This is a genomic window from Pseudoalteromonas sp. Ps84H-4, assembly GCF_024124645.1.
In the GTDB taxonomy this organism is placed as follows: Bacteria; Pseudomonadota; Gammaproteobacteria; order Enterobacterales; family Alteromonadaceae; genus Pseudoalteromonas; species Pseudoalteromonas lipolytica_C.
Map to the genome: position 1 here is coordinate 57,672 of NZ_JAMXSK010000020.1, position 47,958 is coordinate 105,629.

Below are 47,958 nucleotides of genomic sequence, written 5' to 3' on the forward strand. Positions count from 1 at the left end.
GGCTGTAATGACAGCATTAGTGGCTAAACATGGTCCTGAAGCCGTCGCGGCGTTTGGTGTAGGAAGCCGAATTGAATCTATTGCAAGCCTTGTAGTACTTGCTTTGTCGATGACCTTGCCGCCATTTGTTAGTCAAAACTTTGGGGCGGGTAAGTTTGAACGTGTCAAAGAAGCCTACACAAAAACTTTAAAGTTTGTGATGATTTGGCAGTTCGCTATTTATATTTTACTGCTGTTAACCTCTGGTTTTATCGCTGATGTATTTGGTAAAGAGCAAGCAGTAATGGATGTGATTAAGCTATTCATTTATATTTTGCCGCTAAGTTATGGTCTGCAAGGAATAATTATCTTATCTAACTCTTCATTTAATGCCCTGCATAAGCCAATGAATGCACTGATTTTAAGTGTGGTTCGTCTGTTTGTTTTTTATGTACCTTTTGCTTATGTTGGCAGTGAAATTGCCGGTTTAAAAGGACTCTTTATTGGTGCAGCCATCGGTAATTTATTTACGGCAGTGGTAGCCTATAAATGGTTCATCAAAGAAGTTGATGGGTTAAGTGAGTCATATATGAAGGAGTGTCATTCATGAGCGACCATTTCCAACTAGTTTCTAAATTTAAGCCAAGTGGTGATCAACCAACGGCGATAGCACAGTTAAAAGATGGCCTTGAGGCTGGGCTTGCTCATCAAACATTATTAGGGGCTACAGGGACGGGTAAAACCTTCACCATGGCCAATATTATTAATGATTTGAATCGCCCAACCATTATCATGGCACACAATAAAACACTCGCCGCACAGCTTTATGGCGAAATGAAAGAGTTTTTCCCGCATAACGCGGTTGAGTATTTTGTATCTTATTACGACTATTACCAGCCAGAAGCTTATGTTGTTGCCAGTGATACTTTTATAGAAAAAGATGCGTCTATCAATGAGCACATTGAACAAATGCGCTTAAGTGCTACCAAAGCGCTATTAGAAAGACGCGATACAATTATCGTGGCCTCGGTATCTGCTATTTATGGTTTGGGCGACCCTGACTCATATATGAAGATGATGCTATTGCTGAAGGTTGGTGAAACCGTTGATCAGCGCGATATGCTGCGTCGTCTTGCTGAGCTGCAATATACACGAAACGATATTGAATTTAGCCGTGGTACATACCGTGTACGTGGTGAAGTAGTTGATATATTTCCGGCTGAATCTGACACTTATGCCGTTCGTGTGGAAATGTTTGACGATGAAATTGAGCGCTTAAGTATTTTTGATCCGCTAACTGGGGCTGTTGAGAAGCACATAGTACGCGCGACTATTTACCCGAAAACGCACTATGTAACACCCCGTGAAAAAATTCTCGATGCCATAGATAAAATTAAAGATGAGTTGAAAGACCGCCGAGCTCAATTACTCAGTGCCAACAAACTTGTCGAAGAGCAACGTATTGCGCAGCGCACCCAGTACGATATTGAAATGATGACCGAGCTTGGTTATTGCTCAGGCATCGAAAACTACTCGCGTTACTTATCTGGTAGAACACCGGGCGATCCGCCGCCGACTTTACTTGACTACTTACCCGATGATGCATTGATGATCATTGATGAATCACACGTTACAGTGTCGCAAATTGGCGCTATGTACAAAGGTGACAGAAGCCGTAAAGAAAATCTTGTTGAGTATGGCTTTCGCTTGCCATCAGCATTAGATAACCGCCCATTACGCTTTGAAGAGTTTGAAGCTATCGCGCCGCAAACTATTTATGTGTCGGCAACGCCAGGTAATTTTGAGCTTGAGCGTTCATCAGGAGAAGTTGCAGAGCAGGTTATTCGTCCAACCGGGCTTATTGACCCAGAAATTGAAGTTCGCCCCGTTGGTAGTCAGGTTGATGACTTACTCTCTGAAATCTATAAACGGGTTGAAGTGAACGAGCGGGTACTTGTAACCACTTTAACTAAGCGTATGGCAGAAGATTTAACCGATTATCTCAACGACCATGATGTAAAAGTGCGCTATTTGCACTCAGATATCGACACCGTTGAACGGGTCGAAATTATCCGCGATTTGCGCGCTGGTGTATTTGACGTGTTAGTGGGCATTAACTTATTACGAGAAGGTCTCGACATGCCAGAGGTTTCACTGGTTGCGATACTTGATGCCGATAAAGAAGGTTTCTTACGTTCGACTCGTTCACTTATTCAAACCATAGGTCGTGCTGCTCGTCACTTAAATGGTAAAGCGATTTTGTATGGCGACCGCATTACTAATTCTATGCGACAAGCCATTGACGAAACAGATCGCCGCCGCGAAAAACAACAAGCTTATAACCTTGAGCACGGTATTGAGCCGCAAGCACTGGTGAAAAGTATTACCGATATTATGGATGTGGGCGAAGAAGCAAGTCCTAAAGATAATCTTAAATTGGTGCGTAAAGAGTCTAAAAAAGTGCTCAGCGCAAAAGATATTGCCAGCCAAATTAAAGCCCTTGAAGCGAAAATGCATGCCTACGCCAGCGACCTTGAATTTGAAAAAGCGGCTTCTGTGCGAGATGAGATTCACGAATTACAACAACAGTTAATTAACTAAAGATGATGACAAACGATTTTTCTGCCATTTTAAATGCATTAGCAGAGGCGCCACTTGCCGCTAATGAATTATGCCGTGTATTTCATGGCCGTGGCCACTCAGTGGCTGAGCTGAGCCACATTAATTTGGATTTTTATCCGCCCGCACTCTTTTTAGTTTCATATGAAGAAATTAAAGAACAAGCACTTGCGCAATTAACAGATACCCTATGGCAATGGGCGCAAGAGAACGCGCCTGAGCTTGTTACTGCATTGGTATACCAGCAACGTAGCGGTATTAATACCCGTAATGCGCTAATGTTTGGCGAATTACCACAAGAACACCTTGTCAGTGAAAACGGCATTAAGTTTAAAGTTGATTTACTGAGTCGCCAAAATACGGGAATTTTCCCTGATATGCGCCGTGGCAGAGAGTTTGTTCAAGCCAATAGTAAAAACGCAAAAGTGCTCAATCTGTTTTCATATACTTGTGGTTTTTCTGTTGCAGCAATGCAAGGTGGTGCTGATCAAGTTATAAATATGGATATGAATAAAGGTGTGCTTCGAACGGGTAAACAAAATCATCAGTTAAATGGTTTTGAGCAAGGTGTTAGTTATTTCCCTCACGATATTTTAAAGTCATTCGGTAAGCTAAAGAAATCTGCGCCGTATGAATTGATCATCGTTGATCCACCTAGCTTTCAAAAAGGCAGCTTTATATTGACCAAGGATTATCAAAAAATTCTGCGTCGTTTACCCGAGCTACTAAATGAACACACCCAATTATTACTGTGTGCCAATAGCCCTGAGCTTTCAGAGCAGGCGTTTAAAGATCTCATTAGCGATCATACACAAGGAGCAATTAGTTTTGTTGAGCGATTAGCTCCTACCGATGGTTTTATTGAAGTAGACAGTGATCGAAGCTTAAAAGCGTTAGTTTATAAAACAGCAAACTAATGGCACTGAGTAAACGACTATCAGCCATCGTTGATGTAGTTGATTCAGGTTATGACGAAATCTGGGATTGTTGCTGTGATCACGGTTTGTTAGGCATTGAGCTGCTACAGCAAGATAAAGCACCGCTTATACATTTTGTTGATATTGTGCCTGAGTTAATGCAGGCACTAGGTGATAAACTCGAACGTTTTGCTAAAAGAGAGCAATGCGGACGCTGGCAGGTGCATTGCCAAGATGTTGCAGCGATTACACCAGACCCACAAAAACGCCACCTAGTTATTATTGCAGGAGTAGGGGGAGAGCTGTTAGTACAGTTTTTAGCTAAGATTGTTAGTCAAAACCCAAATACTAACATCGACTTTATTGTTTGCCCTGTACATCACAGTTATCACGTTCGCAGTTATTTACAAACACTACAATTAGGGCTTGTGTCTGAGCAGTTGGTTTGTGAAAATAAACGCTTTTACGAAATCATCGTAATGAGTGCGTTATCATCACAGCTCATCACCCGCATTGGACAGCAAATGTGGCAACTAACAAGTAAAGAGCACCAAGCTTATTTAAAGCAATTATGTGCTCATTACCAACGCATGTTGAATCAAGACGCCGATTATTATCAGCCAGTGCTTGATCAATACAGTGCATTATTATCTTAATTAGAGCTAACTTAATTAAAGTTTATTAATCTCTTGTTTTACGTTGTAGCTTGAATCGGTGACAATGGCTTCGAGCGTTTGCACACGCTCTCTTAGCTCTTGCAGCTCTTTTGTCACTTCTGCTACATGCTCGTTCGCTTCTTTTGAATTTTTTAAGGTGCGTGATTTGAATTCGAGATGCTTTTTATACATATCATAAATCACACCAGATCCCACAGATATCAGCACAATTAACACCACCATGGTAGTACCTGACATACACTTCTCCTTCCATTTTTAGTCCCTAATAGAGTATAGGTTGTATTTAAAAATGCAATTTGCATTCTGTTACAAGGTGTTTCGTTTTAAAAACGGCTTGATACGGATAAAGCCAGTGACCAGCATGGTGCCTGCTATAACACACAGTGCGCCAACTAAGGTATTCGGCCCAATTTGTTCATCTAAAATTAGATTACCCCATATTATGCCAAATAGTGGAATCAAAAAGGTAACAGTCAGTGCTGAGGTTGGGCCAATATCATCAATCAAACGGAAAAACAGGATATATGCTACAGCAGTACACAGCACACCGAGTGCTACTACACCAAGCATAACTTCGTTACTTGGCATTTCTCTGGCAGGAATAATAAAAATAAGCGGGAGTACCATGATACTTGCCGCCCACATACTGCCATGCGCGTTATCAAAAGCAGACAACTTTGGTGCATGTTTGGTGTAATGGGATGCGATGGCATAACTGAGTGAAGCACACAGTGCAGCAACAATTGCCGTGATGGCTTGGCTGTCGATAGTGAGACTATTTTGCCCCACTAAAATGGCCACGCCCGTTAAACCTAACAGCAAGCCAAGCAGCATACTTTTAGTGGGTTTAGTTTTGCTCCAAATAATACCGACGATGGCACCCCAAATTGGGGTTGTTGAGTTTAATATTGATAAGGTTGAAGCGTTAATTGTTTGTGCTGCATAAGCAAACAATAAAAAGGGAATGGCGGAATTAAGCGCACCAATAATGAAAAAATGCTTTTTGTGAGTCGCGAAAGCCAGTTTCTTGCGTAAGTACAGCGCAAAAATAAACAGTGTTATTGCTGCAAAGCCGACTCTTAGCTCAATTAATACCGCAGGGCCTAAGCTATTAGCTGCCATGCGCATAAATAAGAAGGATGCGCCCCAAATAGCAGCAAGGATGAATAGGCGTAATAAACTTGGCAATGACATGGTTTTACATTCTTAATTTTTAAAACCTGAGCATAACAAATTTATGCCCCAATACTCGCCATTTTCGGACTATTAATCAGTTGATTGTGGAAGTTTTTTTTCGAAGTCAGATTTAACGATTTCTAATGCTGCTAAAACGTCTTCGGCAGGCACATCGTTTTGCTCTAAGAGCATAATGAGATCAACAGCGATTTTTATGTAGTCAGGAGCATTTTCTAAGTCACTGCTCATTCTGTAATTCCTTTTTTTTCGCAACTTGGCTGATGGCTACATCGATAGCCGTTTGTACGCGTTGCTCCATTTTTATTCGCTCTGTTTGTGGTAAATAAAATTCCATATCAACGTCATAGCGAATATAGCGAGCAGGTAATTGATTAAGTACGGTACAGCATAAATCCGCCATAATATCATCATTATACAACGAATCTAACTTGCGCTTAGCGATATCTTCAATAACAAGTTTTTCATAGTAATTGTGGATGTCATCATGCAATTTCATATACCAACAACCTAGTAGAAAAGTCATATTTAAGTGTATACCAAGCCTTAGAATAAATCGACAGCGGCTCTAAAAAGCTGACCATGAACATCAACCAAACGGCTTACATTTCGTTGATAGCCACCGCCCATGGCTGCAAAGAGTGGGATTTTTGCTTCCTTTGCTTGGCTTAATACTAAATGGTCACGTTGATACACGCCCTCTAAACTGACTTGAAAGTGTCCTAACTCATCATCCGTTGCGATATCTGCGCCGGCGTTGTACAAAATGATATCAGGCTGGTGGAGTCTAATTGTTAAGGCTAATGCTTGATTTACTGTCTCAAGGTATTCAGCATCTGAGGTGCCATGCTCTAAAGCAAAGTCGTAATTTGATTGCTGCTTGATACGCGGAAAGTTTTGCTGGCAATGAATAGAGCAGCTAATGATTTGAGGGTGTGCTTGTGTCACTTCGGCTGTGCCATCACCTTGGTGAACGTCACAGTCAAAGATTAATACGGTATCGGCTTGTTCGCTCTCAATTAAGTGTGCTGCGGCTATTGCTAAGTCATTAAAAATACAAAAACCACTACCATAGCTCGTAAAAGCATGGTGATAACCGCCACTTAAGTTAAATGCAGCACCTTGTTGTAGTGCAAATTCAGCACCTTGAATACTTGCACCGACAGAATAGAGTGTTCGTTCGACTAAGGCTTCAGACCAAGGAAAGCCCATTTTTTTTATCGCTTTGCTGTCAAGGCTACCTGTTAAAAAAGCGTCGACATAATCAGGGTCATGGCATAGAGCAAGCTGCGTGCGAGTGGTTTTTTGTGGGGTAATGAAGTGCTGTTCATCAATAAAGTCGCTAACAAGCTGCCTTAACATGCGATATTTTTCAATCGGAAAGCGGTGACACTCGGGTAAAGCTAACGCTGAATAACTTGGGTGGTAGTAAAACATTATCTCAGCTGCTGTTTTTCTACTTGTTGAATTTTATCTTCAGTGGCTGAAATTGCTTTTCGACAGCGACCCAAACGAGCGTGTAAAGCTAAGATCTCTTTATTTATTTCAGTGGCCTTTGCTGGGCTAGCTGCATCAAGTTTAAGCTTTCTTTCTTCAATCATTAAAACTAAGCGGCGCTCAAACTCATGGTTTTGCTTGAGCTCATCGTAAAGTTCATGTGAAGACTGCATGATCTTTTTAACTGCTTGTTTATATATTTGTGGCTTGCTCTTGGGTTTAAAACTGTATTTGTTCTCTTTTGCCCAGACAGGTGTTGATTTAATAACATTAAAAACAGCCTGAACTTGCTGTGCAATTCGCTCTAAAGCATATTGGTAAGCATGGCGATGTTCTGCTGGGGGCAGGTTAGCTAACTCTTCTTCTATTTCAGCTACATAATCTGCAAGTTTCATACTTTTAGTCGCAAATACTGCCTTATCAAACAAACTTGGTTGTGCCTGCATGTAGCGATTTTTAGCAAATAGGTTGCCGTTATCAAATTGGCTTGCTTGATGTTTAAGCCTAGATATTTGCTCGCATAGTTTGTCAAAAGCAGGAGAATGCATTTACAAATAAGCCTCATAGATTAACTTTAATGCTAACACTATAACCACAGTATTAAATACTGGGCGGATCATTTTACTACCAAATTTAATTGCTGAATGCGCACCTAACCAGGCACCTAACATCAAGAAAAAGCCCATTGTTATACCAAGCAAAAAGTTCACATGGCCCAGCGCAACAAAGGTGATCAAAGAAATAAAGTTCGAAACAAAGTTCATTGAGCGAGCAAGCCCACAATTTAGCAATAAGCTCATCTTATATAATAGGCTATTTGAGGCAGTCCAAAAGGTGCCAGTACCAGGGCCTGCTAAACCATCAAAAAAACCAAGGCCAAGCCCTTGTAGCCATTGTTTAATTTTGGTTTTGCCATCAAGCTCAGGCAATTCGTTATGCTCAGTCGTACTTAAACTGCCAAAGAGACTGTAACAAGCCACTAAAATAATCACCACCGGTAGTAATTTATTTAAAAACTCAATACTCAAGTAATCTACAACTAATGTACCTACAAGTGCCCCTATGGCAGTTGCTAAAATAGACGCAGCCCAAAACCGGGGGTTAAATAACTTTTTCCGAAAATATGTCACACTCGCAGTTAATGAGCCAAAACTGGCTGCAAGTTTATTGGTCCCTAGAGTGAGATGCGGTGGTAAACCAGCTGTCAATAAGGCTGGTACAGTTAGCATGCCGCCACCGCCAGCAATGGCATCAATAAAGCCTGCAGCCAGCGCTACTGCGCAAAGGAGTGCCCATGTTGTTGGATCTAAAGCTAATTCAAACATTAATAATCAATTTGTCTTTTAAAGGGTGGCAAGGTATCGAGCATGGCTTTGCCATATCGTTTGGTCACTAAACGGCGATCAAGAATAATAATTCGTCCTTGATCATTCTCTTTTCGAAGTAGTCTACCACAGCTCTGTACTAATTTCTTTGCTGCATCAGGTACAGTAATAGACAAAAATGGATTTCCCCCCTTACTTTGCACAAATTCAGCCTGCGCTTCTTCTATTGGTGAGGTAGGAACTGCGAACGGAATCTTTGTAATGACGAGGTTTTCTAAGTATTTACCCGGTAAATCTAGACCTTCTGATAGGCTTTGTGTGCCAAATAAGTAGCTTGCGCGACCTAAGTCAACATTCGCTTTATGCTTTTTCAATAATGCTTCTCGAGACATTTCACCCTGAACTAATACGTCAATTCCTTTGCTGCGCAGTGCTTTTACTACGTGATCCATCTGCCAATAAGAAGCAAACAACACTAAATTAGCTTTTTTATCATCAAGAAACTTAGGTAATTGTTCAGCCAAGTGATCACTAAAGGCTTTATCTGTTGGCTCGATGTGGCTTGCAGGAATATGCAGTGTTGCTTGTTTAGGGTAATCAAACGGCGAGGGAACTTTGATGTATTTGACGCCTTCTTCTTTGGCAAGGCCGCATTCATAAGCAAAATGATCAAATGAGCCAAGTGCAGTTAAAGTAGCTGAACAAAGCACAGCACCAGCACATTGATTCCATAATTTATCTTTTAAGTAATAGCCAACTTCAATAGGGCAATCACTGAGTAAGTGGTCGTGATGGTTCTTATAATCTAAGCGTTTGATCCATCGAGCATGGGGAATACCTTCGCCTTTTGTTGCATAACTAAACCACAATTTGTTTAATAACTCTAGACGGTTAATGTAATGACCACTTTCAGCCAAGATAGGATCAGCTACATAAGGTTTTATATCGCCATCGCTTACGTCTTGTACCAAGGTATCGTGCATTTTGTTTAGTGCTCTTAGAGCATCAAGAGTAGCATCGCTGATATCTTTTGCTTTAGCATGTAAAGATGCAGGGATCTCACCGTGCTCAAAACGATAGGTATCATCACTGTTGTAGTTAAAATCCGCATTATCAAGAATATCACGTACGACTTTTAAGTTTTTTGCAGCATCATTGATACTGTCACTGAGCTTAAAATTTTGCCCAATTGCTTTTTGTCCTACTAATACATTTGCCATTTTGCCAGCAAATTTAACAAGCTTGTCGAGCCAATCTATGGTGCCTTTGATTGTTGCTGCTGCAGATGAGAAGTCTCGGGTGATGTGAGCTAAATGGTGCGCTTCGTCAATTACGTAAATAGTATCGTCAGGCTCAGGAAGAATCTTACCACCACCGAGGTCTAGATCAGCCAGCAGTAAAGAATGGTTGATCACCAACACATCCATTTGCATAAGACGCTGACGCGCCATATGAAAAGGGCACAGCTGATGAGCACGCATTTGTCGTTGGCATGAGTGCTTATCGCAGGCTATTAAATTCCAAACTTTATCGGGGATAGTATCTGCCCAACTATCGCGATCACCTTGCCATTGCTTTTTTGAGTAAGCATCATAAAGTAGCTTTAAGCATTTGGTTTCCATATCTGAGAGCGGCGATGATAGGGTCGGCATAAACTCCATTTGCGTTTGGCTGTCGCCATTTACTGCCGCACTGAGTTTTTGCGCACATATATAGCGCTGTCGGCCTTTCACTAAATCAAACTTAATATCAAGGCCAGAGTGTTCTTTAAAAAACGGCAGCTCTTTATTGATTAACTGCTCTTGTAGGGCAACGGTGGCCGTCGAAATCACTAATTTCTTTTTTTTGGCCATCGCCAAAGGCAATGCACCTAAACAATAAGCAAGCGACTTGCCGGTTCCTGTACCAGCTTCAATAACACAGATGCGTTGGCTTTTATGGTACTCGCCAGCCAGCGTTTTTGCTATTTCGGCAACTAAATAGTTTTGACTACTTCTAGGGCGGTAATCGGTGAGGTTATCAGCAACATGCTTATGAATTTGCCGAATTGTTTTTTTTAAAGAGTCAGAAAGCATGCCCAGATAACCTAAAGTATGTATATAATTACAGTAATGAATTTTAGAGATTTAACTGGGCAACTACAAGCGACTTGTTACTTTAATTAGCTAATCCACTTAGCTTTGTTTAACTAAAATGCCTAAATTTCCGAAAAAAGGTCTAATAACATGCAGTTAGTTTCTGGCTTTATTCTTTCCACCCAATGCTATGATAGCGCTAAAGGCATTTCTATTGTGGTGTGGATATTATCTCAGCAGGGGCCTGTAAAGCTAATTAGCTCTTTACAACACGCTGTGTTTTTTATTAATAAATCACAATTAGACGCTGCAACAAGCGTGTTCAACGAGTATGGGATCATCTGCGAAATTAAGCATGTGAAGCTTAAAAGCTTCATGCAGCAACAAGTGGTTTCTTGTTATTTCTCTTCATTGAAACATTATTACAACGCAGCTAAACGACTCAAAGCACAGCATATAAAAGTCTATGAAGATGATATCCGCCCAGTCGATAGGTTTTTAATGGAGCGCTTTATCAGAGGATCTGTTTGGGCCAAAGGTCGTTTAATTAAAAGCCACCCATATCCAGTATTAACTGATGCTAAATTCAAAAAAAATAGCGAGTTTACGCCTCGATTCTCAAGCTTGTCACTCGATATTGAATGTAATGGTGAGGGAGTACTATTTTCAGTTGGCTTAGTGGGCGAAAACATCGATATGGTGTTAATGATAGGACAGCCACAAGATACCAGTGAACTGCCATTTAGCATTCAATGGTGTGTTGATGAAATTGATTTACTAGACCACCTTTGCTCGCTTATTCAAACTATAGATCCTGATGTGATTATAGGTTGGAATGTCATTGAGTTTGATTTTACTGTATTACATGCACGTGCTGAAGCGCTTGGGGTTGAGTTACCTTTAGGGCGCAATAAAGAAAAAATGCAGTTGAGAGTTGGTAGCTTTACCCGCTTAACTATACCTGGTCGGGTTGTGATTGATGGTATCGATACCTTAAAAAATGCAACCTATCATTACGATAACTTCAGTCTTGCCAATGTAGCAAGCATTGAGCTTGGCGAAGATAAACTGATTAGCACCGACGACCGTCTTGCTGAGATCATTCGTCAGTTTAATGAAGATAAACTTTCACTTGCGAGTTACAACAGACAAGATTGCATTTTAGTACTGCGTATTTTTGAAAAGCTTAGGTTACTCGATTTTGCAGTTGTACGAAGTCAGTTAACAGGTTTAGAGCTTGAAAGAATGGGGGGATCTGTTGCCGCTTTCACTAACCTCTACCTACCTTTATTACATAGAAGTGGCTATGTAGCTCCCAATTTGGGGGATCATGGCCTAACATTCGACAGCCCCGGTGGCTATGTTATGCCATCACAACCAGGGCTTTATAGAAATATACTCGTGCTCGATTACAAAAGCCTGTATCCATCGATAATGAGAACATTTTGTATAGATCCACTTGGCTTGATTGAGGGTTTAAAAAGCCCAGAAAATGCAATAGAGGGTTTTAATCAAGCGCTATTTTCACGAACCGAACATCATTTACCTGAACTGATTCGAGAGCTCGCTGCTAAAAGACAGGTCGCCAAAGATAATGACCAACCTATGCTCTCGCAGGCGATTAAGATCATTATGAATAGTTTATATGGAGTGTTAGGTTCAAAAGGGTGCCGCTTTTATGATCCACGCTTGTCTAGTTCAATCACTCTGCGTGGTCATGAAATAATGCAAACTACCAAGCAGTGGATTGAAGAATGGGGCTATGAAGTAATTTATGGCGATACTGACTCGACATTTGTGAAATTAGTTGATGAGCTGAGTCCTCAAGACTGTAATGAAATCGGTACGGAACTGGCAAGAAAAATAAACATACGTTGGCAGCACGAGTTACAACAACATTATAAAATAGACAGTTTTTTAGAAATTGAGTTCGAAATCCACTATAGCCCTTTTTTTATGCCCACGATTAGAGGAAAAACAACGGGTTCTAAAAAGCGATATGTCGGAAATGTGGTTAAAGATGGAATTAGCGAACTTGTTTTTAAAGGAATGGAAACAGTTAGAAGTGATTGGACTGAATTGGCTCATCAATTTCAAAGAGAGCTTTTCAATATTTTATTTAGTGAACAGAATAGTCAGGATTTAATAATCCAAGTATTTGATAATTATGTTAAAAAGCTTTATGCAGGTGAATTTGACTCAATGTTAGTCTACCGTAAACGATTAGGGCAGCATTTGACAGACTATCAAAAAAATATCCCTCCTCATGTTAAAGCAGCTAAGCAATATATAGTTAAAAATCCTACTGTTAGCTTCAAGCGTGGGCAAATAATTGAATATGTGTACACCGATTGTGGCGCTGAGTACTACACAGGTAAACATCATTACGATTATGGTGTTTATGTTAATAAGCAATTGTTGCCAATAGCTGAAATGATAGTTGCAGATTTGGGTACTATTATTTCATTTGGAAATAATAAGCAAATTCGAATGTTTTAAGGTCTGAATATTGCTTTTTGTCCCTATTTCTAAGGGTTTTGGCTATGGATGTCTTTGTACGAATTTTGCGCGATAGATTAAAGTTTGGTTTCATTTGTGGTTTTTTATTAATTTTTTATAAACAAATGTCTGGATATTTTGTTTAATTTGTTTATTATTTGTTGGTCGCAGTCCTGATGTGATAACAAATAATAAACAAGCTTATGCTAAATATAGCCACAATATAGTGGTCCAGGGAGAATCAAATGTTAAATAAAAAAGTTTCTAAAGCAGTTCGCTTAGCGATTGCTTTTGGTGCTGCATCAACAGCTGCATTTTCTGCATCGACTGTTGCAGCTGAAGACGACAGTGCAGAGAAAGTTGAACGCATTCAAGTAACAGGTTCACGCATCAAGCGTACTGACCTTGAAGGTGCATCACCTGTAATCAGCATCACATCTGCTGATATCAAAATGGAAGGTGATTTCACTGTAGCTGACGCTCTTCGTTCAAGTTCATTGAACTCATTCGGCTCATTCTCAGAGCGTTCAGGTAGCTCTGCTCAGTCTCAAGCAACTATTAACTTACGTGGTGCGGGTTCACGCCGTACACTTGTGCTATTAAACGGTCGTCGTTTCCCAGGCTCACCAACATTAGGTGGTGCGTCAGCTAACTTAAATGCTATTCCTATGGCGGCAGTTGAGCGTATCGATATCATGACTGAAGGTGCATCATCTATTTATGGTTCTGATGCAATGGCTGGTGTTGTTAACGTTATCCTAAAAGACAACTATGAAGGCTTAAGCTTCAACGTTGGTGCTGGTCATCGTGATCAAGACGAAGGAACAACGTCTTCAGAGTTCTCAGTAGTAGGTGGTATCTCAAACGATAAAGGTAACATCACGTTTGCATACGATTACCAAAAACGTGAAGGTATCAGTGATGGTGCACGTGATTACACTAAAGCTAAAATCGGTGATTTAGATGGCGATGGTGATATCGAAGCGTACACTGCAGATACTGTTGGTTGGTCTTACTACGGTGCAACAGTTCTTTCTCCTGACTTCTCACAAGCAAAAGCATCACTATTATGTGATGACTTAATTGCAGAGTACGGTGAAAATACGTTCCGTCGTGTAGATGCAAATGAAGACTGGGGTCCAGGCTCTGAGTATTGTATGTATGCGTTTGCAAACGTATCTTACAACACAGCATCAATCGACCGTAACACATTATACATCAGCTCTAACTATGAAATCGCTGAAAATGTAGAGTGGTTTGGTCAAACAATGTTTGTTCAAAACTCATCATTTGGTCGTTATGCTCCTCCAGCTGCTCCTTGGACTGGTATGTCTGCAGACAATGAGCACAACCCATACGGTGAAGATGGTGCATACGGTTTATTCCGTTGGGTTGGTATCGGTACTCGTGACGGTAACGTAGACGACTACAACATCGATTTAACAACTGGTTTACGTGGTTTCCTTGATTGGAACAACGCTTCATGGGAAGTTTACTACCACCGTAACAAAGCAGATAACAAATCTGTTGGTCAATACTACCTTTCTTATTCTGGTTTAGCATATAACCAAGCTAATGATATTGATTTAGGTTCAGATGAAGGTGTTGCAAACATGAAAGCAACAACACTTCAAGAATCTTCATCGACTTTTGACCAATACTTTGCAGGTATTGGCTTCGATTTATTCGAATTACCTGGTGGTCAAGTATCACACTACGTAGGTATGGAATATTTTGAGCAAACTTATGCAGATATCTACGATGGTCAATCAGCTGCTGGTTTAATCGGTGGTTCAGCAGGTAACTCATCACAGGGTAAACGTGATGTAACAGCATTCTTCTTCGAGTCAGTACTTCCAATTACTGAAACTGTAGAAGTTAACTTAAAAGCTCGTTACGATGACTACTCTGACTTCGGTGACAATATTGCTCCTGCGGTATCTGCTCGTTGGCAAGTAGCTGATAACATCGTTATCCGTGGTTCATATTCTGAGTCTTTCCGTGCACCAGGTCTTGACCTTCTAAATGCTGCACGTACATTCTCAGCTGAATCAGCTATCGACTATGCAAATGGTTCAACTACATCGCGTCAATATGACACTTATTACACGCAAAACTCAGAGTTAGATGCTGAAACTTCAGATTACACTAACCTTGGTATCGCGTGGGATGTAAACGAAAACCTTACTTTCAAAGTTGATTACTTCCAGTTAGCGATTGATAATGTAATTCAATCTAAGTCTCTTCAGTCTTTACTATCTGACGAAGCTGCAGGCCTAATCTCTGCTGTATCAGTAGACACAGATACTTCAAATGAGACTTTCTATCTGAAGCGTGCTGCATCAGGTACTCTAGTTGAAGCAGGTACATCTTACTTCAATGGTGCTGGTTTCGAAATTGAAGGTATCGACTTTACAATTGCTGCAAACCTTGAAACTGGTTTTGGTGACTTCCGTTTCCAAAACGTGAATAGCTTTGTGCTTTCGTATGACCAAGAAGTAGGTGGTGTTGTACAAGATACATCTGGCTGGTCAGGTCAACCTGAGCTTAAGTCTGTTGCAACGGTTGCATGGTCTTATGAAGATCACTCACTAGCGTGGAATGCAACATACACAGACAGCACTACTGAAACTGAAAAAGATGAAGATGGTGATGGCTACTATGAGCAAACAGGTAAGCTTGATAGCTGGTTAATTCACAACTTAACTTACACTTATAATGCAGGTGCATACGGTGCACTTACTTTCACTGTTAATAACTTAACAGATGAAGATCCAGTGTTATCATCAAACGGTACTTGGGATAACCAAGACCTTTATAATAACTTTGGTCGTGATTATCGTGTAAGCTACTCAATCAGCTTCTAATAAAGTTTTTTGAAAGTAAAAAGGCTGAATTTATTCAGCCTTTTTTTATGGAGTATACATGAGCGACCATTGGACAAATTATTGGCAACAAGGACACCTAACCTCATTTGGAAACGGGTTTAAAAAAAATTACCAAGGATCATTACAAAAGTTCTGGTGTAGTTTCGCGACTAAGCTAGATCCAGACTCATTGGTTCTGGATGTTGGCACGGGCAATGGTGCCTTAATTCAGCTGATACAAAGAGACAAAAAGTTAAATTGTGTTGGAATCGATCAGGCAAAAATTCATCCCGAGGTTTCAAAGAGTGTAGGCGGAACCTTTCTGTCAAATACAGCCGTTGAGAATTTACCATTTAAAGATGATGAGTTTTCGTCTGTTATTGCACAGTTTTCTCTAGAGTACAGTCAACTTGATAAAAGTATCTCTGAGGTTTTTCGTGTATTAAGTGCTAAGGGAGTATTTGCATTTGTCTGTCATCACCCTGAATCAATAATTGTAAAGCCAAATGCAAAGATTTTAGCGGCAGCAAATTTTGTTAGACAAGAGTTAACATCATCTCTAATGGCTTTGATTAACGATCTTGATAGAAAGCAGCTGGAAAGTGCAAAGCATTATTTCAATGAAATTGAAATAAAAATGAAACGTGAATTTATAAATAGTTTTGATGCTTTAGTGGGGACTAATTTACCTGCGTTCATAAACTTCTTGCGTCAAAATCAGAATAACAAAATAGACTTCAAAAAAGCGTTGTCTCTTTTTATGAATGAATTAGAGCTTCTAATTCTTAGGTTAACTGAGTTAGTAAATGCTGCTAACCAGTCAGCACTTTTGATCGAACAAGTAGAAACAATGAAAGTCAATTGTGAAGTTGGGAAAATCTTTGATAACAATCAAGATGAATTACTAGCAATTTACATTATGGGTGAATCGATTCTTTAAAACCCTCATTTAGATTTAGAAAAAGAAGTAGCATTTAATAAATAGATGTTACTTTTTTGAAATCCACCTCCTTTTTTGCCTGTCATAGATAATTTATTTTATTTCAATTGTTAATTTTGATTGTTGCGTTTATTAACTATCAAAAAGCTGTTGATGTGGATTTTCCACGCTTTTTCTGTACCTTTAAGCAATTATCTTGTACCTAATATTAACGTATTTGGTTTATTGTTGATTATTTGTTTATTGTTTAAATTTCCTTATAAAACAAAGGTTAAAAAAAAGTTGACCAAAAGTTGTACCTGATATTAGTATTTGATAGCTCTAAGGGGGGCTTTGACCCTTTAGTGTTAAATAAATAAATTAATAAAGTCATAACATGGATATGACCAGGGAGAATCAAATGTTAAATAATCAAGTTTCAAAAGCAGTTCGCTTAGCGATTGCTTTTGGTGCAGTGTCAACTGCTGCATTTTCTGCATCGACTGTTGCAGCTGAAGACAACAGTGCAGAGAAAGTTGAACGCATTCAAGTAACAGGTTCACGCATCAAGCGTACTGACCTTGAAGGTGCATCACCTGTAATCAGCATTACATCTGCTGATATCAAAATGGAAGGTGATTTCACTGTAGCTGACGCTCTTCGTTCAAGTTCATTGAACTCATTCGGCTCATTCTCAGAGCGTTCAGGTAGCTCTGCTCAGTCTCAAGCAACTATTAACTTACGTGGTGCGGGTTCACGCCGTACACTTGTGCTATTAAACGGTCGTCGTTTCCCAGGCTCACCAACATTAGGTGGTGCGTCAGCTAACTTAAATGCTATTCCTATGGCGGCAGTTGAGCGTATCGATATCATGACTGAAGGTGCATCATCTATTTATGGTTCTGATGCAATGGCTGGTGTTGTTAACGTTGTATTAAAAGACAATTATGAAGGCCTAAGCTTTAACGTTGGTGCTGGTCATCGTGATCAGGACGAGGGGACAACGTCTTCAGAGTTTTCTGTAGTAGGTGGTATCTCAAACGATAAAGGTAACATCACGTTTGCATACGATTACCAAAAACGTGAAGGTATCAGTGATGGTGCACGTGATTACACTAAAGCTAAAATCGGTGATTTAGATGGTGATGGTGATATCGAAGCATACACTGCAGATACTGTTGGTTGGTCGTACTTCGGTGCAACAGTTCTTTCTCCTGACTTCTCACAAGCAAAAGCATCACTATTATGTGATGACTTAATTGCAGAGTACGGTGAAAATACGTTCCGTCGTGTAGATGCAAATGAAGACTGGGGCCCAGGCTCTGAGTATTGTATGTATGCGTTTGGTAACGTATCTTACAACACAGCATCAATCGACCGTAACACATTATACATCAGCTCTAACTATGAAATTTCCGATAACGTAGAGTGGTTTGGTCAAACAATGTTTGTTCAAAACTCATCATTTGGTCGTTATGCTCCTCCTGCTGCAGAGTGGGAAAATATGTCTGCTGATAACCCACACAACCCTTATGGTGTAGACGGTGCATACGGTTTATTCCGTTGGGTTGGTATCGGTACTCGTGACGGTAACGTAGACGACTACAATATCGACTTAACTACTGGTCTTCGCGGTGACTTCGACTGGAACAATGCTTCATGGGAAGTTTACTACCACCGTAACAAAGCAGATAACAAATCTGTTGGTCAATACTACCTTTCTTATTCTGGTTTAGCATATAACCAAGCTAATGATATTGATTTAGGTTCAGATGAAGGTGTTGCAAACATGAAAGCAACAACACTTCAAGAATCTTCATCGACTTTTGACCAATACTTTGCAGGTATTGGCTTCGATTTATTCGAATTACCTGGTGGTCAAGTATCACACTACGTAGGTATGGAATATTTTGAGCAAACTTATGCAGATATCTACGATGGTCAATCAGCTGCTGGTTTAATCGGTGGTTCAGCAGGTAACTCATCACAGGGTAAACGTGATGTAACAGCACTCTTCTTCGAGTCAGTTCTTCCAATTACTGAAACTGTAGAAGTTAACTTAAAAGCTCGTTACGATGACTACTCTGACTTCGGTGACAATATTGCTCCTGCGGTATCTGCTCGTTGGCAAGTAGCTGATAACATCGTTATCCGTGGTTCATATTCTGAGTCTTTCCGTGCACCAGGTCTTGACCGTCTTAATGCTGCGCGTTCATTTTCAGCAGAAGACGCTATTGACTATAGAAATGGCTCTACAACAGAGCGTCAGTACAATACATACTATACACAAAACTCAGAGTTAGATGCTGAAGAATCAGATTACACTAACCTTGGTATCGCGTGGGACGTAAACGACAACCTTACTTTCAAACTTGATTACTTCCAGTTACAAATCGATAATGTAATCCAACAAAAGACATTACAAGCTCTTTTATCTGACGAAGCTGCAGGCCTAATCTCTGCTGTATCAGTAGATACAGATACTTCGAATGAGACTTTCTATCTGAAGCGTGCTGCATCTGGAACGCTTATTGAAGCAGGTACATCTTACTTTAATGGTGCTGGTTTCGAAATTGAAGGTATCGACTTTACAATTGCTGCAAATCTTGAAACTGGTTTTGGTGATTTCCGTTTCCAAAACGTGAATAGCTTTGTACTTTCATATGAAGAAGAAGTAGGTGGTCGAGTTCAAGATACATCTGGTTGGTCAGGTCAACCTGAGCTTAAGTCTGTTGCAACGGTTGCATGGTCTTATGAAGATCACTCTTTAGCATGGAACGCAACATTTACTGATAGCACAAGTGAGTTTGAAAAAGCTCCTTTAGATGCTGATGGTAATCCAATTGCTGGTGCTAAATATGATGTGTCTGGTCGACTTGATAGCTGGTTAGTACATAACTTAACTTATACTTATAATGCTGGTGCATATGGTGCTGTTACTTTCACTGTTAATAACTTAACAGATGAAGATCCAGTGCTATCATCAAATGGCACATGGGATGATCAAGACTTATATAACAACTTTGGTCGCGATTATCGTGTAAGCTACTCAATCAGCTTCTAATAAAGTTTTTTGAACGTAAAAAGGCTGAATTTTTTCAGCCTTTTTTATGGAATATGCATGTCGATCATTGGACAAAATATTGATACAAGGCTACCTGATGTCTTTAGCAATTATTTTAATAGTTTATTAAGAAGGAGAGTTAAACGTCTCGCCAAAACCATGATAATGAGCATAAAGTTCTTAATCTTAATCAAAGGTTTGTTTGTCATCACTTTGAATCAATTATTATTATTCCGAACTAGAAAACTCTCAGTATTGTTAGTAAGTAAAATCAAAGAGTGGTTGATATTGAAATGGGTTTTATAAAATAAGAAAGCACAGATATTAATGAGTGCTAATTGCATTGAAACAAGTTAGTTATTTGTACCATTTGAAATAATCTCTTATACTGGAATTTCCTGATTAACAATTAGTTAAGGCTTTTGTTTGGGTAAGATAACTGTCTTTATCTATATATTACTTTCATTACTTGTATCATTTAGTGCGAATTCTGAACAGACTGGTGCAACTTTAAAAGCAGGTATCGTTAGCTATAACTTTTTCCCGTATCATACGCGTGATGCTGATGGTCAGTTTTCAGGCGTGATTGTTGGCTACAGTAATGAAATTGCCAGCTTGCTTGGGGCTGAATTAGATTATGAAGTATATGCAAGTTTAAACGAGCTTTTAGATGCTTTGGAGGCAGGAAAAGTCGACTTTGCTGTTGGCTTAAATGAGACAAAACAACGCAAGAAGCATTTCTTATTTTCTACTCCGTTTATGGAATCGCCGCGCGGAATAGTGACAAAGCAAAAGATAGCCAACGATGCTTTAAAAAATTTGGCTAGCCTGCGCTGGGTTTGTATAACTGGCAGCTCACATTGTGAATATTTAGCCGAAAATGGCGCTCTGTTTATTAATCGCTTTATTCAACCTGAAGATGCATATAAGAAAATTGCTGATGGCACATTTGATGCGTTTTTGGGAGATTATTCTGCTTTATCTCATCAATTTAAAAATCGTACTCATGATAACTTAAAAGTAGTTAGCCCTATTTGGTTATCAAGTGAAACTCTGCATGTAATGTTCAATAAAAACAATACATTGCTACGTAACCAAGTGAATTCTGTTTTGACCTCAATATCTCCAACAACTAAACAGTTGTGGGAAAGTGCTGCGAGCGAAGAGTACTTAGCTGCAAAGGCATATGGGCAGTTTAAGCGCGATTTTAACCGTATTAATGCCGAAGATATTAATAATTATTTACTGACATTTTCATTTATTGATGGCATTTATCCACTAAATTCAACAAACAAGAATGGTGAGGCCAGAGGGTATTTAAACGATACACTGCAACTTCTTTCACAGCGAAGTGACTTTCAATTTAAGTACATACCAGCCGCTAACTCTAGCGAGTTAGAAAAATTATTTTTAGCTAATAAAGTTGATATTATTCCTACACTTACACCATCTAAAATAGATGAAGGTGTACTAATTGCTTTACCTGCTCACTATAGTTTAGAAATGGTGTTAATTTCTAAGCGTTCAAGAGAAATTAAACGGATAGGGTATTTTGAAACGTTTGCAAATCCATTAGAGAGGCTTGTGGTTAGTGAACAGCTTGATACCGTCTCATTCGATTCAATTCAAACTCTTTTTTATGCGTTAAGAAATGATAACATCGACGGCGTAATCTTGCCTCAAAGCATTGCCGCTTATCAATTAAATCAGTTTTATATTGGTGAATTTTACATCAATCCAAAATATCGTTATTCGCAGCCTATTTACTTTTTAGTAAATAAACACTTTTCTGAATTTGCCACTTTACTCGATAGTTTATTTAAAACATTAACAAGTAATGATTTTACTCATGTAGTCAATCGCCATGGTATTTTTAATATTGAGCAAGGCTACGATAAAAAAACGGTAAACACGACAGCAATTCTTGTTTTAATTCTGTTGGCAGTATCTGTTATTTACTTTATTAGCTGGCGAATAACAATTAATAGAGAAATAGCAAAACGCGAACACGCTGAACAGGTTGCACTTAGTAAACTTAACTTCACTCAAAAGCTGATAGATGACCTTCCTACTATGGTGGTGATACAGGATAAAGATCAACGTCGCATAATGTGGAATAAGGCTTATAAAGATAATTTTGCTCATTTATGGGATAAAGATAATCAATACCTACGTACTGATCTTGATGTGGTTAAGAAACTGCTTTCGCAAAACAGACAAAGTTTAAAGTCAGGAAAAGTGATAAATCAGCAAATAAACTACACCAATAATGAAGGACAAAACCTTGAACTTCTTTATACAAAAAAACCTTATTATGGTGTTGATGGTTTACTTGCAGGCATTATGACAGTAATTACGGATGTTACTGAGCATCACCAATTACAGCGTGAGAATAAATCAGTACAAAAACTACTACAAACAATTACCGATACTATCCCAGGCGGCGTTTTTCAGTACGAGTATTATGATAATGGTGAGGGTAGCTACACTTATATTAGCCGAGGCGCACAAGAGTTATTAGGTATTTCAAATACAACCGTTAATCGCCGAGGCATGACAGGTTGCATTTCGCCTCATATTGTTGATGAAGACAGAGTTAAAATTGCTAAAAGTTTTAAGCTTGCTAACAAACTTAATAGCATGATCGATATTGAGTTTAGAGTGAACCATTTAGGTCAGCAGATTTGGTGTCGATATATAGCAAATGCTGAGCCCAAAAAGCAGTCTTCGCAAGAGGGAGTTCGTTGGAATGGCATTCTATTTGACATTAATTTGCTAAAACGCCAGCAAGCAGACCTTACAAAGGCAAATCAATTAGCACAGCAAGCTGATTTAGCGAAAAGTCGTTTTATTGCAACCATGAGTCATGAACTGCGAACGCCTATTTCAGGCGTTAGTGGCTTTATTGAATTACTAAAAGCTTCAACGATGACTGATGAGCAATACCAATTAGTAGAGCACATTGATGGCTCTTTATTAAAGTTACGCACTTTAGTTGATGATATTCTTTATTTTGCAAATACTAATGCGGGTAATATCGATGTTGAAATACGAAATGTAGATTTAGAGTCGCATTTATGCCGAGTTATACGCGCTCATGAATATCTTGCTAAGCAAAAAGGCATAGAGTTTATTTTATCGTGGCGTACAGCGGCCTATAATTTAGCTTCTGTCGATATAAACCACGTGATGCAAGTTGTTTCTAACGTGCTAAATAATGCAGTTAAGTTTACCGAGCAAGGCACGATTAGTTGTGATGTTTTGTTTGAAAAAAACACCCTTAAACTTGAAGTATCAGATACCGGCAAAGGTATGACTGCTCAGCAACTAAAGCAAACATTTACCCCTTTTGAGCAAGCAGATAATTCTATTCAACGTCGTTTTGGTGGTGCTGGTCTGGGTTTAAGTCTTGCCAAGCAATTACTAGATGCAATGGAAGGTGAGATTAATATTTCTAGTACTTATGGGAAAGGCACCAATGTTTATATCACTGTGCCATTAACCCAAGTTAGCAAATCTAAGCTAAGTCTATCTTCTGTTACTTGGTATGTCTGTAGTCAAAATCAGCCTCTGTTAAATTGTTTAGACAGCATTGGTGTTCAATATAAGCAGCTAGATTGGCCATTAGATAAACATGCTTTTGAGCAGGCGAAAAGTATATTTATTGATGAGTGCTATATGGTGGAGCTTTGGGGTAACGACTGGCGAACAGAGATAAACCAAGCAAGCAATAAATACATTATTGTGTTAAGTCCGAATGGTACTCAAGCACCTGCAAAATGTAGCTGTCACGTATTAGCTGTAGACCCACTGTATCCAGATATACTAAGAGAGTTAATTGATAATATTCACACTAAAAGTAGTGAGCCAACCCGACTAGAAAATACTCCTGTTTATGGTCAAATACTGATAGCTGAGGATAATAAAACCAATCAACTATTACTTGAAAAGCAATGTCAAAAGCTTGGGATTAAGGCTGTAATAGTCGAGGATGGTTTCGCAGGGTTAAAAGCGCTTGAGAATAATCATTTTGACTTATTATTAACAGACTGCCACATGCCGGATTTAGATGGTTTTGGCTTAGCGAAAAGTATACGAGAAAAAGAGCAATTTAAGCATTTACCTATTATCGGTTTTACAGCTGACTCATCGAAAGAATGTCTAAAAAAAGCATTAGATTCAGGTATGAATAGCGTTCTTTTTAAGCCGTATAAACTAAATGAATTATATAATAGATTGGCTGAGTTTATTGACCTCAACACGAGTGATGTTGAAACCATTGATAATACATTTATAAATATACAAGGTGTTAAAGATAAGCAGCATTGGTTAACTGTTTTTGGAAATGAAAATGATGCAAAAATGTTAGCTGAGGTGTTTATAAACAGCTTACAAGAAGATGTGGATAATTTATCTACGCACTTAAAAAATCATGATATTGAAAAGATTTCTCGTTCAATCCATAAGCTTAAAGGTGGGATTGTTATGCTTCAATACCCACCGTTGTCAGAACTTATCGTGCAGACAGAAAATAGATTTAATCAACAACATGACACTTTGGTTGTCGAAGGTTTGATTTCAGAGCTACTTGACGTAATAGATAAAGTTAAGTTATGGCTTTAATATAATGAAAAGTGCTATAAAAAATAAGCATGCCATAGATTAATTTATGATTTAATTATATACTCATGAACGTTTAACATCTAACTTAAATTTTATATCCAAGAGAGCTCTAAATGAAAGAAATCCGATCTTTTGTTAAATCTGCGTCGTTAACTGAGCTTGAAAAAGCCAAGCAGCTAATTGACACAGCAATCGAGAAATATACTCAACAGCAAGAAGCTAAAAAAGAAGTACTCGATTTGTTAAAAGAAAAAGGACTTACATTAGAAGATTTACAAGATGTAGCAAGTACAGATAAGCGTACTAAAGTTAAACCAAAATATCGCATCGAGTATAATGGTGAAATCGTTGAATGGACGGGTCGTGGTAAACGTCCTAAAGCGTTCCAAGGTGTCGATCTAACTAAGCACTTGGCTTAATTTTTTGCTTTAAAGAATATGAAGGGAAGCGTATGCTTCCCTTTTTTATGTCGAATATTCCGATAAAATGAAGTACGTACTCAGACCCTACCAACAAGAGGCCGTAGAACGCACGGTTGCTCACTTTCGACAAACAGATGATGCTGCACTGATCGTATTACCAACAGGGGCAGGAAAAAGCCTTGTTATTGCAGAGCTTGCGCGCATTGCCAAACAAAAAATTATGGTGCTTGCACATGTCAAAGAATTGGTGGAGCAAAACGCAGAGAAGTATATGAGTTTTGGCTTTAAGGCGAGTATTTTTTCAGCAGGTTTAAAGCAAAAGTCTTTAACAGAGCAAGTCACCTTTGCAAGTGTGCAGTCCCTGGCGCGCAATACCGATAAGCTGAGTGATGCCTACTCTTTGTTGATCATTGATGAGTGTCACCGTGTCAGCGGTGATGAACAAAGCCAATACGGGCAGGTGATAGCGAGTCTAAAAAAGCAAAACCCCAACCTTAAAGTGCTTGGATTAACTGCGACACCTTTTCGTATGGGGATGGGCTGGGTTTATCATCATCATTATCACGGTTTTGTTAGAGGTGATAAAGATGCGCCATTTAAAAAGTGTATTTTTGAGTTACCACTGCGCTATATGATTAAAAACGGCTATTTAACGCCACCGCATGAAGTCGATGCTGCTATTAGTCATTATGACTTTTCATCACTACCGAGTGATTCATTCGGTCGATACAGTATCGAAAATATGAATGCATTATTGAAAGATAACACACGGGCAACAAAAGCTATTATCAAGCAAGTTATAGAATACAGTGAACAGCGTCATGGCGTGATGATCTTTGCCGCAACCGTGATGCATGCCAAAGAAATTACCGGTTACTTACCAGAGCAAAATACTGCACTTATAACCGGCGATACCGATAATAACGAACGTGACCGAATTATTAATCAATTTAAAGCAAAACAAATAAAGTATTTGGTTAATGTATCTGTGCTCACGACAGGCTTTGATGCTCCTCATGTTGATTTCATCGCGATTTTACGGCCAACCGAATCGGTCAGTTTATACCAGCAGATTGTAGGTCGGGGCCTGCGCTTAAGTGAAGGAAAAAAAGACTGCTTAGTGATTGACTATGCAGGTAATGGTTTTGATTTGTTTTATCCTGAAGTGGGCAGTAAAAAAGCGCAAAGTGATAATGAGCCTGTTCAGGTGCTGTGTCCGGGTTGTGGATTTGCGAATATTTTTTGGGGTAAAACAGACAGCGAGGGCAAAGTGATTGAGCATTTTGGCAGACGTTGTCAAGGCTTGCTGGACGATGGTGAAGAACAAGTACAGTGCGATTATCGCTTTCGGTTTAAAGAATGTGAGCAGTGTGGTGAACAAAATGACATTGCTGCAAGGCAGTGCCATTCTTGTGGTGCCATGATGGCAGACCCTGATGATAAACTACGAGAAGCACTAAATTTAAAAGATGCCTTGGTATTAAGGTGTAGTGGTTTGTCAGCTCAGGTGCTCGCAAAAGGTTTACTTAAAATTAGTTATTATGATGAAGACGGTGCAAGTTGTGATGAGGTATTTAACTTAGCAAATGACACCGGACGATTTATTTTTAATAAGCAGTTTGGTAAGAGAGCAGCACCAGGTTTTACACCAATTGAATGGCAAAGCGCTGAGCAGGTTGTAAATTTACAGCAGCAACTACTGGCCCCCGATTTTGTGATTGCGCGTAAAAATAAAAAATATGGTTGGAAAGTGGCAGAAAAGCTATTTGATTATCAGGGGAGTTTTCGTAAAGCGAATCAACTAAATTGATTCGCTTACAAAATTGGCTGGCAGGCTTATTGTTCTTCAGCCATTAAACCCCAGCCATCACCATAACCATTATGGCCATTAGCGATGCTTTCTAAGTATTGCTCAGTTTGGCTAAGTAAAGTGTGATCTGGCACCATCTTCACGCGGGTAATTACTTCCCACACCCCTGTATCTGGGCATTTGGTTAACTCTGTTGAAGGAGCAAGCTCATCACTTGTAATCGCTTCAGCAAATTTTTCTGCTTCAGGTTTTTGTTCAAAAAGGATATAGAAATCGATGGTTTGCATACTGGTTAAATCGACACCAGCTTCAGCTATTTCAGCTAATAATTGACCGTTTTCGTCATCAGGGAAGTGCATTTAGTCGCTCATTCATTATAAATCTAGGTATTATCCGCTATTGTAGCGAAAATAATTGTTTAACGCGTACTAATTTTAGCATTTCAATTATGTCGGTGGCTATTGCACTGTGCTAGTATCTTTTTGTACTCATTTTAGATTATGACTCCTCCAAAAAAGTAAGGATATTTTTTGTATACTCGGCATTTCTTTTTTGTCTTTTTGTTTATCTGCTTTTCATACAGCCAGCATGCATCGAGTGCTGCTACGGTTATTAAAGATTATAAAATTCAGGGGATCAGTGATGAGCTCGAAAAGAACGTTGAGCTTTACATAAAACAACTTATCGATGAAAAAACTTCCAAGGCATTAAAGCGTCATGCTAAAAGCCAAGTAGAAATGAGTTTAAAAGCCCTTGGCTATTACAAACCGACCATCAAAATTAGTTTCGATAACGCGCAGCAGCTATTAATTGTCGATGTTGAACGAGGCCCTGTTACCCGAATTGCAGATATCAACGTAACTATCACTGGTGCCGGGAAAGATGACGCTGAATTTATGTCTGCTGTCAATAGTATCAAAATCAAGCAGGGTGACTTTTTAAATCACGGTAAATATGAGGCTGCTAGAAAAGGTCTTGAAAGCCAGCTATTAGAGTTAGGCTATTTTGATGCGAAGTGGCACGAGCATAAATTGGCCGTATCGCTAAAAAATAATAGCGCAAAAGTCATTTTTAATGTCGATACCGGTCCTCGCTATCAGTTTGGTGATATCACCATTGGGAGTGAGACTCCCGCTGAAAAATACATTCGTTCGCTGGCGGAGTTTAAACAAGGTCAGCCATATAAAGCGACCGAGGTTTCTGATTACAACTTAGCGCTATCGAGTACCCCTTATTTTGCGAGTGTCCGTGTGTATGCAGATATTGCAAAACGTAAAGATAATCAAGTGCCTGTTAATGTTGATGTATTACATAAGCCAGCCAATAGCTATGAAGTGGGTGGCGGTTATAGCACAGATCTTGGTCCGAAAGTTCGTTTTAAGTGGACCAAACCTTGGATCACCGAAGATGGCCACTACTTAGAAAGTAACCTAAATGTATCTGAGCGCCAGCAAGATATATCATTGGGCTATACGGTACCGGTCGACGATCCTAATGATGACCTTTGGCGCTTCTCTGTGGGTTACAAGCTCGAAGACGAATTAACTAATGATCTGTACAGCAAAATATTAACCGGACAGTTGCAAAGGCAATGGCTAACCGAAGACGACTGGGTGCGTACGGCCTTTTTAAGACGTGATTATGAAACTTATCGTATTGGCGATGAGGAGCAAAGTGCAAAAATGCTGATGCCCGGCATCAGTTATGCGAAAAAAGATACCGAAGGGGGTACAACACCTTATGAAGGTTACCAATGGATGGTTTCGGCCGAATTTGGTTTAAAAGATATGATGTCTTCAACCAACATTTTGCGCTTACAACTGCAAAATGCCTGGCTAACTACTTTTGCAGATCGCCATATGTTGTTTTTAAGAGCCAACCTAGGTGCCATGCTGGTCGATAATATAAATGATGTGCCGTTATCACTGCGTTTCTATGCCGGTGGTGATCAGAGTGTACGTGGTTTTGCTTATGAATCTATTTCCCCAGAAGATGAGGAAGGGCGCTTAATTGGTGGTAAATATTTGATGAGTGGCACTGTTGAATATAACTATCAATTTGCTGAGCATTGGCGCGCAGCCTTATTTGTCGATAGTGGTACTGCGACTAATGATTTTAGTGATCGCGTCGAAGTTGGTGCCGGTTTTGGTTTTCGCTATTTAACACCGGTTGGCCCTGTACGTATCGACCATGCTTGGGGTTTAACAAAAGAAAGCAAAAGTACCCGATTAAGTATTACCATAGGGCCTGAAATCTAATGAAGATGTTAAAAAAGATAACCAAGGTTCTATCAATCACGTTGGCAAGTCTGCTAGTTATTGTGTTTTGTTTGCTATTCACCGCGCCCGGTAATCACTTTATTGCATACACAGCGAATAAGTTAGTTGATGGCTTAACAATAAAGCTGCCATCTGGGCGTTTTTTATATAACGATGCGTTTGATGTTCACTTTGAAAATCAAGGCATCAAGCTTGATGCAAAGCAGCTAAAAATTGATTTGTTCTGGTGGCGTTGTGATGGCATTTGTCTTGATAATTTAAGCGCCCAGTCGATAGATTTAAATATTAAAAGCCAAGCTGCATCAACTGAGCAGGGCTCTGAAACAGAGCCTGAAGTTGCACAAGCCGCACAAATTAGCTTACCAATGAAAGTTGCTGTTAAGCGAGTTGCAATTAATCGCTTTAATCTTGCGCATCCGAGTGCCGATGTAACAGTCAACAAATTAAACTTAAGTGGTCGCGGTGAAGCATCGGATATTACAGTGGATACACTGACCATTGCTGATGTTGCTGTGATGCTGCACGAAGCAAAAGAGCAGCCTAAATCAACGCCATTAACAGAGCTTCCAGCATTACCAGCACTTGATATTACGCTACCGATTAATGTTGAGTTAAAGCAACTTCAAATCAGTAAAGTTGCTGTTACTCCTTATGGCGCAGAAGAGGCTCAGCTTGTCGAAAATATTCAATTGGTAGCTTCAGCCAAGGGAAGCGATATTAATCTTCAAAAGCTTGCTGCAAGTTATCAGCAATGGCAATTGCACACCAATTTAACGGCAGCGCTTGCGGGTAAAAATACAGTTGAGGGGGCTGTGTCTCTAAATAGCAATGAGCATCAAGCTAAGTTATTAGTTTCAGGGCCGCTTGAGGATTTAAAGTTAGACCTAGTTACACAGGGAGCATACCCAGCAGAGTTAAAAGGGGCTGTGAACCTAAAACAAACAAATTACCCATTTGATTTAACTGGTCAAATAGCAAAGTGGCAAATAGCAACAGATACACAACAGCTGCAATTATCGGACTTTGATTTAAAAGCGAAAGGCCATGCCGATGATTATGCTGTTGATTTGAGCCTAGTAACGCAGTTAGATGCATTACCGGCAATGACTGTGAAATCGCAATTACAAGGTAGTTTAACAAACGCAAAACTTGAGCAGTTAAGCCTTAATACTAACGACAGTAAAGCAGAAATTAACGCATCAGTTGATTGGTCAAATGGCGTAAAAAGCCAATTTAAAGGGGTTTTAAGCCACTTAAAAGCCCAATATTTAACGGATGCACTAAGTAGTGATTTATCTGGTGAATTTAATGGTTCATTTAACTTACAAGCAGGTAAGTGGCAGCTTGCCTTAGATAATACGCAATTAAATGGCTCTGTGAATGACGTGCCAGTGACCTTGCTGTCGGATTTTGAACTTGATAGCAGCTTGCATGCGAGTTTTAATAAACTAGAAGTGAAAAGCGGTAAAAATGAAATTGCGTTATCCGGACAAGTGGATGATGTATGGCAAGTTGACGGCAAATTGCGTTTAGATGCAAGTGGTCAAGATATCTTGCCTATGCAAGGCAAGGGCTTTGCTGATTTGAGTTTGCGTGGTGAGCGTCTTGCGCCAACAGTTGATTTAAATTTAGTTCTTAATACATTGAGCTATCAAGATATTCAGGTTGATGGTTTAACATTAAAAGGGCAATTTGATTACGCTGCAGACTGGCAAACGGATGTGTCATTGGTGCTTGATTCTGCATCGATTAGCGAACACAAAATTAATCAAATTGAGTTAGACGCTAGCGGCGATAAAACAGATCACCATTTAACTTTTTTACTCGATGCAGACCAAGGCAAGGCGTCGTTTGATATTGACGGTAAATTTAATAAAGAAACCTGGCAAGGTGCGCTGAGCCAAATTCTTGTTACCGATAATCAGGTGCGCTTTGGCACTAATAAACCAGTTAATATTCAAGTTAATACCAAGACATTTGACTTTAATGTCGCTGCACATTGCTGGCAAAGTGATAACTCAAAATTATGCTTTGAGACTTTGCAGCAAACTAAGCAGTTAGGCCAGTTAAATGCACAGCTTGCAGCGTTATCGATTGCTGAATTTAAACACTTCTTACCAGATAACTTGAAAGTAATTGGCGATGCAAGCGGGGAGTTTGTTGCCAACTGGAATAATGGCGCACTAAAAACCATTCGTGCCAATATCAAAACTCAGCAGCTTGAAGCATCCTTAATCGATGGTGCAAGTGTATATAAATTACCGGTTGAGGTTTTAGATATATCGGCAATGAGCGATGCACAAGTCGGTAAACTTAATGCCACTATTGATTCATCCGTATTAGGTAAAGTAACGTCAGAGCTCAACATTGATGATATTCAAAATCAACAGACCTTAGCGGGCGACTTGGTTATTGAGAAAATTGAGTTAACAAACTTACGACCCTTTATTGCTTCACTTGAGCAACTAACAGGCGACATTAAAGGTCGATTAGCAATCGCAGGTACTTTAAAAGAACCATTACTCAATGGTGATTTTGATGTCGAAAAAATCAACCTTGAAGGGGCAAACCTGCCTGTATCGCTGCAAAACTCTTATGTGAACATTGCCTTTAATAACCAAAGTGCGAAGCTGACAGGTGAGCTTAAAGATACCGAAGGGGGCGCGCTTAATTTATCTGGCGGTATTGATTGGCAGCAAGATTTACCTGACGTTGACGTGAAATTAAACGGTAAAGAGTTTTTTGTGCGTGCCCAGCAAGATGTCACCTTTAAAGTATCGCCAGATTTAACTATGTCTTTGAAGAATAATGCGTTTAATCTTGATGGCCAAGTTGTAGTGCCATGGGGTCGTATTGCCATTGAAGAGCTACCAGAAGGCGCTGTACAAGTCAGCGATGATGAAGTCATTGTTGATATTGAGCAGCAACAATCAGAAAAAGTCCCCTTTGACTATGCCATAAACCTAAAGGTGTTGGTTGAGAATGATGTGCGCGTTGATTCATTTGGATTACAGTCTAAAGTTGAAGGTGACATTAACATCAGCATGGACCAAGTTACACCGATGATAGCAACGGGTGAATTGAACCTTGTTCAAGGTACCTATCGTGCCTTTGGGCAAGACTTGCAAATTCGCACCGGTCAGGTGGGCTTTAGCGGCTCTATTGATAAACCGTACCTAAACATTAAGGCAATTCGTAATCCGGATAACACATCTAATGGCGTGATTGCAGGTATTACGTTAACTGGTAATGTCGAACAACCTTCATTAAAAGTGTTCTCAGAGCCTGCGATGGACCAAGCCCAAGCATTGGCTTATTTATTAAACGGGCAACCTCTTGATGAAGGAGATAGCTCAACCGATGCGATGCTCACCCAATTACTGCTTGCCCAAGGTGTAAATCGCAGTGAAGGTGTGGTATCCAAAATCGGTGAAAGCTTTGGTTTGTCTGATGTCAGCTTAAGTTCAAGCGGCAGCGGGGATGACACCAAAGTTGAAATATCTGGTTACGTCACACCGGGTATTCAAGTGAAATACAGTGTCGGCATTTTTGATTCATTAAGTGAAGTGGCAGTTCGTTATCAATTGTTGTCGCAATTGTATATCGAGGTCACCAGCGGCCTTTATCAAAATGTTGATATTCTTTATAAATTTGATTGGGACTAATACATCTACTTGGCACCATAAATCGCTTTTATTTGCTTATTAAGGCATAAGTTAATAGGCTGAGTTGTCAATTACTTAAAAGATAATAACAATGAAATTAAGTCTATTAACTCTGTGCCTTGGCGTAGTATTAGCTGCACCAATTGCTGCAAAAGAAACAAGCCAAAAACGTTCTGCTGGCGAAATCATTAAAACCGCAAGTAGCAGTGAGTGGCGAAAAGTCAGTGCCGAAAACGTTATTAAATTAACCTTACCTACAGGCGCTGCTTATATCGAACTAAACGATAAACTAGCGCCTATTCACGCAAATAACATGCGACAGCTTGCCAAAGAAGGGTTTTATCAAGGCCTGAGTATGTATCGCTTTGTTGAAGGATTTGTTGCGCAGGGCGGAGATGCCAGCGAAAGTAAACCTGTTAAAAATGCAAAAAAAGGGTTACCTGCTGAGTTTTATCTACGCACCGAGGCTCCTTTAGCGATTACAGAGCTTAAAGGGCCTGATGGCTATGCCGCTAAAACGGGCTTTTTAAATGGCTTTGCTGTGGCACAAAACCAAAGCCAAACCGAAACATGGCAAGTACATTGCCCAGGAATTTTTGCTATGGCCCGCGGTAATGATATTAATTCCGGTGGTACCGAATTTTATGTCACCATCGGTAATAGCCAGCGCTATTTAGACCGTAATATCACCGTGTTTGGTCGTGTTTTAGAAGGCATGGAGCACTTTAATCTATTGCAGCGTAAAGCCACTGAAGGTCAGGCATTTAATCCCATTACAGATATGCAAGTATTAGCAGATATTAAAGACACAGATAAAAGTGAGTTTCGGGTGATGAAAACAGACTCAAATGCGTTTAAAGCCCTTATTGAAGCGCGTAAAAATCGCGTAGAAGCATGGTTTGTTGAAAGCCCTGATTACATCGACGTTTGTGCCATGCCAATTCCAACCGAACGGATTAAATAAAGCCATGACCACCTGATAGATTATTTGATACAATATCAGTCTATTGGTTAAGAAATATAAGGGTATCGGGTGGTTAACCTAGGTCCGCTGTTCGGCGAATTAAAAACGTGTTTACGCAAAGATCAATTCATCTTCAAAAAACGCCTACATGGCATCAAAAAAATCAACGATGAAACTAAGCAAGCGAGCATAGCGCAAAAAATAGCAGAAGATATTAGCCGTTCGCAGCAATTACGCGAGCATCGTTTGGCTGCCTTGCCTAAAGTGACCTACCCAGAGCAACTTCCTGTTAGTCAAAAGAAAGATGACATTAAACAGGCGATCGCCAATAACCAAGTGGTGATCATCGCCGGTGAAACAGGCTCAGGTAAAACGACGCAGATCCCAAAAATGTGTTTAGAGCTTGGCCGAGGTGTTGACGGATACATTGGTCATACTCAACCTCGTCGACTCGCGGCTCGAAGTGTCGCGAATCGTATTGCAGAAGAAATGCAATGCGAGTTAGGCCAACAAGTGGGCTTTAAAATTCGCTTTAGCGACCAAGTTTCTGACAATAGTTACATTAAATTGATGACAGACGGTATTCTGCTGGCTGAAATTCAACAAGATAGGTACCTAAATCAATACGATACCATCATCATCGATGAGGCCCACGAACGCAGCCTAAATATCGATTTCATCTTAGGCTATTTAAAAAATTTACTGCCAAAACGCCCTGACTTAAAAGTTATTATCACCTCAGCAACAATTGACCCTGAGCGTTTTTCTAAACATTTTGATAATGCGCCAATCATTGAAGTATCTGGTCGTACATTTCCCGTAGAGGTTCGGTACAGACCAACCACTGAAATCAATAAAGACGACATGGAAGCAGATGGTGACCAACTACAGGGAATTTTTGATGCAGTCGATGAGCTTTGCGATGAAGGCCCCGGCGATATTCTGATTTTCATGAATGGTGAACGAGAAATCCGTGATACCGCCGATGCGTTATCGAAGCGAAACCTCAAAGGCACGGATGTTTTACCGCTATATTCGCGTTTATCAAACGCTGAACAAAACCGAATTTTTGCGCCGCACAGTCGCCGTCATATTATTTTAGCCACCAACGTTGCTGAAACGTCATTAACGGTGCCGGGTATTCGCTATGTTATCGACCCAGGTACCGCGCGTATTAGCCGCTACAGCTATCGAACAAAGGTACAACGATTACCGATTGAGCCAATTTCACAAGCCAGTGCTAATCAGCGTAAAGGTCGTTGTGGTCGTATTGAAGCAGGTATCTGTATTCGTTTATACAGTGAAGAAGACTTTAATTCGCGACCAGAGTTTACCGATCCTGAAATTTTACGCACCAACTTAGCTTCTGTTATTTTGCAAATGCTCGGCTTGGGACTTGGCGATATGCAGCAGTTCCCGTTTGTGCAAGCGCCAGATAGTCGCAATATCAACGATGGTTTAACGCTACTTGAAGAACTCGAAGCAATTAAGCCTGCTAAACGTCATAAAAAGACGGAACTCACTAAATCAGGCAGAAGTTTAAGTCGCTTACCTGTTGACCCGCGCCTAGCAAAAATGGTGCTCACGGCTGATGGTTTAGGCGCACTGCGTGAAGTGATTATTATTGTTGCAGCATTGTCGATTCAAGATCCAAGAGAGCGACCACAAGAAAAACGCGGCGCAGCGGATGAAAAGCATGGCCGCTTTGACGACCCTGATTCAGATTTTATCGCCTTTTTAAATCTCTGGAATTACCTTGAAGAGCAGCAATCTGAATTGAGCAATAGCCAGTTTAGAAAGTTATGCCAAAAGGACTTTTTAGCCTATATGCGTATCCGTGAATGGCAAGATATTGTTTATCAGCTATCAACGGTGTGCAATGAAATGGGCATGAAGGCCACCACCAATGTTGCTGATAGTGACCGAATCCATCAATCTTTATTAAGCGGTATGTTAAGCCATATTGGTTTTAAAGATGAAAAACAAATCTATAAAGGCGCCCGTAATAGCCAGTTTCATATTTTCCCAGGTTCTGGATTATTTAAAAAGAGCCCAAAATGGATTATGGCGGCGGAGCTTGTCGAAACCAGTAAGCTTTATGCTCGCATCAACGCGCGTATAGACTTGAAATGGGTGGAAGGCTTTGCACAGCATTTAGTGAAACGCAGCTACAGTGAACCGCACTGGGAGAAAAAGCCGGGTGCAGTTATCGCGTTTGAACAGCAAACCTTGTATGGCCTATTAATCGTTAATAAGCGCCGCTGTGTGTATAGCAATATTGATCCGAAAGTAAGTCGCGAGTTATTTATTCGCACCGCCTTGGTAGAGCAAGAACTGGGTCAAAATGAAGGTTTTTTACAATATAACCAAGAATTAATTGAAGATATTCAAGTTCTTGAAAATAAATCACGTCGCCGTGATATCTTGGTTGATGAACAAACCTTATTTGAATTTTACGACAAGAAAATTCCGCAAGATGTAAATAATCGTGCCGCGTTTAATAAGTGGTGGAAAGGGCAAAAGCAAAAAGATAAGCGCTTTTTGCATATGTCTCGAGAAGAGTTAATGCAGCATGGTGCCGATCATGTCACCGAGTTTGATTACCCTGATACTTGGCAGCAAGAAAACTTATTATTACCACTGGCTTATCATTTTGACCCGGGCCAAGCCGTTGATGGTGTGGCGGTACAAATTCCGGTGGCACTGTTAAACCAAGTACAAGAAACTGGCTTTGATTGGCATATTCCAGCATTTCGACATGAGTTAATTTGTGCGCTGATCAAATCACTACCAAAAACAATTCGTCGTAATTTCGTGCCTGCACCAAACTATGCCGATGCGGTACTCGCTGCAATCGAGCCAATGCAAGGTAACTTAATTGATGCAATTAGCACGCGTTTATTGCGTATGACTGGGGTGCGTGTTGAGCCTGATGCATGGGATTTATCAACCCTTGCTCCGCATTTACGGCTGCAGTTTGAAGTGCGCGATGAAAACGATAAGTTACTTGCTCGCGGTTTAAATCTGACTAAGCTTAAAGCTCAGTTGCAAGGTAAAGTGACGGATACTTTATCTAAAGTAGCTGACAAGGGTATAGAGAAAGCTGATTTGACCGAGTGGAGTTTTGGTGAGTTACCAAGCTCTTACGTGAAAAAGCAAGGTCAATACGAAATTAAAGCATTTCCGGCGCTGGTGGATAAAAAAGATTCAGCAGCAGTTGAGCTATTTGATAATGAACACAAAGCACAGCAGGCGCACCAACAAGGTTTACGCCGCTTGGTATTATTAAACGTGCCATCACCGATTAAATATTTACAGCAAAACTTACCGAACAAATCTAAATTAGGTTTGTACTTTAATCCGTTTGGTAAGGTGAATGACTTAATTGATGACTGTATCGCAGCAGCCGTCGATAGCCTATTAACTAAATATGGCAACATCCGCACTGCAGAGTCATTTGAAAAGGCCAAAGAGCAAATTCGCGGCGAGCTTGGTGACACAGTTGTTGAGATTGCCACCCAAGTAGAGCAAGTGCTGAGTATAGCTCATGGCTTAAATAAACGTATGAAAGGACGCGTTGATTTAACCATGATTACGGCGCACGGTGATATTAAATCACAGTTACAAAGCTTAGTGTTCAAAGGCTTTGTGAGCCAGCACGGCGCAGCAAAAATGATGGATTTAATTCGTTACTTAAAAGCTATTGAACGCCGCTTAGAAAAGTTACCGGTTGATCCTAATCGTGATCGTTTATGTGTATTAGAGCTTGAAAAAGTGGCCGAGCAATATCAAAAACTTACTAACAAAATTCCAAAGGGGATGCCTGTACCAGAAGAGATTTCAAATATCTTTTGGATGCAACAGGAGTTGCGCGTTTCTTTATTTGCACAAACACTGGGGACACCCTATCCTGTATCTGCAAAGCGTGTACTAAACGCAATTAAAGAAAGTGAGTTATAATTAGTGTAAAGGTATTATGGTGAGGGTGAATCCTCATCAAATTTAGTCAAATACGTAACTACTAAAAGGAGAGAGTGTGGGCATTGAAAAGGAAAGACCGATTTCTATTCCTGAGCGCAGCATAAATCGGCCTCAACAAACTATCTTAATTGTTGATGATGAATATTTTAATTATGAGATGCTCAAAGCAAGTTTAGGAAATGAGTTTTCGCTAAGTTACGCGAATTCAGGGGCCTCTTGTTTAACATCGGCTATTGCTGAGCCCCCTGATGCAATCCTTTTAGATGTATGTATGCCTGGCCTTGATGGTTATGACACGTGTCGATTATTAAAAAATACACCTGAAACAGCAAAAATTCCTGTGGTTATGGTGTCTGGACTTGAGACAGAGCTTGAGAAAAAAGCGGGTTTTGATGCCGGATGTGACGCCTATGTAGTGAAGCCATTTTCTGTTAAAACACTTATTGAGAAAATAAAAACACTGGTATAGGAGGCCATATGTTTCATGAGGAGAAACGTGACTTTCGCCGTATGCAAATTCACACCCCTGCAAAGTTAATTCCGCTAGAAGGCGGAGAGGGCAAAGAAGTTGCTGCAATTTGTACAGATTTAAGTGCCACAGGGTTAGCTGTGCAGCTTGATGATGTATTAGAAATAGGTAGCTTGTATCGAGTGTTAATTGCTTCTACAAGTACAGCAATTACTTCGTTTGATGCCACAGCCAAAGTTGTGCGAGCAACCAAGGAGCAAGATGGCTCCTTGAGTGCCGGCTTAGAAATTGTAAGTTTTAACTAGTAAACTTTACAGATCAGGCCTTTAAGATAAAAGCCTTCTGGGTAGCTGCCAGCAATTGGGTGGTCGGCAGCTTGGTTTAGTCGCTCCATGATCAATAAGTCTTTACCTGCATCAAGGGCAGCATCCGCAACCACTTTTTGAAATAAGTTTTGTTCCATTAATCCAGAGCACGAGAAGGTGAGTAAGGTTCCACCTGGTTTTAAGATTTGCATCGCAATCATATTGATATCTTTATAACCACGACACGCACCCGTTAATTGCGCTTTGTTGTCAGCAAATTTTGGTGGATCCATAACGATAGTATCAAATTGCACACCTTCATCACGGTATTGGCGTAATAACTTAAAGACATCTTGCTTCACAAAATCAACTTTAGATAAATCGAGGTTGTTGTGCTCAACGTTACGCTTAGCAGTATCAAGCGCTGGCTGTGACACATCCACGTTAGTAACGTGCTTACAGCCACCACGTAACGCATAAAGCGAGAAAGTACCTGTGTAGCTAAAGCAGTTTAATACTGTTTTGTCTTTAACAAAGCGCTCAAGAGCAGCACGACTATCACGTTGGTCTAAATAAAAGCCTGTTTTGTGGCCTTCAAGAATGTCTACTTCGAGTTTAAGGCCATTTTCTTCGATGATGACAGGTTCTGTTGGTTCCTTACCCCAAAGTAGGCCCTTGATTGGCTCAAGACCTTCTTTAGTGCGAACATCAACGTCTGAACGTTCATAAATATCGCAACCTGGGAAAATAGCCATCAGTGCAGCAACAATTTCACCTTTATGGCGTTCTGCACCGGCACTTAGTAGTTGACAAACAAGTACATTATCAAATTTATCGATAGTAATACCAGGTAGGTAATCAGACTCAGCAGCACTTAAACGAAAACCGGTTAAACCGCCTTCGCTGATCACCTGCTCACGGGCAGCATAGGCACGGCGCAAACGTTTTTCAAAGAATGCTTGGTCAATGATTTCGTTTTGATCAAAACTCCATACACGAGCTCGAATTTGCGATTGCGGACTGTAAGCAGCAATGGCTAAAAACTTACCGTCATTGTCATAGATAGTGACAGTATCCCCTAGTCCTGGCTTACCTTTTACTTTCTTAATGGCTTTTGAGAACACCCATGGGTGTTTTCTTTTTAATGATTTTTCACGTCCAGCTTGCAGGTAAATAGCAGATGACATAGGGATTCTCGCGTCAAACAAAAGGGGGCATAGTTTAATGAAGCACTGGCAAACATACAATGAATGTTTTGAACAAATCCAGCAAGCACGCTAAAGTAAGCATAATTTCAATTAGTTAATGGTAATAGCCTGTATATGCAGCCAGAAATAGACTTTGCAGCTTTAGAAACTCAGTGTCGAGATTTTATTTTGTCTTTACTCCATGCCGATGTCGCACACGATATAAGTCATATCGAGCGTGTTGTGAGGGTTGCAAAACAGTTATGTATTGCCGAGCAGGCAGAAATGGCAGTGGTGTTACCAGCTGCTTGGTTACATGATTGTGTTGCGGTTGCAAAAAATCACCCTGACCGTGCAAAAGCATCGACTATGGCTGCAGACAAAGCGTTGAGTTTTTTAGCCTCAATTCATTATCCTGAGCAGTATTTTAGCGCAATTCATCATGCTATTGCGGCACATAGTTTTAGTGCCAATATCAAAGTACAAAGCGTCGAAGCGCAAATAGTGCAAGATGCTGATCGAATGGATGCATTAGGCGCAATTGGGGTAAGCCGCTGCATGAAAGTAGGGGGCTCAATTGGTCGCTACCTGTATCATAAAGACGATCCATTTTGTTTAAACCGCGAACCAGACGATACAAAATATACCCTCGATCATTTTTTCATTAAGTTGTTACACATCAGCGAGAGTATGAACACGCCATCAGCAAAGGATGAGGCTAAACGACGCACAGAATACATGCTCGCATTTTTAGAACAGTTGAAAACTGAGATAGGGGAGTAACATGGCTATTCCTTCACTATCTGGAGTTGATCACTGCCATTTAAATGTTGATGATTTAGCGGCTGCAGTAAAGTGGTATCAACAAGTACTTGGTTTTAGTGTGGTACCTGAACTCGCTTTTTGGGATGAAGGAAAAGGCCCTTTAACTTTAGAAGATCAAGCAAAGACGATTCGTTTGGCGCTATTTGAAGCAGAAGGCACAAGTAAAGGAATTGCCTTTGGCGCAGATGCAGCACAGTTTTTAGCGTGGCTTGAGCATCTAGCTCAATTTGATATTAAAACCGTTGTTGCAGATCATGGTGTTACTTACTCAATGTATTTTAAAGACTGTGCCGGTAACAGCCATGAAATTACTTCTCACGATTATGAAGCAATTAAAAAAGGCCTCAAATGAGGCCTTAAATACACTATTAGTTGCTATAAGTGTTTTTGATTTCTATGATGCTGTCTATTTGACCGATAAATAAATCTATAAGTTGTGGGTCAAAATGCTTACCTGCTTCGTCTTTCAATAAGTCGATGGCTTCTTCAACTGACCAGGCTTTTTTGTAAGGGCGCTTCGACGTCAATGCATCAAATACATCTGCAATTGTGACAATACGTCCTTCAATACTGATCTCTTCGCCTTTAAGGCCATACGGGTAACCTGTACCATCCCATTTTTCATGGTGTTCAAGCGCAAGCTTATGAGCGAGCTGTAATAATGGCGAACTTGAGTTTTCTAGAATTTTAGCGCCAATGAGAGCATGTTGTTTCATATGCTCATACTCTTGCTCATTTAAACGTCCTGGTTTTAAAAGAACAGCATCAGGAATTCCTATCTTGCCGATATCATGCATAGGCGCTGCTTGCCTAAGCTGCTCTGCTTCATGCTCACTCATACCATAGGCAAGTGCTAATATTTTACTGTAACGGCTCATACGAGAAATGTGCTCGCCAGTGTCGGTGTCTTTGTATTCTGCGGCGCGGCCTAAGCGTTGGATCAAATCAATATGCGCCAGTTGTAACTGTTCAGCATGAACTAACGATAGATGGTTTTTTACACGAGCCTTTACGATCGCAGGGCTAATTGGTTTGGTAATATAATCGACTGCACCAAGGGCAAAGCCTTCAGATTCATCTTGCTCATGAGAGAGCGCGGTGACAAAAATGACAGGAATATGCGCTGTTTTTGGGTTTGCTTTTAATACTTTACAGACTTCAAAACCAGTCATATCTGGCATCATGATATCCAGTAAAATTAGCTTTGGTGGTTCATTTTCAACAAGCTGCAATGCAAGCTCGCCAGACTTAGCAAATGATAGCCGGTAATCTTTAGAGAGCACTTCTCTGAGGACTTTGAGGTTTGCAGGTTCGTCGTCGACTACAAGAATTCTTTCACGTTCTGAAACGGGAGTCATTTGTGTTCCTTAGCAGCTAAGAGGCATTGCTTTAACTCAGTTAAAGCCTGCATCGCTGCATCAAAATCAAAATTATCAAAATGCGCACAAATTTCAACAACCCTGTCTTTATACTCCGCTGGGGCCTCTGTTTGAACAAGGTTTAATAGTTCATCGTCTATTTCTGCGTGTTCAGCTTGCGTGAGCAGTTTATTAACTTTAGCTATTAATGCGCCTATGGGAATAGCGTGCTCCAGTGGTTGATCAACTTTTGACTGGTTAAGGTCCCCAAGCTGAGAGTAAAGAATACGCCATTCTTGTTCACACTCGTCAATCAGTGCAGCAAAGCTATCCTTTTCACGCTCTTTTTCAGCTAAAGTCAGTAGGTCTAATAACTTTGCAAGTGCTAAATTCCCTGCAACACCTTTTAAGGTATGTAAAATTGATTTTTGCTCTGCTTCGCTGAGTGTGGATCCCTTAAGTCGTAGAATACTATGTTGGTGGTTAGCTAGGAATAAGCCAATTTCAGTATTTAGCTTTTCTTTCGAACCCCACAATAACACCCCTTTATCGTAGTTTATGTGTTTTTTATCATTACTTTCGTAGTAATCATGGGTAGTACTAATGTCTAAACCAAGTACTTTGGCTATTTCATGATTTAGTTGACTAATGTCCACAGGTTTATTCGCAAAGCCATTCATGCCAGCTTCTTTAGTTGTCAACTTATCTTGTTGAAGAACGCTTGCGGTGAGGGCGATAATTGGCGTAACCTTTATTTGTTGTATTTGCTCTAATTCCCGTATCTTCTTACACGCGGTTAAACCATCACACTCAGGCATATGAATATCCATTAAAATGACATCGAAAGTTTGCTTTTCGAACGCTGCAATAGCCTCAAAACCATTGCTTGCGGTTGTGATAGTATGACCTGCCTGCGATAACAAGATTTTAAGTAGCTCGATATTTTGCTCAATATCGTCAACAACTAAAATTCGTAAAGGTGGTAAGGTGAGCTTACTGTGATTAAGAATATCAACTTGTTTTGCATCTCCCTCTTGTAAGGGGAGCGTGAAATAAAAACAACTACCTTGTCCTTCATCGCTAATTACATTGATAGTCCCACCCATTAATTCAACTAATTGCTTGCTGATAGTCGTACCAAGACCTGTGCCTCCAAAACGTCGAGTCATTGTGCCATCAGCTTGCTCAAATGGTTGAAAAATAGCATTTAAACGGTGTTTAGCAATACCAATACCTGTGTCTTTAATTTCAAAGAAGAGTTGATTATTTTGCGTTTTACTGACGCTGACTGTCACAGAGCCTTGCTCTGTAAACTTGATAGCATTGCCTAGCAAGTTATTCATAACTTGGCGAATACGTATTTCATCACCGATATAAACAGGTGCAACATCGTCGTTGATCTTCAGATCAAGCAGTAAATTTTTTCGCTTTGCTTCAAGCCAAAAAGTAGAAACGATGTTATCGAGCAGTGTCTGTAAATTAAAATGCTCAAGTTGTATGTCGAGTTTGCCCTTTTCTAACTTAGCAGAATCTAATACTTCATTAAGCAAGTGCAGTAATGAGCGTGCTGACTTATTAACGGTAATAATATGCTTTTGCTGTTCTTTACTTAATGGGCTATCCATTAAAATATCACTAAAGCCAATAATAGCATTCATAGGTGTGCGAATTTCATGACTCATATTTGCCATAAATGATTGCTTCGCATGAGCCGCAGCCTCAGCTTCTTGTTTTGCTTGCTTTAGTGATTCTTCATATTCATGACGAGCCGTGATATCGATTAATACACCATCAATGCACTTTTTATCAGTATCGACAGTTTCGTTTACTAATCCTTGCTCTAGTAGCCAGATAATCTTACCGTTGCGATGGCGAATGCGATATTCAACGGCGTATTGAGTGTTGTTTACTGCAGCATTTGAGATAATTTCATTAATAGATTGTTTATCATCGCCATGAATGATTTGCTCAAAATTAATTCGACCTGAAACAAACTCATCAGGGCTGTATCCCGTTAAATCTAAAACGCTGGGGCTAATAAACAGCATGCTCCAGTTTTCGTCTAATAGGCACCGAAATACAGCACCCGGCATATTATCCATCAAGGTGCGGTATTGTTTCTCTTTTTCTTCAAGACTTTGCTGCAAAGCACGCTGTTCTGTTAGATCAGTAATAAAACCGACAAATAGTGGCTCTTTGTCTGGTTGTTTTACTTCGCCAAGCCCTAACCGGATAGGAAATAAGTGTCCATGCTTGTGTTTAGCATAAACATTTCGGTTTACCCCGATGATTTTTTTAACTTCATGATTACTGCTATTTGATAAGTAGTCATCATGTTGGGCTGCAATATCATCATTCATTAGTATTTTTACATTTTTGCCTAACACTTCGTGTTGCTGCCAGCCAAAAATGTTCTCTGCTGCTTTATTAAAGCTCAATATCACTCCTTTGATGTTGATAGTCACAATACCATCAACAGCAGTGCTTAAAATGGCTTCTAGACGAGATTCTTCTGCAGACTTTTCAGCGAGTAGCAAGCGAAAACGCACCATACCGTTAAATATTCCGACTAGAGTGGTAAGTAATACGGTGGCGAATGAGACGCTAATTGCAATAAAAACCAGCTGCGATGTTTGGACATTTTCAGATAGCAGAGGGGATGTGGCTACAAACCGAGTTGCAGCCATACCCATGTAATGCATTCCTGATACTGCAAAACCAAATATAATGGCGCAAATAAGGCGATTTTGGAGCGCTGATAGTGCCTTGAAGTGATCACTCAAATGAAAACGTGAATACAATCCGATAAAAGATAAAAGGACAGCAACAATTATGGAGGCTGAAAACCAGCTAGGGTCATAGCGAAGCAGAGGGCTCAGCTCCATTGCAGCCATGCCTGTATAGTGCATTGTGCCAATACCTGCTCCAAGTAAAACTGATCCCAAGGCCAATTTAATTGCACGCGGAATACCCGACATATAATGGCGCCTGAAGATTGAAAAGCATATGTAACAAGCTAAAAATGCCGGTAGGAAGGATAAAAATGTGAGTGTGGGGTCGTAATTAACTGTCGTGCACAGAGAAAAAGCGAGCATACCGATAAAATGCATACTCCATATCCCACCAGACATTACTAATGCGCCCGTTGCACTGCCTAACCTTTGGTACGAGATAAACTCAGTCTTGTTTGCTAAATCTATAATATAAAGTGAAAAATAGGCGGCAAAAATAGCTGTTGCGATTGAAAGCGTCACTAATGTGGGGTCGTAGATCCCATTAACAATTAAGCTGGGATTTTGATCGGTTATAAAAAACGTATTTATCATCATATTTATTCGTCACTGCCTTTATAACTAGTCTAATATAAATTGTTAGTTATTTTGAGAAAATACTCTAACTAAACTTCGTAGGTTTTAATTCCTTGGCTATATTTAGTTAAAAAGGAGTATTTTGAGGTGGTAAATGCGTAGAACTGAACAGACTTTAGTAGACCAAATGAAAATTAATGACGTTGAAATTCAGCACAGAATGAGTTTACTGGGGCTCACTTCGAAAAGTTTATCATCACTAATTAATTACAAACCAATTATTGAATCAGCGATTGAAGATGTGGTGAGTGATTTTTATAAAAAGCAAACAGAAGTCGATGAAATATCATTGTTAATTGGTGATGCCGATACATTAACCCGATTAAGAGATGCGCAGCGTCAATATATTATTGATTTATTTTGTGGTCGCTATGAGCATGAATATGTCAACAATAGACTAAGAATTGGTATGGTTCACAAACGTATTGGGGTAGAACCTAAACTCTATTTGTCGGCAGTTTGTACGCTTAAAGAACTGATCTTTGATGTGCTTAGAGATAAGATTAGTGACCACACTGAATTACAACAAACTCTAACGGTTATTGATAGATTAATTTATTTTGATACTACCTTAGTGTTTGATACTTACATAGATAGCTTAGTTGGAGAGATTGAGAACGCAAAACGTCGAACAGAAGTCTACGCAAAAGGACTTGAAGAAAAGGTCGCACAACGAACTCAAGAGCTTGAAAAGCTGGCTAAACTAGACCCTCTTACGAACCTTTATAATCGACGCGTAATGCAAGAGCTTTTACAGCGTGACTTAGCAAGAGCTCGGCGCCATAAATCACCGCTTACAATTGTCTATTTTGACTTAGATGACTTTAAATCAATCAACGATACGCAAGGCCATCAAAAAGGTGATGAAGTTCTTAAGTACATAGGCCAATATTTGTTGGAAAATATTCGTGAAATAGACGTTCCATGTCGTTACGGCGGTGATGAATTTTGCATCATTTTGCCAGATTGTGAAGTTGCTAGTGCAACCCATATCTGTGAAAAGCTAATAGGTATTTTTGAGGAGCAGTATCCGGAATTACATTTAAGTGTTGGCATAATCGCAGCCCCACTTGATAGCACTGTTGATGCAGAAGAACTAATTAACCGAGCAGATAAAAAAATGTATCAAGCTAAAAAGCACGTTGGTTCATACATTATGCTTTAGCGAGTCATACGTTTTACGAATACAACCACAAACAAAGCGAGAGAAAAACTACCACAAAACGCTTCTAATGCAGCAATAAATCGTGAAAAACCTATGGGAGTTATATCTCCGTATCCAAGCGTTGTGAATGTTACTACACTAAAGTAAAAACTATTCAATAAGGCAGATAAGTTGTCTTGCCAAGTGTTATCAAGGCTAAGTTGCAAAATTGTATCGCTATAGCTGACACCGAATAGAAAGTAACAAATTGCGCAGCAGATTATCAGCGAAAGGCTAAAGCGAATAACGTTTTCAGGCTTTTCACCATACCCACAAAGCATATCAATAAAACTCGACGTAATTTGTTTTGTTGATCCTTTTGGATATTGGGCATGGCGCATTCTAAGCTCTTTATAAGTAAAGTTGCCAGCCAGTTCAAAAAGTCCTTGGTTTTCAGATGCCTTCCTTAAGTTTCGATATATCTCTTCGGATTGTTCGAATAAGTCACGAGCTTCATCATACTGTCTATTTTTGCGAGCTTTAATGGCCTGTGCTTCTTGCAGTAAATGGTCGCCTAAATCGATATTGTCAATACGACTATCATTAAACTTAACCCCTAATAAGTTTGTATTCTTTAAATCGCAATAATGTAAGCTGGCATCGTGAAGATTTGCTTTCATTAATGATGCGTTAGCGATTTTGTTATTAAAAAGGTGTGCGCCTGATAGGTTTGCTCGATAAAAGTTACAGTAGGATAGGTCATATCCCTCCTCATCATCCTGCTTAATAAGATTAAGACCACTGAGGTTAGCGCGCTTTAGCTGTAACCCATGCAGTAAACCACCTTTTTTCGCATAACGCTCTAATTTCTGGGTTAGATCTAGTCCTGACTTATCAAACTTACTATCGTGCCAAAAACAGAATCCAGACCCCATATCGGTTTCCAAGCATTTCTTTCCTGAAGGCGAGGTATAACTACAACAAGGTTTATCAGACATAAACATGAAAATTATTTGTTGGTCATCTTTATAGATTAGCAGTTATTTTACAGGGTAAAATGGAATCCATACTTTTTATTAATTGAATTGGCTTATATTTGTTGAACTACACCCTAAAGCGCAGTAAACGCAGAACCACAGTGGCTATTAAAGTTGCTGAACAGAAACTCACTGTTTATGCGCCTTTTTATGTTCCACAAACTGAGATTGATGCCTGGTTAAAGACCAAGCAAGATTGGGTCGATGAACAAATTGCCAAACAATCCATTCATGCTGAACGCCGCCAACTTCCTCTTGTAAACGCGGCGATTAAGTTATTTGGACAAAATGTGCCGATAGTATTTGCTAAAGGCACTAAAAGCACTTGGCAACAAGATGCACAGTGTCGGCTTATTTTATCTATTTCATCACGGGTCAAACATCAAGAAGCAAACTATTTAGCACTGCTCGAGCAGTTTTTACACGAAAAGCTAGAGAGTTATATCGAAATGCGTGTTCATGATTATTGTTTGCAGATGTCTGAAGCTCTGCCCACAAAACTTAAAATTCAACATTATAAACGTCGTTGGGGAAGTTGTAATAAGCGTCGAGAGCTGACCTTTAATTTACATTTAGTGAGTGCACCGACATGGGTGATTGATTATGTGGTTGTACACGAACTTGCTCATCTTAAACATATGAATCACAGTGCTAAGTTTTGGCAACGTGTTAGACAGTTTTATCCAGACTATAAAAACGCTGAGCAATGGTTGAAACAAAATGGCAGTAGTTTGAGTTGGTAGCGATAAGCTAGAAAGAGTAAAGCTAGAAAGAGTAAAGCTAGAAAGAGTAAAGCTAGAAAGAGTAAAGCTAGAAAGAGTAAAGCTAGAAAGAGTAAAGCTAGAAAGAGTAAAGCTAGAAAGAGTAAAGCTAGAAAGAGTAAAGCTAG

At 39.9% G+C, this 47,958-nt stretch carries 34 protein-coding genes and 1 pseudogene (1 of these 35 cut by a window edge); 22 read left to right on the top strand and 13 right to left on the bottom strand.

Annotated elements, in window-relative coordinates:
• The 4 genes in view from NH454_RS16730 to NH454_RS16745 are tightly spaced (at most 5 nt apart) and all read left to right on the top strand, a layout consistent with a single transcriptional unit that may run on beyond the window.
• Nucleotides 1–589, top strand: partial view of an MATE family efflux transporter gene (locus tag NH454_RS16730; protein WP_138558020.1) — the 3' portion only. 791 nt of this gene lie to the left of the window's left edge; 589 of the gene's 1,380 nt are visible here — the last part of the coding sequence; its start codon lies beyond the left edge, outside the window; its stop codon occupies nt 587–589.
• Nucleotides 586–2,580: an excinuclease ABC subunit UvrB gene (gene uvrB / locus NH454_RS16735; protein ID WP_253039699.1), complete on the top strand. Its 1,995-nt coding sequence runs from the start codon at nt 586–588 to the stop codon at nt 2,578–2,580. The genes NH454_RS16730 and uvrB overlap by 4 nt, the downstream gene beginning before the upstream one ends.
• 5 nt (nt 2,581–2,585) lie before the next feature.
• On the top strand, nt 2,586–3,515 hold the full coding sequence (locus NH454_RS16740) for a class I SAM-dependent methyltransferase (RefSeq protein WP_253039718.1): 930 nt from the start codon (nt 2,586–2,588) through the stop codon (nt 3,513–3,515).
• Nucleotides 3,515–4,171, top strand: a complete 657-nt coding sequence (locus tag NH454_RS16745; RefSeq protein WP_253039701.1) for a tRNA (adenine(22)-N(1))-methyltransferase TrmK — start codon at nt 3,515–3,517, stop codon at nt 4,169–4,171. Before NH454_RS16740 ends, NH454_RS16745 begins: the two co-directional genes overlap by 1 nt.
• Before the next feature lie 15 nt (nt 4,172–4,186).
• On the opposite strand, the gene NH454_RS16750 is transcribed toward NH454_RS16745, so the two are convergent.
• From NH454_RS16750 to dinG, 8 genes are all read right to left on the bottom strand, one after another.
• On the bottom strand, nt 4,187–4,429 hold the full coding sequence (locus NH454_RS16750; protein ID WP_058583760.1) for a hypothetical protein: 243 nt from the start codon (nt 4,427–4,429) through the stop codon (nt 4,187–4,189).
• A gap of 69 nt (nt 4,430–4,498) precedes the next feature.
• A complete protein-coding gene (locus tag NH454_RS16755; protein ID WP_138558017.1) occupies nt 4,499–5,386 on the bottom strand; it encodes a DMT family transporter in 888 nt (295 codons plus the stop codon).
• A gap of 72 nt (nt 5,387–5,458) precedes the next feature.
• Nucleotides 5,459–5,617, bottom strand: coding sequence for a DUF2496 domain-containing protein (locus tag NH454_RS16760; protein ID WP_135925381.1), 159 nt, complete (start codon nt 5,615–5,617; stop codon nt 5,459–5,461).
• Nucleotides 5,607–5,885 carry a late competence development ComFB family protein gene (locus NH454_RS16765; protein WP_135925378.1) on the bottom strand — a complete coding sequence of 93 codons (279 nt, stop codon included), beginning with the start codon at nt 5,883–5,885 and terminating at the stop codon, nt 5,607–5,609. Before NH454_RS16765 ends, NH454_RS16760 begins: the two co-directional genes overlap by 11 nt.
• Before the next feature lie 47 nt (nt 5,886–5,932).
• Nucleotides 5,933–6,826, bottom strand: a complete 894-nt coding sequence (locus tag NH454_RS16770; RefSeq protein ID WP_253039719.1) for a histone deacetylase — start codon at nt 6,824–6,826, stop codon at nt 5,933–5,935.
• Nucleotides 6,823–7,431, bottom strand: a complete 609-nt coding sequence (locus NH454_RS16775; protein ID WP_135925374.1) for a primosomal replication protein — start codon at nt 7,429–7,431, stop codon at nt 6,823–6,825. Before NH454_RS16775 ends, NH454_RS16770 begins: the two co-directional genes overlap by 4 nt.
• On the bottom strand, nt 7,432–8,208 hold the full coding sequence (locus tag NH454_RS16780; RefSeq protein WP_135925372.1) for a TSUP family transporter: 777 nt from the start codon (nt 8,206–8,208) through the stop codon (nt 7,432–7,434).
• Complete coding sequence (gene dinG / locus NH454_RS16785; RefSeq protein WP_253039703.1) at nt 8,208–10,283, bottom strand: ATP-dependent DNA helicase DinG; 2,076 nt, start codon at nt 10,281–10,283, stop codon at nt 8,208–8,210. Before dinG ends, NH454_RS16780 begins: the two co-directional genes overlap by 1 nt.
• A 150-nt stretch (nt 10,284–10,433) precedes the next feature.
• Here dinG and NH454_RS16790 point away from each other — a divergent pair, with 150 nt between their 5' ends.
• From NH454_RS16790 to NH454_RS16820, 7 genes are all read left to right on the top strand, one after another.
• Nucleotides 10,434–12,782, top strand: a complete 2,349-nt coding sequence (locus NH454_RS16790) for a DNA polymerase II (RefSeq protein ID WP_253039705.1) — start codon at nt 10,434–10,436, stop codon at nt 12,780–12,782.
• A gap of 245 nt (nt 12,783–13,027) precedes the next feature.
• A complete protein-coding gene (locus tag NH454_RS16795; protein WP_253039706.1) occupies nt 13,028–15,649 on the top strand; it encodes a TonB-dependent receptor in 2,622 nt (873 codons plus the stop codon).
• A 58-nt stretch (nt 15,650–15,707) separates the two neighbouring features.
• The gene (locus tag NH454_RS16800; protein WP_253039707.1) at nt 15,708–16,589 is read left to right on the top strand and encodes a class I SAM-dependent methyltransferase; all 882 of its coding nucleotides are present in this window, start codon (nt 15,708–15,710) and stop codon (nt 16,587–16,589) included.
• A 400-nt stretch (nt 16,590–16,989) separates the two neighbouring features.
• Nucleotides 16,990–19,632 (top strand): TonB-dependent receptor, encoded by a 2,643-nt coding sequence (locus tag NH454_RS16805; RefSeq protein WP_253039708.1) that lies wholly within the window; start codon nt 16,990–16,992, stop codon nt 19,630–19,632.
• A gap of 426 nt (nt 19,633–20,058) precedes the next feature.
• Complete coding sequence (locus tag NH454_RS16810) at nt 20,059–24,255, top strand: transporter substrate-binding domain-containing protein (RefSeq protein WP_253039709.1); 4,197 nt, start codon at nt 20,059–20,061, stop codon at nt 24,253–24,255.
• A gap of 113 nt (nt 24,256–24,368) precedes the next feature.
• Nucleotides 24,369–24,674, top strand: coding sequence for an H-NS histone family protein (locus tag NH454_RS16815; RefSeq protein WP_135925343.1), 306 nt, complete (start codon nt 24,369–24,371; stop codon nt 24,672–24,674).
• 67 nt (nt 24,675–24,741) lie between these two features.
• Nucleotides 24,742–26,487 carry a DEAD/DEAH box helicase gene (locus tag NH454_RS16820; protein WP_253039710.1) on the top strand — a complete coding sequence of 582 codons (1,746 nt, stop codon included), beginning with the start codon at nt 24,742–24,744 and terminating at the stop codon, nt 26,485–26,487.
• Nucleotides 26,488–26,513: 26 nt separating this feature from the next.
• Here the strand turns inward: NH454_RS16820 and NH454_RS16825 are convergent, their stop codons facing one another.
• Nucleotides 26,514–26,846 carry a ribonuclease E inhibitor RraB gene (locus NH454_RS16825; protein WP_135925338.1) on the bottom strand — a complete coding sequence of 111 codons (333 nt, stop codon included), beginning with the start codon at nt 26,844–26,846 and terminating at the stop codon, nt 26,514–26,516.
• A gap of 201 nt (nt 26,847–27,047) precedes the next feature.
• Here NH454_RS16825 and NH454_RS16830 point away from each other — a divergent pair, with 201 nt between their 5' ends.
• The 6 genes from NH454_RS16830 (at nt 27,048) to NH454_RS16855 (ending at nt 38,150) form a co-directional block, all read left to right on the top strand.
• Complete coding sequence (locus NH454_RS16830; protein ID WP_235383617.1) at nt 27,048–28,745, top strand: autotransporter assembly complex family protein; 1,698 nt, start codon at nt 27,048–27,050, stop codon at nt 28,743–28,745.
• Complete coding sequence (locus NH454_RS16835; protein ID WP_253039711.1) at nt 28,745–32,431, top strand: translocation/assembly module TamB domain-containing protein; 3,687 nt, start codon at nt 28,745–28,747, stop codon at nt 32,429–32,431. The genes NH454_RS16830 and NH454_RS16835 overlap by 1 nt, the downstream gene beginning before the upstream one ends.
• 91 nt (nt 32,432–32,522) lie before the next feature.
• On the top strand, nt 32,523–33,395 hold the full coding sequence (locus NH454_RS16840) for a peptidylprolyl isomerase (protein WP_235383607.1): 873 nt from the start codon (nt 32,523–32,525) through the stop codon (nt 33,393–33,395).
• A 69-nt stretch (nt 33,396–33,464) separates the two neighbouring features.
• Nucleotides 33,465–37,355 (top strand): ATP-dependent RNA helicase HrpA, encoded by a 3,891-nt coding sequence (gene hrpA / locus NH454_RS16845; RefSeq protein ID WP_253039712.1) that lies wholly within the window; start codon nt 33,465–33,467, stop codon nt 37,353–37,355.
• 82 nt (nt 37,356–37,437) lie between these two features.
• Nucleotides 37,438–37,845 (top strand): response regulator, encoded by a 408-nt coding sequence (locus NH454_RS16850; RefSeq protein ID WP_295511596.1) that lies wholly within the window; start codon nt 37,438–37,440, stop codon nt 37,843–37,845.
• An 8-nt stretch (nt 37,846–37,853) separates the two neighbouring features.
• Nucleotides 37,854–38,150 carry a PilZ domain-containing protein gene (locus NH454_RS16855; RefSeq protein ID WP_253039713.1) on the top strand — a complete coding sequence of 99 codons (297 nt, stop codon included), beginning with the start codon at nt 37,854–37,856 and terminating at the stop codon, nt 38,148–38,150.
• Here the strand turns inward: NH454_RS16855 and NH454_RS16860 are convergent.
• Entirely contained in the window at nt 38,147–39,337 is a 1,191-nt protein-coding gene (locus NH454_RS16860; RefSeq protein WP_199527404.1) for a class I SAM-dependent methyltransferase, read from the bottom strand. The genes NH454_RS16855 and NH454_RS16860 overlap by 4 nt on opposite strands.
• Before the next feature lie 135 nt (nt 39,338–39,472).
• On the opposite strand from NH454_RS16860, the gene NH454_RS16865 reads away from it, so the two are divergent.
• Complete coding sequence (locus tag NH454_RS16865) at nt 39,473–40,120, top strand: HD domain-containing protein (protein ID WP_253039714.1); 648 nt, start codon at nt 39,473–39,475, stop codon at nt 40,118–40,120.
• 1 nt (nt 40,121) lies between these two features.
• Entirely contained in the window at nt 40,122–40,514 is a 393-nt protein-coding gene (locus NH454_RS16870) for a VOC family protein (protein ID WP_135925323.1), read from the top strand.
• Between the two features lie 16 nt (nt 40,515–40,530).
• Here the strand turns inward: NH454_RS16870 and NH454_RS16875 are convergent, their stop codons facing one another.
• Together NH454_RS16875 and NH454_RS16880 are read right to left on the bottom strand one after the other, a co-directional pair.
• Nucleotides 40,531–41,520: a two-component system response regulator gene (locus NH454_RS16875; protein WP_138558592.1), complete on the bottom strand. Its 990-nt coding sequence runs from the start codon at nt 41,518–41,520 to the stop codon at nt 40,531–40,533.
• Complete coding sequence (locus tag NH454_RS16880; RefSeq protein WP_253039720.1) at nt 41,517–44,846, bottom strand: PAS domain S-box protein; 3,330 nt, start codon at nt 44,844–44,846, stop codon at nt 41,517–41,519. Before NH454_RS16880 ends, NH454_RS16875 begins: the two co-directional genes overlap by 4 nt.
• 136 nt (nt 44,847–44,982) lie before the next feature.
• Between NH454_RS16880 and NH454_RS16885 the strand changes: the two genes are divergently transcribed.
• Entirely contained in the window at nt 44,983–46,053 is a 1,071-nt protein-coding gene (locus NH454_RS16885) for a GGDEF domain-containing protein (RefSeq protein ID WP_135925317.1), read from the top strand.
• Here the strand turns inward: NH454_RS16885 and NH454_RS16890 are convergent.
• Nucleotides 46,050–47,030, bottom strand: coding sequence for an ion channel (locus NH454_RS16890; protein ID WP_199527407.1), 981 nt, complete (start codon nt 47,028–47,030; stop codon nt 46,050–46,052). The genes NH454_RS16885 and NH454_RS16890 overlap by 4 nt on opposite strands.
• A gap of 101 nt (nt 47,031–47,131) precedes the next feature.
• Here NH454_RS16890 and NH454_RS16895 point away from each other — a divergent pair, with 101 nt between their 5' ends.
• Together NH454_RS16895 and NH454_RS22460 are read left to right on the top strand one after the other, a co-directional pair.
• On the top strand, nt 47,132–47,812 hold the full coding sequence (locus NH454_RS16895; protein ID WP_253039716.1) for a SprT family zinc-dependent metalloprotease: 681 nt from the start codon (nt 47,132–47,134) through the stop codon (nt 47,810–47,812).
• Nucleotides 47,813–47,831: 19 nt separating this feature from the next.
• Nucleotides 47,832–47,958, top strand: a pseudogene (locus tag NH454_RS22460) (pentapeptide repeat-containing protein); the annotation flags it as partial.

Coding starts and splice junctions, on each gene's coding strand:
- NH454_RS16750 (WP_058583760.1), bottom strand. CDS start 4,429: ATGTCAGGTACTACCATGGTGGTGTTAATTGTGCTGATATCTGTGGGA.
- NH454_RS16840 (WP_235383607.1), top strand. CDS start 32,523: ATGAAATTAAGTCTATTAACTCTGTGCCTTGGCGTAGTATTAGCTGCA.
- NH454_RS16815 (WP_135925343.1), top strand. CDS start 24,369: ATGAAAGAAATCCGATCTTTTGTTAAATCTGCGTCGTTAACTGAGCTT.
- NH454_RS16775 (WP_135925374.1), bottom strand. CDS start 7,431: ATGCATTCTCCTGCTTTTGACAAACTATGCGAGCAAATATCTAGGCTT.
- NH454_RS16740 (WP_253039718.1), top strand. CDS start 2,586: ATGACAAACGATTTTTCTGCCATTTTAAATGCATTAGCAGAGGCGCCA.
- NH454_RS16805 (WP_253039708.1), top strand. CDS start 16,990: ATGTTAAATAATCAAGTTTCAAAAGCAGTTCGCTTAGCGATTGCTTTT.
- NH454_RS16800 (WP_253039707.1), top strand. CDS start 15,708: ATGAGCGACCATTGGACAAATTATTGGCAACAAGGACACCTAACCTCA.
- NH454_RS16835 (WP_253039711.1), top strand. CDS start 28,745: ATGAAGATGTTAAAAAAGATAACCAAGGTTCTATCAATCACGTTGGCA.
- dinG (WP_253039703.1), bottom strand. CDS start 10,283: ATGCTTTCTGACTCTTTAAAAAAAACAATTCGGCAAATTCATAAGCAT.
- NH454_RS16755 (WP_138558017.1), bottom strand. CDS start 5,386: ATGTCATTGCCAAGTTTATTACGCCTATTCATCCTTGCTGCTATTTGG.
- NH454_RS16885 (WP_135925317.1), top strand. CDS start 44,983: ATGCGTAGAACTGAACAGACTTTAGTAGACCAAATGAAAATTAATGAC.
- NH454_RS16820 (WP_253039710.1), top strand. CDS start 24,742: ATGAAGTACGTACTCAGACCCTACCAACAAGAGGCCGTAGAACGCACG.
- NH454_RS16825 (WP_135925338.1), bottom strand. CDS start 26,846: ATGCACTTCCCTGATGACGAAAACGGTCAATTATTAGCTGAAATAGCT.
- NH454_RS16865 (WP_253039714.1), top strand. CDS start 39,473: ATGCAGCCAGAAATAGACTTTGCAGCTTTAGAAACTCAGTGTCGAGAT.
- NH454_RS16890 (WP_199527407.1), bottom strand. CDS start 47,030: ATGTCTGATAAACCTTGTTGTAGTTATACCTCGCCTTCAGGAAAGAAA.
- uvrB (WP_253039699.1), top strand. CDS start 586: ATGAGCGACCATTTCCAACTAGTTTCTAAATTTAAGCCAAGTGGTGAT.
- NH454_RS16795 (WP_253039706.1), top strand. CDS start 13,028: ATGTTAAATAAAAAAGTTTCTAAAGCAGTTCGCTTAGCGATTGCTTTT.
- NH454_RS16875 (WP_138558592.1), bottom strand. CDS start 41,520: ATGACTCCCGTTTCAGAACGTGAAAGAATTCTTGTAGTCGACGACGAA.
- NH454_RS16780 (WP_135925372.1), bottom strand. CDS start 8,208: ATGTTTGAATTAGCTTTAGATCCAACAACATGGGCACTCCTTTGCGCA.
- NH454_RS16765 (WP_135925378.1), bottom strand. CDS start 5,885: ATGAAATTGCATGATGACATCCACAATTACTATGAAAAACTTGTTATT.
- NH454_RS16760 (WP_135925381.1), bottom strand. CDS start 5,617: ATGAGCAGTGACTTAGAAAATGCTCCTGACTACATAAAAATCGCTGTT.
- NH454_RS16860 (WP_199527404.1), bottom strand. CDS start 39,337: ATGTCATCTGCTATTTACCTGCAAGCTGGACGTGAAAAATCATTAAAA.
- NH454_RS16855 (WP_253039713.1), top strand. CDS start 37,854: ATGTTTCATGAGGAGAAACGTGACTTTCGCCGTATGCAAATTCACACC.
- NH454_RS16880 (WP_253039720.1), bottom strand. CDS start 44,846: ATGATAAATACGTTTTTTATAACCGATCAAAATCCCAGCTTAATTGTT.
- NH454_RS16870 (WP_135925323.1), top strand. CDS start 40,122: ATGGCTATTCCTTCACTATCTGGAGTTGATCACTGCCATTTAAATGTT.
- NH454_RS16790 (WP_253039705.1), top strand. CDS start 10,434: ATGCAGTTAGTTTCTGGCTTTATTCTTTCCACCCAATGCTATGATAGC.
- NH454_RS16745 (WP_253039701.1), top strand. CDS start 3,515: ATGGCACTGAGTAAACGACTATCAGCCATCGTTGATGTAGTTGATTCA.